38 protein-coding genes, 2 tRNA genes and 1 pseudogene (1 of these 41 only partly in view) are annotated in these 43,617 nt (G+C 72.3%); 24 read left to right on the top strand and 17 right to left on the bottom strand.

Going from position 1 to position 43,617, the window contains the following annotated elements; genetic code table 11:
• The first annotated feature begins 291 nt into the window (after nt 1-291).
• Both FLW16_RS35135 and FLW16_RS35130 read left to right on the top strand, forming a co-directional pair.
• Nucleotides 292-1,530, top strand: coding sequence for a serine hydrolase (locus tag FLW16_RS35135; protein WP_142564803.1), 1,239 nt, complete (start codon nt 292-294; stop codon nt 1,528-1,530).
• A gap of 218 nt (nt 1,531-1,748) precedes the next feature.
• Nucleotides 1,749-3,005, top strand: a complete 1,257-nt coding sequence (locus FLW16_RS35130) for a hypothetical protein (RefSeq protein ID WP_142564801.1) — start codon at nt 1,749-1,751, stop codon at nt 3,003-3,005.
• Nucleotides 3,006-3,238: 233 nt separating this feature from the next.
• Here FLW16_RS35130 and FLW16_RS35125 read toward each other — a convergent pair whose 3' ends face one another.
• Nucleotides 3,239-4,303, bottom strand: coding sequence for a ChaN family lipoprotein (locus FLW16_RS35125; protein ID WP_142564799.1), 1,065 nt, complete (start codon nt 4,301-4,303; stop codon nt 3,239-3,241).
• Nucleotides 4,304-4,533: 230 nt separating this feature from the next.
• Here FLW16_RS35125 and FLW16_RS35120 point away from each other — a divergent pair, with 230 nt between their 5' ends.
• Nucleotides 4,534-5,199, top strand: a complete 666-nt coding sequence (locus FLW16_RS35120) for a response regulator transcription factor (RefSeq protein ID WP_142564797.1) — start codon at nt 4,534-4,536, stop codon at nt 5,197-5,199.
• 20 nt (nt 5,200-5,219) lie between these two features.
• The gene (locus FLW16_RS35115) at nt 5,220-6,311 is read left to right on the top strand and encodes a cell wall metabolism sensor histidine kinase WalK (protein WP_221891434.1); all 1,092 of its coding nucleotides are present in this window, start codon (nt 5,220-5,222) and stop codon (nt 6,309-6,311) included.
• A gap of 111 nt (nt 6,312-6,422) precedes the next feature.
• On the opposite strand, the gene FLW16_RS35110 is transcribed toward FLW16_RS35115, so the two are convergent.
• Together FLW16_RS35110 and FLW16_RS35105 are read right to left on the bottom strand one after the other, a co-directional pair.
• Nucleotides 6,423-7,622: an MFS transporter gene (locus FLW16_RS35110; RefSeq protein WP_142564792.1), complete on the bottom strand. Its 1,200-nt coding sequence runs from the start codon at nt 7,620-7,622 to the stop codon at nt 6,423-6,425.
• Nucleotides 7,623-7,677: 55 nt separating this feature from the next.
• Entirely contained in the window at nt 7,678-8,649 is a 972-nt protein-coding gene (locus FLW16_RS35105) for a DUF5937 family protein (protein WP_221891433.1), read from the bottom strand.
• 140 nt (nt 8,650-8,789) lie between these two features.
• Here FLW16_RS35105 and FLW16_RS35100 point away from each other — a divergent pair, with 140 nt between their 5' ends.
• The 3 genes from FLW16_RS35100 to FLW16_RS35090 all read left to right on the top strand — a co-directional run bounded on the left by FLW16_RS35100 (nt 8,790) and on the right by FLW16_RS35090 (nt 11,296).
• On the top strand, nt 8,790-9,320 hold the full coding sequence (locus FLW16_RS35100) for a dihydrofolate reductase family protein (protein ID WP_142564790.1): 531 nt from the start codon (nt 8,790-8,792) through the stop codon (nt 9,318-9,320).
• Between the two features lie 237 nt (nt 9,321-9,557).
• A complete protein-coding gene (locus FLW16_RS35095) occupies nt 9,558-10,061 on the top strand; it encodes an ATP-binding protein (RefSeq protein ID WP_142564788.1) in 504 nt (167 codons plus the stop codon).
• 188 nt (nt 10,062-10,249) lie between these two features.
• Nucleotides 10,250-11,296: a sulfotransferase gene (locus FLW16_RS35090; protein WP_142564786.1), complete on the top strand. Its 1,047-nt coding sequence runs from the start codon at nt 10,250-10,252 to the stop codon at nt 11,294-11,296.
• 64 nt (nt 11,297-11,360) lie between these two features.
• On the opposite strand, the gene FLW16_RS35085 is transcribed toward FLW16_RS35090, so the two are convergent.
• On the bottom strand, nt 11,361-12,236 hold the full coding sequence (locus FLW16_RS35085; protein WP_142564784.1) for a hypothetical protein: 876 nt from the start codon (nt 12,234-12,236) through the stop codon (nt 11,361-11,363).
• A 289-nt stretch (nt 12,237-12,525) separates the two neighbouring features.
• On the opposite strand from FLW16_RS35085, the gene FLW16_RS35080 reads away from it, so the two are divergent.
• Both FLW16_RS35080 and gndA read left to right on the top strand, forming a co-directional pair.
• Nucleotides 12,526-13,773, top strand: a complete 1,248-nt coding sequence (locus tag FLW16_RS35080; protein ID WP_142564782.1) for a TIGR03118 family protein — start codon at nt 12,526-12,528, stop codon at nt 13,771-13,773.
• 94 nt (nt 13,774-13,867) lie between these two features.
• Nucleotides 13,868-15,289, top strand: coding sequence for an NADP-dependent phosphogluconate dehydrogenase (gene gndA, locus FLW16_RS35075; protein WP_142564780.1), 1,422 nt, complete (start codon nt 13,868-13,870; stop codon nt 15,287-15,289).
• 68 nt (nt 15,290-15,357) lie between these two features.
• Here gndA and FLW16_RS35070 read toward each other — a convergent pair whose 3' ends face one another.
• On the bottom strand, nt 15,358-16,956 hold the full coding sequence (locus FLW16_RS35070) for an MDR family MFS transporter (protein ID WP_142564778.1): 1,599 nt from the start codon (nt 16,954-16,956) through the stop codon (nt 15,358-15,360).
• 105 nt (nt 16,957-17,061) lie between these two features.
• Here FLW16_RS35070 and FLW16_RS35065 point away from each other — a divergent pair, with 105 nt between their 5' ends.
• Both FLW16_RS35065 and FLW16_RS35060 read left to right on the top strand, forming a co-directional pair.
• On the top strand, nt 17,062-17,622 hold the full coding sequence (locus FLW16_RS35065) for a TetR/AcrR family transcriptional regulator (protein WP_142564776.1): 561 nt from the start codon (nt 17,062-17,064) through the stop codon (nt 17,620-17,622).
• A gap of 28 nt (nt 17,623-17,650) precedes the next feature.
• Entirely contained in the window at nt 17,651-18,052 is a 402-nt protein-coding gene (locus FLW16_RS35060; protein ID WP_142564774.1) for a nitroreductase family deazaflavin-dependent oxidoreductase, read from the top strand.
• A 29-nt stretch (nt 18,053-18,081) separates the two neighbouring features.
• On the opposite strand, the gene FLW16_RS35055 is transcribed toward FLW16_RS35060, so the two are convergent.
• Entirely contained in the window at nt 18,082-18,705 is a 624-nt protein-coding gene (locus FLW16_RS35055; RefSeq protein ID WP_142564772.1) for a helix-turn-helix domain-containing protein, read from the bottom strand.
• A gap of 47 nt (nt 18,706-18,752) precedes the next feature.
• On the opposite strand from FLW16_RS35055, the gene FLW16_RS35050 reads away from it, so the two are divergent.
• The 3 genes from FLW16_RS35050 to FLW16_RS35040 all read left to right on the top strand — a co-directional run bounded on the left by FLW16_RS35050 (nt 18,753) and on the right by FLW16_RS35040 (nt 21,341).
• Nucleotides 18,753-19,604: a trans-aconitate 2-methyltransferase gene (locus FLW16_RS35050; protein ID WP_142564770.1), complete on the top strand. Its 852-nt coding sequence runs from the start codon at nt 18,753-18,755 to the stop codon at nt 19,602-19,604.
• Between the two features lie 5 nt (nt 19,605-19,609).
• Entirely contained in the window at nt 19,610-20,554 is a 945-nt protein-coding gene (locus tag FLW16_RS35045) for an NAD(P)/FAD-dependent oxidoreductase (RefSeq protein WP_142564768.1), read from the top strand.
• Nucleotides 20,555-20,633: 79 nt separating this feature from the next.
• The gene (locus FLW16_RS35040) at nt 20,634-21,341 is read left to right on the top strand and encodes a rhomboid family intramembrane serine protease (protein ID WP_221891432.1); all 708 of its coding nucleotides are present in this window, start codon (nt 20,634-20,636) and stop codon (nt 21,339-21,341) included.
• Nucleotides 21,342-21,536: 195 nt separating this feature from the next.
• On the opposite strand, the gene FLW16_RS35035 is transcribed toward FLW16_RS35040, so the two are convergent.
• Nucleotides 21,537-22,685: a sensor histidine kinase gene (locus FLW16_RS35035; RefSeq protein ID WP_142564766.1), complete on the bottom strand. Its 1,149-nt coding sequence runs from the start codon at nt 22,683-22,685 to the stop codon at nt 21,537-21,539.
• 138 nt (nt 22,686-22,823) lie between these two features.
• Between FLW16_RS35035 and FLW16_RS35030 the strand changes: the two genes are divergently transcribed.
• From FLW16_RS35030 to FLW16_RS35020, 3 genes are read left to right on the top strand one after another with little or no spacing between them, the layout of a single operon-like run.
• Nucleotides 22,824-25,325: an RNA helicase gene (locus FLW16_RS35030; protein ID WP_142564829.1), complete on the top strand. Its 2,502-nt coding sequence runs from the start codon at nt 22,824-22,826 to the stop codon at nt 25,323-25,325.
• 57 nt (nt 25,326-25,382) lie between these two features.
• Nucleotides 25,383-27,953, top strand: a complete 2,571-nt coding sequence (locus FLW16_RS35025) for a DUF6493 family protein (protein ID WP_142564764.1) — start codon at nt 25,383-25,385, stop codon at nt 27,951-27,953.
• 2 nt (nt 27,954-27,955) lie between these two features.
• Entirely contained in the window at nt 27,956-28,855 is a 900-nt protein-coding gene (locus FLW16_RS35020; RefSeq protein ID WP_142564762.1) for a hypothetical protein, read from the top strand.
• Nucleotides 28,856-28,938: 83 nt separating this feature from the next.
• Here FLW16_RS35020 and FLW16_RS35015 read toward each other — a convergent pair whose 3' ends face one another.
• Entirely contained in the window at nt 28,939-29,901 is a 963-nt protein-coding gene (locus FLW16_RS35015; RefSeq protein WP_221891431.1) for a TAXI family TRAP transporter solute-binding subunit, read from the bottom strand.
• Nucleotides 29,898-31,841, bottom strand: a complete 1,944-nt coding sequence (locus tag FLW16_RS35010; RefSeq protein ID WP_142564760.1) for a TRAP transporter fused permease subunit — start codon at nt 31,839-31,841, stop codon at nt 29,898-29,900. Before FLW16_RS35010 ends, FLW16_RS35015 begins: the two co-directional genes overlap by 4 nt.
• 373 nt (nt 31,842-32,214) lie before the next feature.
• Here FLW16_RS35010 and FLW16_RS35005 point away from each other — a divergent pair, with 373 nt between their 5' ends.
• Both FLW16_RS35005 and FLW16_RS35000 read left to right on the top strand, forming a co-directional pair.
• A complete protein-coding gene (locus tag FLW16_RS35005) occupies nt 32,215-33,114 on the top strand; it encodes a DNA-processing protein DprA (RefSeq protein ID WP_185949724.1) in 900 nt (299 codons plus the stop codon).
• Between the two features lie 2 nt (nt 33,115-33,116).
• On the top strand, nt 33,117-33,953 hold the full coding sequence (locus FLW16_RS35000; RefSeq protein WP_142564756.1) for a phosphoribosyltransferase: 837 nt from the start codon (nt 33,117-33,119) through the stop codon (nt 33,951-33,953).
• A 22-nt stretch (nt 33,954-33,975) separates the two neighbouring features.
• Here the strand turns inward: FLW16_RS35000 and FLW16_RS34995 are convergent, their stop codons facing one another.
• The 3 genes from FLW16_RS34995 to dusB all read right to left on the bottom strand — a co-directional run bounded on the left by FLW16_RS34995 (nt 33,976) and on the right by dusB (nt 37,347).
• Nucleotides 33,976-35,499, bottom strand: coding sequence for a DUF6297 family protein (locus FLW16_RS34995; protein WP_142564754.1), 1,524 nt, complete (start codon nt 35,497-35,499; stop codon nt 33,976-33,978).
• Nucleotides 35,496-36,122 (bottom strand): heme ABC exporter ATP-binding protein CcmA, encoded by a 627-nt coding sequence (gene ccmA, locus FLW16_RS34990; protein ID WP_142564752.1) that lies wholly within the window; start codon nt 36,120-36,122, stop codon nt 35,496-35,498. The genes FLW16_RS34995 and ccmA overlap by 4 nt, the downstream gene beginning before the upstream one ends.
• A gap of 112 nt (nt 36,123-36,234) precedes the next feature.
• Entirely contained in the window at nt 36,235-37,347 is a 1,113-nt protein-coding gene (dusB, locus tag FLW16_RS34985) for a tRNA dihydrouridine synthase DusB (RefSeq protein ID WP_185949723.1), read from the bottom strand.
• Nucleotides 37,348-37,449: 102 nt separating this feature from the next.
• Here dusB and FLW16_RS34980 point away from each other — a divergent pair, with 102 nt between their 5' ends.
• The 4 genes from FLW16_RS34980 (at nt 37,450) to FLW16_RS34965 (ending at nt 39,392) form a co-directional block, all read left to right on the top strand.
• On the top strand, nt 37,450-38,112 hold the full coding sequence (locus FLW16_RS34980) for an ACT domain-containing protein (RefSeq protein ID WP_142564747.1): 663 nt from the start codon (nt 37,450-37,452) through the stop codon (nt 38,110-38,112).
• A gap of 54 nt (nt 38,113-38,166) precedes the next feature.
• A tRNA-Gly gene (locus FLW16_RS34975) sits at nt 38,167-38,238 on the top strand.
• Between the two features lie 30 nt (nt 38,239-38,268).
• Nucleotides 38,269-38,339 (top strand) — tRNA-Cys (locus tag FLW16_RS34970).
• A gap of 315 nt (nt 38,340-38,654) precedes the next feature.
• Complete coding sequence (locus tag FLW16_RS34965; protein WP_260615915.1) at nt 38,655-39,392, top strand: hypothetical protein; 738 nt, start codon at nt 38,655-38,657, stop codon at nt 39,390-39,392.
• Between the two features lie 76 nt (nt 39,393-39,468).
• On the opposite strand, the gene FLW16_RS34960 is transcribed toward FLW16_RS34965, so the two are convergent.
• The 4 genes from FLW16_RS34960 to FLW16_RS34945 form a co-directional block, all read right to left on the bottom strand.
• Nucleotides 39,469-40,233 carry a phosphatase PAP2 family protein gene (locus FLW16_RS34960; RefSeq protein ID WP_142564745.1) on the bottom strand — a complete coding sequence of 255 codons (765 nt, stop codon included), beginning with the start codon at nt 40,231-40,233 and terminating at the stop codon, nt 39,469-39,471.
• Nucleotides 40,217-40,990, bottom strand: a complete 774-nt coding sequence (locus tag FLW16_RS34955) for a phosphatase PAP2 family protein (protein ID WP_142564743.1) — start codon at nt 40,988-40,990, stop codon at nt 40,217-40,219. The genes FLW16_RS34960 and FLW16_RS34955 overlap by 17 nt, the downstream gene beginning before the upstream one ends.
• Nucleotides 40,987-41,985 carry a YihY/virulence factor BrkB family protein gene (locus FLW16_RS34950; protein ID WP_142564741.1) on the bottom strand — a complete coding sequence of 333 codons (999 nt, stop codon included), beginning with the start codon at nt 41,983-41,985 and terminating at the stop codon, nt 40,987-40,989. Before FLW16_RS34950 ends, FLW16_RS34955 begins: the two co-directional genes overlap by 4 nt.
• Before the next feature lie 218 nt (nt 41,986-42,203).
• Nucleotides 42,204-42,926: a hypothetical protein gene (locus FLW16_RS34945; RefSeq protein WP_142564738.1), complete on the bottom strand. Its 723-nt coding sequence runs from the start codon at nt 42,924-42,926 to the stop codon at nt 42,204-42,206.
• A 110-nt stretch (nt 42,927-43,036) separates the two neighbouring features.
• Here FLW16_RS34945 and FLW16_RS34940 point away from each other — a divergent pair.
• Nucleotides 43,037-43,222: pseudogene (locus FLW16_RS34940) on the top strand (LLM class flavin-dependent oxidoreductase); the annotation flags it as partial.
• A gap of 69 nt (nt 43,223-43,291) precedes the next feature.
• On the opposite strand, the gene FLW16_RS34935 reads toward FLW16_RS34940, so the two are convergent.
• On the bottom strand, nt 43,292-43,617 hold the 3' portion of the coding sequence (locus FLW16_RS34935; RefSeq protein WP_142564736.1) for a VOC family protein. The gene runs 67 nt beyond the window's last position; 326 of the gene's 393 nt are visible here — the last part of the coding sequence; its start codon lies beyond the right edge, outside the window; it ends in the stop codon at nt 43,292-43,294.

Below are 43,617 nucleotides of genomic sequence, written 5' to 3'. Positions count from 1 at the left end.
CGACGGCGGCAAGACCCTGACCGCCGCCCTGAACTACGTGGACGACGCCGCCATGTCCATGGGCGCGGCCTTCCAGAAGGCGACGCAGAGGCTCGTCAACGAGGTGTTCGGCGGCGGCCAGGCCGGACCGGCTCAATAACCGGGGCTCGAGCACCGGAAACACACCTGGGGGGACGTACCTGCCGGTAGGCGAGCTGACGGGACACGCGGCCGCCCACCGGCACCCGGCCTCCCATCCCCTCATCGCCCGGCGAGCTGTTCGCCTGGGCACGACACCGAAGACGAGGAACGATGAGAACCCAACTCCCATCAGCGGCCAAGGCGCTGCGGCGCGTAGCCGTCACAGCGCTGGCCGCCGCGCTGCTGGCCGGAACAGGCACCTCCGGATCGGCCATCGCGGACAGCGGCGTGACCGTGCTGACAGCGGCTGCCAGGCAGGACCGCCCGGAGCTGCAGAAGGCCATGCAGGCGTTCGTCGATGCCGGTTTTACCGGGGTGCAGTTGCGCGTGAACGACCGGCGGGGCGAGTGGGCCGCCAGCGCCGGAGTGCGCGAGCTGGGTGCGGCCGCGAAGCCGCCGACGAACGGGCGGTTCTGGACGGGCAGCGTCGTCAAGACCTTCTCCGCGACCCTGGTGCTGCAACTGGCGGCCGAGGGCAAGATCGGACTGGACACCCCGGTGAATGACTACCTGCCCGAGTTCGGGCTGGACCGGCGGATCACCGTGCGGATGCTGCTGCAGCACACCAGCGGGGTGTTCAACTACACCGGCGAGTACTACGACGACGGCAGGTTCGTGCCGGGGATCCCCGCCACCGGCGACGCATGGCTGAACAACCGGTTCCACAGCTACCAGCCGGAGGAGCTGGTACGGCTGGCGCTGTCCAAGCCGGCGCGGTTCGAGCCCGGCACGGACCAGAACTACTCCAACACCAACTACACGCTCATCCTGCTGCTGATCGAGAAGGTCACCGGCCGCTCCTACGACGAACAGCTGCAGCGACGGATCCTGCGACCGCTCGGGATGTCGGCCACCAGGACCGCGGGCAACCGGACACAGCTGCCCGGGCCGCACGCCCACGCCTACTACAGCTACCAGGGCAAGACGGTCGACATCTCCCGTCAGAACCTGTCCCTGCTGGCCGGCGCCGGTGACCTGATCTCCACCACCCAGGATCTGACCACATTCTTCTCCGCGTTGAACAGCGGCAGGCTGCTGCCTGCCGAGCTGCTGGCCGAGATGCGCGAGCCGTACGGGAAGCTCGGCTACGGTCTCGGGGTGTTCGCCCAGGACCTGGGCCCGAACTGCGGCACCGTCTACCAGCACAACGGCAGCCCGCCCCACGGCTACGGCGCGCTGATGTACAGCTCGCCCGATGGCAGGACGACCCTGACCGGCTCGGTGACCTGGGTCGACTCGGCCACCCGGGGACCGGTGAAGGACTTCCAGAAGCTGCTCGACGGGCTGGTCAAGGAGGTGTTCTGCGGCACGCCGGCCGGGTCGGCCAACGCGACCGAGCCGCTGCGGTGAACGCAGACGAGCAGTAGGGGGCCACCCAGCTCCGAGGGCAGAAGCCGCCCTTCGCCGTCCCGCCGCGGCCGCACCTCCGTTGACGCGCGACGACTCGGCGAACGGCTCCGAACCCCCGGCGACGGAGTGTTCACGGAGAGGCGTGTTTCGCACCAAAGAACGACGCGATTCTGGAATGATCTCGAGGAAAACCATCGGACGTCGAGAGACCGTGACTGATGCCCCCCATTGACCAAATAACCGCCTTCGCGTCGGCCCATACGGTCGAAACGATCATCATCAGCGTCATCGCCCTGGTCTTGCTGGTCCTGGCCTTCTTCGCCCTGCGTGCCCTGATCCGCCTGTTCCGCCGCTGGGCGACCGGCCGGCCCACCGAGGACGTTCTCACCATCGTCGCCGCCAGCATCGCCACGGGCGTCTCCGCCCAGGGCATGTGGCGCTTCTCCGGCGACGTCCTCGGGTTCGACGGGCCGCTGCGGCTCCTGCTGTTCGCCTTCATCGAGGTCGCCGTCATCACCAGCGCCGTACGCGCGCGCCGCAACATGCGGGAGAACTACTCGGCCGGCATCGACGGCCTGGCCGTGTGGGTGCTGACGTCCCTGTCCGCCGTCCTGTCGAGCATGGACGCCCGCAGCGTCGCCGAGGCCGTCTTCCGTCTCGCCGCGCCGCTCGTGGCCGCCTGGCTGTGGGAGCGCGGCATGGCCATCGAGCGGGTGCGCATCACCGGCCGGGGCCGCATCAACTGGCGGCTCACCCCCGAGCGGGTGCTGGTGCGGATAGGCCTGGCCGAGGCGAGCGACCGTACGGCGAGCGAGGTGGACGCCCACCGCAGGCTGACCAGGGTGGCGCTGGCCGCCAAGCGCGTCCGCGCGCTGCGCGAGGCCGGGGCGTCCGACCGGAAGCTGCGCGTCGCGATGGCCAGGCTCGACAAGGCGATGGACCAGGCGGTGGAGTACACCGGCCTGGCCGTGGACGAGAAGCGGCAGGAGGCCCTGCTGTCCCAGATCGGCGCGCTCTACAACACCTCCGCGCTGATCGACCTCGCTCCGCCGGTGCCCTGGGTGCCCGAGCCCGAGCAGCCCGCTCCCCCCGCGCTGCCCGCCGCGACCATCGCCGAGCTGATCGACGACGAGGAGGAGGACGTCCCGGCCGAGCCGGCGCCGCCCGTCGTCGACACCGCCCAGCGCGCGGCTCAGCTCCGGGCCGCCCGGCAGTACTGGGACCAGCAGATCGCGCGCAGGTACGTCCCCCGGGCCGCCGACATCGCCCAGGAGGTCGGCATCCCGCTCCTCGCGGCGAAGGAGTGGCGGGCGCTGTGGAAGCTCGAACCCCAGGCGCACGCGCTGATCGAGGCGGCATACCGGGAGCACGGGATCGTCGACACCGGCACGTTCCCGGCCATCGAGGTGCCCGAGCGCGAGCGCGTGCTCGTCGTGAACGGCTCCGCATCGGGAGCGGCCGCACACGACTCCTGACGGGGAGCCTGCCCGGCTCCATCGACGGGAACGGGGCGGCGGGACCGGACGGACCGGTCCCGCCGCCCTGTCGCTTTCCCGCGCTAACCCCCGTGTCTCCTGCTGCTTGTGGCCGGGCCGGCGTGCGGGGGGCGGGGGCGGGGACCATGGTGCCGGCCGGCGCGAACCAGGATCCGGTCACCGGTGACCTTGCGGATGCGGCGACGCCCTGGGGTGAATCCGCGCTATCGCCGTCAGTCACCGCAGCCCGCGGGAGGTGGCGCGGGCACAGTGATCGGCTGCTGCCGCCGGTACTGTTCCAGGTCGACGAGGTTCCCGTTGATCGCGTTGCGCCTCTGGAGTTCCGCCCAGTACACCGGGTCGAGGAAGATCGCGGGGTTCCACTGCGACTGTGTCAGGTCCGTCGGTTGCCCCAGGTACAGCACGGCGTCGGCCAGCTTTCCCAAGGGGACGCCGCACAGCCGCGGCGCGTCCATGAACTGTCCCGCGTCGATGGATTCCAGCCAGCTGCCTGAGCACGGGATCACGGTGCGCCGTGGACAGGTCGCCAAGCGGGGATGGCTACCGGCCACGATCACATAGACGTGCCGGCCGGTCTGTTCCTCGATCAGCGGGACTCCGTGGTCGGCGTTCTGTCCTGGCTCCGGCGAGTGCATCACGTGCCCGCTGCCGTAACAGATCAGTGCCCGGCGTTTCTTGGCGAGCACTTCCCGTTTCACCACTGACGCCATGTGGGCGTCACGTTGGGCGAGAAAGACATCCACCTGGTCCTGGGTGGTGATGTGGGACCAGTCGATCGGCGGATCCCCGAGCAGCACCCGGATCCTCCGCTCCGCAGGCAGCGCCCAGTTGACGGCGCGGACCGTCCGGAAGAACTGTTCACGGATCGGCTGGTCGCCGGTGGCCCCGGGCGACTGCGTGGTGTTCCGCCAGACCTGCCGCAACACTCGGTCGTCGACAGCCCCACCGGCGACGAACCGGTCAACGATCGGCTGGTACAGCGCGTTGCCGAACTCGACGACGATGTCGTCGACCACCTGCGGCAACCGCGGATCCGCAAGCAGCATCTGCTGCGCGTCACCGTGTTCCTGCTGGCCGTGTGTCTCACCGATCGCGACGAGCCGGTGGCGCTCGAAGGCCGCGAGCACCGCCTGGGTGAGGTCCCGTGGGGCCACGTCGGCCCTGCCCGCCGATCCGGTCGGCAGCAGTCCGCCGCCGCTGCCCACCGAGCTGGTCGTCAGCAGTCCGCCGGCTGCCGTACCGGCACCGGTGACGGCGAGGAACCTGCGCCGCGTCAACCGTGGATCTCTCACGTCTGGTCCTTTCCGAAGGGAATCTCGCTCGTGTGACGGACACCCTGCTCACGGGTCGTGCCTCTCGCGGACGCCTCGCCGGGATGGTTGTACGGCACGGCCGGTGCCGGCCGGGTGTCAACGGCTGACACCCGGCCGACACCGGATCCCTGGCATCGTGAGCAGTGCGGTCGCGCCCGCCGAACGCGGCGCCACCAACGAGAAGGAGGACGGTCGTGCGAGTTCTGGTCGTCGAAGACTTCGAGGTCCTGGCCAGGACGATCGGGACCGGGTTGCGCCGCGAGGGCATGGCGGTGGACGTCGTTCTCGACGGCGACGACGCTCTGGCCCACCTGGCCGGCACCCGATACGACGTGGTGGTGCTGGACCGCGACCTGCCCGGCACACCCGGCGACGACGTGTGCCGGCACATCGCCGCCGGTGGCACCGGGTCTCGGGTGCTGATGCTCACCGCCGCAGGCACCGTGCGAGACAGAGTCGAGGGCCTGGGTTTGGGCGCCGACGACTACCTGCCCAAACCGTTCGACTTCGCCGAGCTCGTGGCTCGCGTACGCGCGCTGGGGCGCCGCTCGGCGCCCGCCGTTCCTCCGATCCTCCAGGCGGAAGATCTGACCCTGGACCCGAGCCGGCGGGTGGCCTTTCGCGGCGGACGGCGCTTGGATCTCACCCCTAAGGAGTTCGCCCTGCTGGAATGCCTGCTCGCTGCCGGCGACCGGGTTGTGTCCGCGGAGGAGTTGCTGGAACGGGTCTGGGACGAGGCCGCTGACCCGTTCACCACGGCCGTCAAGACGACGGTGCGCCGGTTGCGGGCCAAACTCGGCGAACCGCCGGTGATCGAAACCATCCGTGAGGGCGGCTACCGGATCGGAGCCCCGCGATGAATCCCGCATCGGACCCGACGGTGACCGGCCGTGCCGGCCGCGCCCTGCACCACCCACGCCGGCCGTCCCTGCGCGCGCAGCTCACGACGCTGTACGCCGGCCTGGTTCTGGCCGTCGTCGTGCCTATGCTGCTGTTCGCCGGCTTCCTCTTCGGGAGGGACCGGATCCGCCTCCGGGCCGGGGACACCGCCCCTCCGCCCGACACCGCCCCCCGGCAGGTCGATGCCGCGCTCGTGATCAGCGCGATCATCGTCGTGGTCCTCACCGTGCTGATCGCGTGGTGGCTGGCCGGGCGCTTTCTCCGCCCGCTGCGCGCCATGACCGTGACCGCCCAGGAGATCTCAGCCACGAACCTCAACCGGCGGCTCGGTCTGCGCGGCCCGGACGACGAGCTGACCAGGCTGGGGCGCACCCTCGACGACCTGTTCGAGCGGCTGGACTCCGCGTTCGCGGCGCAGCGCCACTTCGTGGCCAACGCCTCGCATGAGCTGCGCACCCCGCTGGCCGGTCAGCGCGCCGTACTCCAGGTCGCGCTCGCCGACCCCGACGCGAGCGAGGCCAGCCTGCGAGCCGCGTGCGAGGAAGCACTCGGTCTCGGCGAACGGCAGGAACGTCTGATCGGCGCCCTGCTCACGCTGGCGGAAGGACAGAAGGGCCTCGATCACCGGGAAGTGGTCGACCTGGCCGATGTCACCAAGGGGGTGATGCTGTCACGCCGTGCGGAGGCCACCCGGCGAACCATCACGGTTCAGGCGTCGCTGGACCCGACACCGATCAGCGGTGACCCCGACCTGATCGCCAGCATGATCGGCAACCTGGTCGACAACGCGCTCCATCACAACGTTCCCGACGGACACGTCACCATCGCCACCGAACTCACGAATGGTCGCGCCCGCCTATCGGTCGCAAACACCGGCCCAACCATCCGATCGCAGGACCTGCCACGGCTTTTCCAGCCGTTCCAGCGACTCGGTACCCAACGAACCCACACCGCCGACGGCCACGGACTGGGCCTGGTCATCGTGCAGGCCGTCGCCGAAGCACACGGCGCGAAGCTGACGGCCCACCCACGCCCCGGGGGCGGCCTGGACGTGGCGATACTGTTCGGCTGATTCCATCCGGCCGACGCCTCCCGCCCCTCACGGCACCGGGCGTCGAACACCCACACACACCGAGCCTGCGCCACGAAGCGGAAGTGCGGGATCCGAGTATGGGCCGGGATCTCACGCCGGCGACGCTATGGCCCGTTCGCGGCGCGCGACGGCCGGTATCAGGACGAAGGCGAACACCGCGCACAGGATGCCTGTCGCGGCGCAGGCCCACCACAGGATCCCTGCCTGGAACAGTACGGCGCCGACGGCCGGGCCGGCGAAGCGGGCGATGGCGGTGGTCCAGCCGTACAGGGCTTGGTAGGTGCCGTGGGCTCCCTCAGGTGTGAGGTCGGCGATCAGCGTCGCCTCGAAGCCCGCCATGCCGATCTCGCCCATCGACCACAGCACCACCGTGGCCACGTAGTGCCAGGGCCGGTCGGCCACACCGGTCAGGGCCAGGCCGAGAGCCACCACGGTCATGGACAGGCCGAGGACCGGCAGCCTCGGCAGATGCGACAGCCATGAGACGAGCAGCGGCTGGAAGACCACCACGATGGCGCCGTTGACGGTGACGAGCAGCCCGTACAGGGTGGCCGGGAGCCCGTCTGCGGCCAGCGCCAAGGGCAGCGCGTAGGCGGCCTGGGCGTAGAGGATCAGGCCGATCAGCAGGAAGACGAGCGCCGCCATCAGCACCCGATCGCGTGCGGCCGTCGCGTAGCCGCGGCGGGCGGGTTTGGCGCTCGCGGTGTCGTGGCTGCGGGGGATGCCGACGGCGACGATCGCGGCGAAGGCGAGGCTGGTGGTCACGTCCAGAACGACCAGGAGCCAGAAGCCGTGGGCGAGCAGGAGTCCGGCGACGGCGCCCGCGGCGGCGGTGCCCACGTTGACCGCCCAGTGCATGAGCCCGAATGCCTTCGGCCGCAGGTGCGGCGGAGTGGTCTCGGCGACCAGCGCAGAGGCGGCGGGCCTGTAGACGTCGCCGGCCAGTCCCATGGCCAGGGCGGCGGTCATCAGCCAGGGCAGGTTGCCGGCCGCCGCGATGAGGATCACGCAGGCCGCGGTGGCGAGCAGGCCGCCGATCAGGGTGGCGCGGCGGCCGAACCGGTCGGCCAGGTAGCCGCCCAGCGGCTGCCCGCCCAGACCACCCAGCCCGTACGCGGAGACGACGGCGGCGATCTGGGCGGCCGCGTAGCCTCGGCCGGTCAGGAAGAACACCAGGAACGGCAGCACGACGCCGCCGAACCTGTTGACCAGCTGACCGGAGAACAGCAGCCAGAACACCTTGGGCAGCCCCTGGAACACGGTGGGGCGGGCGGGAGCCGTGATCGTCATGAGTGCATGGTGTGGTGACGCACGCCGCCCGGCGACACATTCGGCCTGCGCCGAATCAATCGCCCAGCAGGGCCTGGGCGCGGGGCGTGCGGACGTAGAGCATGACCCGGCCGACACGGTGCTTGGTCACCAGACCGGCCGCCAGCAGCAGGGTGAGCTGTTCCGAGACGCTCGCGGGGGCCAGGCCGGTGCGCCGGGACAGGTCGGTGGTGGAGGCGGGGGCGTCGAGCTCACCGAGCAGCAGTGCGCGGGAGCGGCCGATGACAGCGGCCAGCGCGTCGGGGGCGGGCGCGGTGCCGCGTTCCCACAGGGTGGCGATGGCACGCACCGGATAGGTGATGGCCGCCTGGCCGGGAGAGTCGGTGCGGTAGAGCAGTTCGGGCCAGACGAAGACGGACGGGGCCAGCAGCAGGCCCTCGCCGTTCAGCGTCCGCGACAGCTCCTCCGGACGCTCCTCCAGGTAGAGGGTGCGATCTTCCCAGCGGATGGCCGGGTGCATGTCCGCGAACACCCCGGCAGGGCCGCGTTCGGCGAACTGCCGGGCGCGGTAGAGCAGGTCGCCTTCGAGCAGGTTGCGCATGCGCGCCCAGTGCGGTGCCATGGCGAGCCGCCAGTAGGCCTCGATGGCGCGCACCAGCCGGTCGAGGCCCGAGGCGGGATCCCGGTACAGCTCCAGGGCGCAGCCGGTCAGCGAGCCCGGGGTCTCGTCGGCCATGCGGCCGAGGTCCGTCTGAATGATCTCGTGGGGGGTGGCGCGCAGGACCGCCAGTTCGCCGGCCAGGTCCGGGGTCGGGCTGGTGGGGACGGGGCACAGGAAGTCCGGGATGTACGGGCCGCCGGGGACGAGGTCGAGCAGAGGGGCCAGATCACCGCCGAGGTGGGAGCGGACCTGCTTGAACCACGGCAGGTGCAGGACGCGCCCGGCGGGAGTACGCAGCGCGTGGACACCGGTGGAGACCTCCCTGAGCGGGGAGTACGCGAACCTGATCGAGGTCAGGTCGTAGGCGGAGAACGCCACGGTGAGCATGCCGCCAGGACTCCTCGGATTCGGCTGCGGCCGAATGTATCGCAGGGGCCCGCGATCAGGCCACACCATGGAGCCCGCAACGACGTGTCCCACCGCAGGAGCTCTCGCCGCGCCACTCGACCGACCACTAGGAGAACACCATGCGCAAGGTTGTGCTCTACCACCTGATGTCGCTCGACGGCGTCGCCTACGAAGACGGCGACTGGCTCGCCGACGACGGCCCCCAGCTGGTCGCCTACCTCAGCCGGGTCATCGCCACCCAGGACGACGTCCTGCTGGGACGCGGGACCTACGACTACTGGGCCGGGCACTGGCCCAAGTCGGACTTCCAGCCGTTCGCCGGCTTCATCAACGGCACCCGCAAGCACGTCGTCACCTCCAGCGCGCCCACGCAGGAATGGGCGAACTCCACCCTGGTCACCACCCCCGCGCACGACTACGTGACCGCCCTGAAGCAGGAATCCGGCGGCGACATCGGCATCCACGGCAGCATCGAACTGGCCCGCTCCCTGCTGCACGCCGGGCTCGTCGACGAACTACGGCTGGTCGTCGCGCCGGCCGTGGTCGGCCACGGCAGGCGGGTGTTCGAGGGCGACGACGTTCGGTCGTGGAAGCTGCTCGAGGTCGAACGAGGCAAGAACGGCACGTTGTTCCTGGACTACAGCCGCTGAGACGGCAGCCACGGCACCACCACGACCCCAGAAGGCCGTCGTCGGATCGCCTGTCCCCTGTACGGGGCCCTCTGTGGTTGTGGCCGGCTTCCGATCGCCGCCCGGGGGACGAGGGTGACGGGGTCGCTTTCCCGGCATAGCGGGGCAAGGACACTCCTACTTTCCCGTGACATCGCGGGCGCGGGGGCGGACGTCCTCTCCTGCGGCGGCCACACCGCCGCGCGTTGGGAGGAGCTCATGGAGATCTCGGGGGACGGCGCGGGAAACCGCGTGGCCCGGCTCGCGGGTGGACGGGACCAGGTGGGGCGGGCGCGCAGGCTCGTGTCGGCCGCGCTCGGGCGCGGCCATCCCCGGCATGACGACTGCGTGCTGCTGACCAGCGAGATCGCGACGAACGCGGTCGTCCACTCCCGTTCCGGGGACGGCGGCACCTTCACCGTCACCGTCTCGTGCCTGCCGGACCGCGTGCGGGTCTGCGTCGAGGACGACGGCTCGGCCGGGCCGCCGTGCGCCGGTCATCCGCTCCCCAACGGGTCGAGCCAGGGCGGACGCGGTCTGCCACTGCTGGACCTGCTGGCCGACCGGTGGGGACTGGTCCGCGAGGCCGGCCGCAACGAGGTGTGGTTCGAGTTCTGGTCCGACGGCGACCGGCGGGCCGCCGCGCTCGCCCGTCGCCGGCCGGCCGCATGGGTGCGGCCGGCGGTCGCGGCGCGCGGCTCGGCCGGCGCGACCTCCGGCTGACCCGATCCTCCCGGACCTCCGGCCGGCGGCGGCCCTCCGGGCGCCGCGCGGGGAGCCGTGGCGCCCAGAAACGGGCCGCGATACCGCATCGGTGTCCGTTCCGGTGGTACTACACCGACGTCGGGTGATTTTTTAGGCAAGGAAGGGGCAAAACCAACTTAATTAATCGGGAAAGTAGGAGGACTCCCATGGCCCTGCCCGACTTCCTGGTCATCGGGGTGCCGAAGGCCGGCACCACTGCCCTGCACGCGGCGCTGGCCCGCCATCCCCGGCTGTTCATGTCTCCCGTCAAGGAGCCGAAGTTCTTCCTCACCGACGGCCCGCCCCCGGCGAAGGGCGGGCCGGGGGACGCGGAGACCTACCGCGAGCACGTGTGGCGGCGCGCCGACTACGAGGCGCTGTTCGCGGACGCGGCGCCGGGGGCGCTGCGCGGCGAGTCCACCCCCTTCTATCTGTACGACCGCGCGGCCCAGCGGCGGATCCGGGAGGCGATCCCGGACGCGAAACTCATCGTCTCGCTGCGCGACCCCGTGGAGCGCGCGCACTCCAACTGGACCCACCTGTGGTCGGCCGGCCTTGAGCCGATCGGCGACGTCATCGAGGCGTGCGCGGCCGAGAAGCGGCGGATCGCCGACGGCTGGTCGCCGTTCTGGCACTACGTCGGCCTCGGCCGGTACGGCGAGCAGCTCGCGCACCTGTTCACCCTGTTCCCCCGCGAGCAGGTGCTGATCTTCCGCTACCGGGACCTCGTGGACCGCCCGGCCGCCACGCTCGACCGCATCTGCGCGTTCCTCGGCGTGGAGCAGGGGCTGGTCGGCGAGGTGCCCAGGGAGAACGTCACGGCCCATCCGCGGCACAGCCGCAGGCACCGGATCCTGGCCCGGCTCGCCCGGCTCGGCGATCCGGTGCTCGGCCAGCGGCTCACCGCACCGCTTGAACGGGTGCTGCAGCGCGACGGGCAGCCCCGGCGGCCGCTCACCTGGGAGCAGCGTCAGGAGCTGCTCTCCTACTTCGCCGCCGATATCGCGCTGCTGCGCGACCTGCTCGGCCGCGACTCCTTCGGCGAGGACTTCGGCGACTGGCTGCGCCCCCGGGAGCGGTCGGGCGGCCTGGTCGGATCCCGGCCGTCCGGCCAGCGGCAGGCCCGCAACGGTCGGGTCAGGAGCGCCTCCGACCCGGCCGCCCGGCCGCCGGGCATGGACGGCCCGCCGGGAGGCGATCCCATCGGGGCGTGACCTCCCGCCCGGGCCCCGCCCGCCGCCACGCGCGTCACTGGCGCCGGAATCGCCCCCGGGGCGGTCAGCGCAGCTCGGTGCGCAACTCGTGGCCCCCGTCGGCGCGGGTCAGCTCGTAGTACAGGCGGTGGCCCTCCGCCACGGGCACGATCGACAGGTAGCGCAGTCCTCCCCCGGCGTGCTCCGACTGGGCGACGGGGGCGGTTCCGGTGGCGGTGAGCGTGGACGGGTCGGGGCCGATGGCCACGCCCGTGCGCTCCTCGTAGTTCTCCTCCGCCGACGCGCGGCCGTCGTAGTACGCGATGACGGTCCCGCCGCTGAACGTGACCGCGCTCACCCGCACGCCGCGCGAGTCCCACTCGCCCGGCCGCCGGTCGAGCGCGGTCCCCTGCCAGGTCCACTCGACGCCGTCGGTGCTGGTGGCGTAGTCGGTCACCATCTGGTCGGCCTCGTCGGGGTCCTCCAGGGGGTGGCAGGACGCCCACAGGTGCCACACGCCACCGTGATGGAGGATCACGGGGTCCTTGACGCCGGTCTTGAGGTCGCCGGGCAGCACCCCCCGCGCGTCGGCGGGGTCGAACTCCGCCGGCCCGGCGGCCTCGATCATCTCGACCCGCCAGTGCTTGGTGCCGTACGTGGCGCAGCTCAGGTACAGGCGCCACCTGCCCTCCGGCGTCACCACGAGCGTCGGGCGCTCCAGCGACTCGGTCTTCATCTCCTCCTTGGTGATCGTGAGGATCTTCTCGAACCGCTCGCCGTCGGCGGAACGGGCGATCTCCACGGCGTACCCGCGCCCATCACCGAGCGGCCGGCGCAGCCGGTAGGCCAGGTAGATCCATCCGTCCCGGCTCACGGCGCTGGGCGCGCCCGCCCAGAATCCGGGCCCGTCTCCGGGCGGAGGAACCGCGACCACTGATCGTTCCGGCTTCGGTGCGAACACGTCTCTTCTCCGTAGTGCGCGACGACGGTGGGCGGGGCCGGCTCGCACCGGCCCTTCTTGGCTGTAGTGAATTACCAGCGGCCCGGCGGGAGGCCAAGTGTCCTCGCCATCGGACGACCATGTCTATACAAAACCCGCTTGCTTTGCGGGTTTTGTCAGGATAGGGCAGACCCGCCCCTGTCCGCGCCCCCTACCTGCGGAGAAGTCGGGTGAACCCGGAAGGGGGCGGCGGCGTATCTCCGGGCGTAAGGGCATGCCGACACAGTTCTGACCACTCTCAGGAGGCCCCATGCGGGCACGTATCGTCACGCTCTGCGCCGCGCCGCTCGCGCTGGCGCTGGTCGGAGCGGCACCGGCCCATCCCGCTTCGTCCCCTCACGCCTCCCGCCCCGGGCAGGGCTCCGGCCACCAGGTCCACCCGGCCGCCGACCGGTCCGCGAACACGGCGCGCACGCCCGCCCGGTTCGCCGAGGTCGACCTGGTCTCCGACGTGGCGGGCAGGGCGGCCCTCACCGACCCCAAGCTGGTCAACCCCTGGGGCCTCGCGATGGGCGCCGCCCTCTGGGTGTCCAACGCGGGGACCGGCACGGCGACCGTCTACACCGGAGGCGCGGGGACGGCCAGGAAGGCCCCCACCACGGTGGCGGTCCCCGGCGGCACCCCGACCGGCCAGGTGGCCTACTCGGGCGACGCCTTCACGGTCAAGGGAAAGGCCGGCACCGCGCCCGCCTCGTTCATCTTCTCCAGCCCGAGCGGCGCCATCACCGCCTGGAGCGCCAAGGCCGATCCGCGCAACGCGGTCATCGCCGCGTTCACCCGCGGCGCCGACTACAAGGGCCTGGCGCTGATGAACACCGACCGGGGCACGTTCCTGCTCGCGCCGTCCTTCTCCCACGGCGCCGTCCACGTCTTCGACGACGACTTCCGGCGGGTGCGTCTGGCGCGCCGCGCGTTCCGCGACCCGTTCCTGCCCGCGCACTACTCCCCCTTCAACGTCGAGATCGCCGGAACCTCGGTTCTCGTCGCGTACGCCAAGCGGGATCCCGAGACCGGCAGGCCGGTGGCGGGCCGGGGCAACGGGTTCGTCAGCCAGTTCACCGCGAGCGGCCGCTTCGTGCGGCGCCTCGCCTCCCGCGGCCCGCTGAACGCACCGTGGGCGATGACGCTCGCCCCCGCCGGATTCGGCGCGTACGCCGGTGCGCTGCTGGTGGGCAACTTCGGCGACGGATGGATCAACGCGTACAACCCGGGGACCGGTCGCCACCTCGGCCCGCTGCGCGGGGCGGACGGCAGGGCGATCGCGATCGAGGGACTGTGGGACCTCGAACCCGGCACGGCGGGCAACGGCGGCGCCGACGCGGTGTGGTTCTCTGCCGGCATCTCAGGCGCACGGCACGGCCTGCTCGGCCTGATCCGCCCGGCCACGGCCGCAGGCGCCGCCTCGCCCACTCCGACGCCCATGCCGTCGTCCACGGCCAGGACTTCGGCCAGACCGGCGCCGTCGCACTCCCACCCGTCCGGCGGCTACGGCTACTGATCGGGGACCAATCGGTGCAGCTCACCGCGACCGGCCGCGGGACACGCCCACCCGAGGCCGGTCGCCCGTACCTGGGAACGGTATGACTGTAGACATGGACAAGGCAGACATCGGAGTGACGGGCCTGGCGACCATGGGTCGCAACCTCGCCCGGAACTTCGCCCACCACGGTCACGTGGTCGCGGTGCACAACCGCACGGAGAGCCGTACGACCCGGTTCATGGAGGAGCACCGCGACGAGGGCGCGTTCCTTCCTGCGGGCACTATCGAGGAGTTCGTGGCCTCCCTCGAACGGCCCCGCAAGGCGATCATCATGGTCAAGGCCGGGGCGCCCACCGACGCCGTGATCGAGGAGCTCGCCGCCGTCATGGAGCCGGGCGACATGATCATCGACGGCGGTAACGCCCACTACATGGACACCCGACGCCGGGAGGCCGCGCTGCGCGAGCGGGGCATCCACTTCGTCGGCACCGGCATCTCTGGCGGCGAGGAGGGCGCGCTCAACGGCCCGAGCATCATGCCCGGCGGCGACGCCGAGGCGTACAAGACGCTCGGCCCCCTGCTGGAGGACATCGCGGCGAAGGTCGACGGGGTGCCGTGCTGTGTGCACGTGGGCCCCGACGGCGCCGGCCACTTCGTCAAGATGGTGCACAACGGCATCGAGTACGCCGACATGCAGCTCATCGCGGAGTCGTACGACCTGCTCCGGCAGGCCCTCGGGCTGACCCCGCAGGAGCTGTCCGACGTCTTCCGCGAGTGGAACCGGGGCGACCTGGAGTCGTACCTCATCGAGATCACCGCCGAGGTGCTCGGTCACACCGACCCCGCCACGGGCAAGCCGTTCGTGGACGTCGTGCAGGACCAGGCCGAGCAGAAGGGCACCGGCCGCTGGACCGTGCAGAGCGCCCTCGACCTCGGCGTCCCGGTCACCGGCATCGCCGAGGCGGTGTTCGCCCGGGCGCTGTCGGGTCACCCCGAGCAGCGGGCCGCCGCCCGCTCGCTCGCCGGCCCCTCGGGCACGGCCGGCGACTCCGGCCTCGTCGAGGACGTGCGGCGGGCGCTGTACGCCTCCAAGATCGTGGCGTACGCCCAGGGGTTCGACCAGATGGCCGCCGCGAGCGCGGAGTACGGCTGGGACCTGAATCTGGGCGCGATGGCCACGATCTGGCGCGGCGGCTGCATCATCAGGGCGCGCTTCCTCGACCGGATCCGGGCGGCGTACGACGCGGACCCGAACCTTCCGACGCTGCTGGTGGACCCGACGTTCGCCCAGGCGCTGGAGGAGGCTCAGGAGTCGTGGCGGCGGGTCGTGGCGACGGCGGCGACGATCGGGGTGCCGACCCCGGGCTTCTCCTCGGCGCTCGCCTACTACGACGGGCTGCGCCGCGACCGGCTGCCGGCGGCGCTGCTGCAGGGGCTGCGCGACTTCTTCGGCGCGCACACCTACCGGAGGGTCGACCGGGAGGGCTCCTTCCACACCGACTGGTCGGCTGACCGGGCCGAGCGGCCCGCCTGACCAGTCCGGAAAACGCGGTACGGCGCACGCCCGCGCGGGGGCGTGCGCCGTACCGGCGCTGGATCAGGTCACTCGAAGGCGGCGGCCGCCATCGGCTCCGCCTTCTCGCCGTCGGCGGCGCCGGGAGCGCCGCTGCGCAGCGGGACGTGCTTGATGAAGGCGGCGATCACCGGGACGATCGCGGCGAACAGGACCGACCACAGGAAGACCGTGCCGATCGTGCTGGCGAGCGCCTCCAGGAACCCCGTCTTGACCGGCGGCGGAAGCTGGTCGAGGATCTTCCGGTCGATCTGACCGCCACCGGAGCCCAGTAGGGTGGCCGCCTTCGCGCCGAACCTGCTGGTGATCTCGTCGGCCAGCCGGTTGTTGAAGATGGCGCCGAACAGCGAGATGCCGAACGAACCGCCGATGGAGCGGAAGAACGTGGAGGCGCTGCTGGCCACGCCGATGTCCTTCTGCTCGACGCTGTTCTGCGCGATCAGCATGGTCGTCTGCATCAGGAAGCCCATGCCCAGGCCGAGGACGGCGATGTAGACGCCGGTCCGCCAGGCGGGGGTGTGGACGTCCTGCGTCGACAGCAGCCACACGCCGATGGCCATGATCACGCCGCCGATCACCGGGAAGCTCTTGTACCTGCCGGTCTTGGTGATCGCCCTGCCGACGAACAGCGACACGACCATGGACGAGGCCATCATCGGCAGCAGGAGCAGACCGGAGTTGGTCGCCGTGGAGCCCTGGACGATCTGCTGGAACATCGGCAGGAAGGTGATCGCGCCGAACATCGCGAAGCCGAGCAGGAAGCCGAGCACGTTGATCAGCGTGAAGTTGCGGTTGGCGAACACGTGCAGCGGCAGGATCGGCTCGGCCGCCCTCCGCTCGACGGGGATGAACACGGCCAGCGCGACGACCGCCAGGGCGGCCAGCCCCAGGATCTGCCAGGAGCCCCACGGGTATCCGTGCTTCTGGCCGCCCCACGAGGTGATCAGCACGATCGCGGTGATCGCCACAGTGAGGATGGCCGCGCCGAGCCAGTCGATGCGGTGCTCGGTGCGGTGCCTGGGCAGGTGCAGCTTGAGGATCAGCCAGATCAGCGCCACGCCGCCGAGCGGGAGGTTCACGTAGAAGGCCCAGCGCCAGTTCAGGTTGTCGGTGATGAAACCGCCGACGAGAGGACCGGCGATCATGGCGAGCGACATGATGGCCGCCATGATGCCCTGGTACTGACCACGCTCACGGGGCGGGACCAGGTCCCCGATGATCGACATCACCCCGACGATGAGCCCGCCCGCGCCGAGGCCCTGCAGCGCGCGGAAGGCGATCAGCTCGACCATGCCGTCGCCGGTGCCGCCGAACAGCGACGAGCCGGCCATGCCGCACAGCGCGGAGCCCACCAGGAAGATGCCGATCGAGCTCAGGAAGATGTTCTTGCGGCCGTACAGGTCGCCGAGCTTGCCCCAGATCGGCGTCGAGACCGTGGTGCCCAGCACGTACGCGGTGGTGACCCAGGTGAAGTAGTCCAGGCCCTGCAGCTCCCCGACGATCCTCGGCATCGCCGTGCCGACGATCATGTTGTCCAGCATCGCCAGCATCATCGCCAGCATGAGACCGGGTAAGACGATCATCACTTCCCGGGACCGGCCAGGCGCGGCCGCGGTCTCCGTGGTCATGGGTGCCCCCTTTGGAGAAATTTACTTACTTGCCGACAGGCTAGTGCCCGAGGCACGGTATTGTCCTTACTTGCCGGCCGTCAAGTTATTTGGGGACAGCAGGGAATGGGTGCTCATACCGACACACGCAGCCGCATCCAGGAGGTCGCGATCAGGCTCTTCACCGAGCAGGGGTACGAGGCGACGTCGCTCCGGGAGATAGCCGAGGCCCTCGGCGTGACCAAGGCGGCACTCTACTATCACTTCCGCACCAAGGAGGACATCGTCGCCAGCCTGATCGAGGACCGCGTCAAGGCACTGGACGAGCTGATCGCGTGGGCGAACGGGCAGTCCCGCACCCCCGAGACCCGTGGGGAGGTCATCCGCCGCTACTCCGCCCTGATGACCAGCGGACACCACCACGAGATCATGCAGTTCATGGACCGCAACAAGACGGCGCTGCAGGGCCATGCCAAGGTCGACCTGATGCGCGAGCGCATGGGCGAGCTGATGCAGACGCTGTGCGGGCCGGACGACCCGCTGCCGGTCAGGCTGAGGCGATCGATGGCGCTGTTCGCGCTGCACGCGGCCTGGTTCTTCATCCGCGACGAGTCGGCGACCGAGGAGGAGCGGGCCGCGGCGGGTCTGCAGGTCGCCCTGGAATTGGCCGAGGGCTCGGGCGGTTGATCCCCCTCTGATGGGAAGGTGATCGACCATGCTTTTCGGACAGGAACACGTCAAGCGCTACATCGAGACCGACGGCGAGGAAGGCCACGACTGGCAGGGCACCACGGTGGCCATCCTCACCACGAAGGGCCGCAAGTCGGGACAGCCCCGCAGCACCCCGCTGATCTACCAGCCGTACGGCGACGCCTACCTGGTGGTCGCCTCCAAGGGCGGGGCCGACGAGCACCCCCTGTGGTACCTCAACCTCCAGGCCGAGCCCGAGGTGGAGTTCCAGATCAAGGGGGACAGGTTCACGGCGCGCGCCCGTACGGCGACCCCCGAGGAACGACAGGACATGTGGCGGACGATGGCCGCCACCTGGCCCGCGTACGACGAGTACGCCACCAAGACCGACCGGCAGATCCCGGTCGTCGTCATCGAACGCGTGTAGGACACGAGGGGCGCGCCGGGCGACGGCGGTCAGGAACCAGCCGGCCCCCGGCCCGCCCCGTCGTCCGCGCGCGGCGCCTCGTCGGCGGCGTGCAGGTGGATGCGCTCCCCGTCGTGGTCGAAGATGCTGAGGATCTCCACCGGGCCCTCGTGGGCGTCGATGCTGTGCGGCGTCATGGTCGAAAACTCGGCGGCGTCCCCCGCCCGCACCAGGATCGTGCGTTCGCCCAGCTGGAGGCGGGCGGTGCCGGACAGCACGGTGAACCACTCACGGCCGGGGTGCACCTTCAGACGCTCGGCCCCGGCCGGCCGGTCGGGGGTGATGCGCAGCTTCGCCACGGTCACGCCGTGGAGGGAACGCTCGCGCGACAGGAGCCAGGTGGTCATGCCGCGCGCGTGAGAGGGCTCCGGCCTGATCACCACGTCCTCGTCGCCGGCGGACTCGACGAGCGCGTCGAGCGTGGTGTCGAGCGCCCGGGCGATCGGCACCAGCTGGTCGAGGGCGATCCTGCGGTGCCCGGTCTCGATGCGGCTCAGATTCGACGGGCTGAGGTGGCAGCGGGCGGCGAGGGCGTCCAGGGACCAGCCGCGCGCCAGCCGCAGGCCGCGGATGCGCTGGCGGACGACGCGGTCCAGGTCGAGTTCTTGCTCCATAGGCAAGAGTGTATGCCCGAGGCGCAGCGAGCGCCTAGCGTGAGGACATGACGCACGCTCACCACCATCACCCCCACCACGACGAGCCGGGACACGCGGAAGTGCTGGACCTGGACGCGCGAGTGTTCGGCGCGCACCTGGACGACCTGATCGAATGGGTCCGGCGGCACGCCCCCGAGACGCCCCGGAGGATCGCCGACGTGGGCGCGGGCACCGGCGCCGGCGCCCTGGCGCTGGCACGGCGCTTTCCGACGGCCGAGATCGTCGCGATCGACCAGTCGCCCGCGATGCTCGATCGAGTCCGCGCCGCGGCGCACGCGCAGGGCCTGGACGACCGGCTGCGTGCCGTCCAGGCCGATCTGGACGCCGGCTGGCCCGCGATCGGCGCCGTCGACGTCGTGTGGGCGGCCTCCTCACTGCACCACGTCGCCGACCCCGACCGGGTGCTGGGCGACATCCACGCGGCGCTCACCCCCGGTGGCCTGCTGGCCGTCGTCGAGATGGACACGCTGCCGCGTTTCCTGCCCGACGACATCGGCGTCGGCCGTCCCGGCCTGGAGGCGCGCTGCCACGAGGCGGCGGCGCGGGCGGGCTGGAACGCGCACCCGGACTGGCGGCCCCACCTGGAGCGGGCCGGTTTCGAGATGGCGGGGCAGCACACCCTCGCCGTCGAGGCGAGCCCGGCGCCGCCGGACAGCGGGCGCTACGCGCACGCCATGCTCAGCCGCTTCCGCTCCGCCTTCGACGGCCGGCTCTCCGACAACGACCTCGGCGCTCTCGACCACCTGCTGGCCCGCGACCACCCCGGCGCCCTCCTCAACCGCCCCGACCTGACGGTGCGCGGCAGCCGCACCGTCTGGGCGGCCCGCCGGCCCCGCACGAACACGACGAAGGGGTGAATCCGATGACCACGGATACGACGTACGACGTCACGATCGTCGGCGGCGGTGCGGCGGGCCTGAGCGCGGCCGTCGCGCTGGCACGCTCGCTGCGGTCGGTGCTGGTCGTCGACGCAGGCGAGCCGCGCAACGCGCCCGCCGACGGCGCGCACAACGTCCTCGCACGAGACGGGATCCCGCCGCTCGAACTCCTCGCCGCCGGGCGGCGGGAGGCGGAGCACTACGGGGCGCGGATCCGTCACGACCGCGCCGTCGCCGCGCGTCGTCACGACGGCGGGTTCGAGGTGGATCTCGCGGACGGCGAGACGGTGCGGGCCCGGAGGCTGCTGCTCGCGACCGGCCTGGTCGACGAGCTTCCCGACATCCCCGGAGTGCGCGAGCTGTGGGGAAAGAGCGTGCTGCACTGCCCGTACTGCCATGGATGGGAGGTCCGCGGGCAGCGCATCGGGGTGCTCGGCACGAGCCCGCTCAACGTCCACCAGGCCCTGCTGTTCCGGCAGCTCAGCGAGGACGTCACGCTCTTCGCGCACCGGATGCCCGACCTGGACGGCGACGCGGAGGCGAAGCTGGCCGCCCTGGACATCCCGGTCGTGAACGGCGCCGTCGCCCGGCTGCGCGCCGTCGACGGCGTCCTGCGGGCCGTCGTCCTCGACGACGGACGCGAGTTCGCCGTCGACGCGGTGACGGTGGCGCCCCGGTTCGTCGCGCGATCCGACCTGTACGAGCAGCTCGGCGGCGCCCTCACCGAGCACCCCGCCGGAGCGTTCATCGCCACCGACCCGACGGGACGCACGCAGATCCCGGGCGTGTGGGCCGCGGGGAACTCCAGCGACCTCTCGGCGATGGTCGCGGCGGCGACGGGAGCCGGGGTCATGGCGGCCGCCGCCGTCAACGCGGACCTCGTGGCCGAGGACGCCACCGCCGCCGTGAAGGCGCGGGCCGCGCGCTGATCCCCCGGCCGGGGAAGTGCCGGGCTCCTGGCGCCGCCGGCAAGTGACTCGTGCGGCCGTCCGGCGGTATCTTTCCGGCGTGATCCTCAGTGACGGGGGAGGTTCCGTGGGCGACGGCCGCACCGCCGAAATCATGCTCGCCGAGGCCCGTAAGGCCTTCTGGGTCATGGTCGGCTTCCTGGCGCTGATCTGGGTCGTGCAGGTCGCCAACTGGGCCTCGGCCTACTCGCTCAGCTACAGCTACGGCATCAGGCCCTGGGACGTCGAGCGGCTGCCCGGGATCGTCTCCGCGCCGCTCCTCCACTGGAGCTGGGCGCACATCGAGGGCAACTCCGGGCCGCTGTTCATCTTCGGGTTCCTCGCGGCCTACCGGGGCGTACGGCGCTTCCTCGGGGTGACCGGGCTGATCGCCGTCGCCAGCGGGCTCGGCTCGTGGTTCACCGCCGACTCCTCCACGGTCGGCGCGGGCGCGAGCGGGCTGGTGTTCGGCTACTTCGGGTACGTGCTCGTGCGCGGAGCCTTCGACCGGCACCTGATCGACATCGTCATCGGCCTGGTCATGGGCCTGTGCTTCGCGTACCAGTTCGCCGGCCTGCTGCCGGCCGAGGGCATCGGCTGGCAGGCTCACGTCTTCGGCTTCGCGGGCGGCATCCTCGGCGGCTACCTGTTCCGCGACCGCGGCGGCAAGGCCGCCCCGAAGGACGCCGGACGTGACGCCTCCGGCGGGACGCCGCCCGGCGACTCCCGGTCCGCCCTGCTCAAGGAGATCGAGGACCTCGGCCTGTAGGCCCCGATGCCCGTGCGCGGCCGCCCTGTGCTCGCGGCGATCCCCACCTGCACGACGAAGCTCGTGAAGGAGGCTGACCACCAGATGGCGGCCGCCGACGGACGCCCGGCCCGACTCCCACTCCGCCGACTCGTCGGCGGGCTCCTCCCGCGGATCGCCGGGGCCGGTGTCCGACTTTCCGCAACGGGCACGGAATCAGGGCTCGCCGTGGTCGGGCGGGTGGCAGGGGATGCTGGCGGTGAGCGCGAACCCGCCCTCGGCGGTCGGGCCGTACGTGAGCCGCCCGCCCACCAGGGCGACGCGCTCGCGCAGGCCGGGCAGCCCGTAGCCGCCCCCCGCGTCGGCGGGCACCCGGACCGGCACGGCCCGGCTCTTGCCGCTGTTGACCACCGACACGTTCAGCACGCCGCCATGAGCCTCGCAGACCACCTGCACGTCGGCCCCCGGCGCGTGTTTGCGCACGTTGTTGAGGCCCTCCTGGACGACCCGGTAGCAGGCGTGGCCGGCCTGCCGCGACAGCGTCTCCTCCGGCACGTCGTAGTGCAGGGCGACCCGCAGGCCGGTGGCCCTGCTCTCCTCGACCAGACGCGGTATCCCCTCGACGCTCTCCGCAGAAGGCGGCAGGTCCCTTCGCCGCAGCGCCGTGAGCAGCTCGCGCAGCTCGGTCAGCGCCCGCACGCCCTTGTCCTCGATGTTCCTGGCCAGTTTGCGGATCTCGTCGAGCTCGTCGGCGTCCTGGATGAGACCGGCGTTCAGGACCATCACGGTGACCGCGTGCGTCACCGTGTCGTGCAGCTCGCCCGCGATGCGGCGGCGTTCCTGGGCGGCGGCGCGCTCCTCACGCGCCCGCACGCCCGCCCGCAACTCGCGGATCATCGAGCGGTAGCGCCACACCCAGGTGCCCACCAGCGCGGGCAGGAAGATCAGCGTGATCGCCCGCACCGCCACGGCGACGGGCAGCCGGTCGGTGTAGGGGCTCGCCCAGTCGGCCAGCGCGTAGACCCCCGCGAGCATGGCGGACACCCACGGCCATCGGCGCACCGTGTTCTGCGCCGTCATCGAGTACGCCGCCAGCATCAGCGGCATGGTCTGGCCGGCGAGCAGCGCGCAGGCGGCGGTGGCCACGATCATCGGCCAGGCCGCACTGCGCCGCGTCAGCATGGACGCGGCCGCCGCGACCGCCGCGGCGAGCTGCGCCCACCACGGCACGGCGAGGAACGGCAGGTCCGGGAAGGAGCGGCCGAACATCACCGCCGGCACCGTGAAGGCGAGGACGGCGACGGCGAGCAGCACGTCGGCCGCCGCCTCCCGGCGCGCGGCGAGCCCGGCCCACTTCTCCCCCATACCGCTAGTTTGTGGGTTTGACCTGCGGCTTCGTGCAGCGCCACGCCCCTTTGACGTAGCTGTGCCACAGCTTGCCGTACGACGGGCCGGTCGAAACAGTCATGCGTCTTGGGCAGGATAAGAGGCGTGAGCGAAAGCATGAGCCTCCTCCGCCGTCTTCCGTCCGGCTCAGAGCCCGGTGCCGACCCGGACGCGCTGTTCGACGCGTTCGTCTCGTGGAACGCCGATCGCGGGCTCACGCTCTACCCGGCGCAGGAGGAGGCGCTGATCGAGGTCGTCTCCGGCAACAACGTGATCGTGTCCACGCCCACGGGCTCGGGCAAGAGCCTGATCGCCGCCGGGGCGCACTTCGCGGCGCTGGCCAGGGACGAGATCAGCTTCTACACGGCGCCGATCAAGGCGCTGGTGTCGGAGAAGTTCTTCGACCTGTGCGCGCTGTTCGGCACCGAGAACGTCGGCATGATGACCGGCGACGCCACGGTGAACGCCGACGCGCCCGTCATCTGCTGCACCGCCGAGATCCTCGCCCAGATCGCGCTGCGCGACGGCGCCGACGCCGACGTCGGCACCGTGATCATGGACGAGTTCCACTTCTACGCCGAGCCCGACCGCGGCTGGGCCTGGCAGGTGCCGCTACTGGAGCTGCCGCAGGCGCAGTTCGTGCTGATGTCGGCCACGCTCGGCGACGTCGAGCGCTTCCAGACCGACCTCACCCGCCGCACCGGCCGCCCCACCAGCGTGGTCAAGCACGCCGAGCGCCCGGTGCCGCTGATCTACTCCTACCGGACCACTCCCCTGCACGAGACGCTGGAGGAGTTGCTGTCCACCCAGCAGGCCCCGGTGTACGTCGTGCACTTCACGCAGGCCGCGGCGATGGAGCGCGCGCAGGCGCTCATGAGCATCAACATGTGCACCAAGGCCGAGAAGGAGGCCATCGCCGCCCTCATCGGCAACTTCCGCTTCACCACCCGCTTCGGCCGGGCCCTGTCCCGGCTCGTACGGCACGGCATCGGCGTGCACCACGCGGGCATGCTGCCGAAGTACCGCCGCCTGGTGGAGCGGCTGGCCCAGGCGGGCCTGCTGAAGGTCATCTGCGGCACCGACACGCTCGGCGTGGGGGTCAACGTCCCGATCCGCACCGTGCTGTTCACCGCGCTGTCGAAGTTCGACGGCACCAAGGTGCGGCGGCTGCGCGCGCGGGAGTTCCACCAGATCGCCGGGCGGGCCGGCCGGGCCGGTTTCGACACGGTCGGATATGTCGTCTGCCAGGCGCCCGACCACGTGATCGAGAACGAGCGGGCGCTGGCGAAGATCGGCGACGACCCCAAGCGGCGCCGCGGCTACGCCCGCAAGAAGCCGCCGGAGGGGTTCGTCGGGTGGAGCGAGGACACGTTCGAGAAGCTCCAGACGGCCGAACCCGAGCCGCTGACCTCGCGGTTCAAGGTCAGCAACGCCATGCTGCTGTCCATCATCAACCGGCCCGGCGACTGCTTCCAGGCGATGAAGCGGCTGCTGACCGACAACCACGAGGACCGCAAGGCGCAGCGCCGCCACATCAGCCACGCCATCGCGATCTACCGCTCGCTGCTGGCCGGCGGCATCGTGGAGAAGCTCGCCGAGCCCGACGAGCACGGCCGGATGGCCCGGCTCACCGTGGACCTGCAGGAGGACTTCGCGCTCAACCAGGCGCTGTCCACCTTCGCGCTGGCGTCCTTCGAGCTGCTCGACCGCGGCTCCCCGACGTACGCGCTGGACATGGTCTCGATCGTCGAGTCGACGCTGGACGACCCCCGCCAGATCCTGCACGCCCAGCTCAACAAGGCCAGGGCCGAGGCGGTCGCCCAGATGAAGGCCGACGGCATCGAGTACGAGGAGCGGATGGAGCGTCTCGCCGAGATCACCCATCCGATGCCGCTGGCGGACATGCTCTTCGGCGCGTACGAGACCTACCGGCGCGGGCATCCGTGGGTCGGCGACCACGTCGTCAGCCCCAAGTCGATCGTGCGGGACATGTACGAGCGGGCCATGACCTTCACCGAGTACATCCAGTTCTACGAGCTGGCCCGCTCGGAGGGCACGGTGCTGCGCTACCTGGCCGACGCCTACCGCACGCTGTCGAAGACGGTGCCCGAGCACCTGAAGACCGACGACCTGGTGGACCTCATCGAATGGCTCGGCGAGCTGGTGCGCCAGGTGGACTCCAGCCTGATCGACGAGTGGGAGAAGCTGGCCAATCCCGCCGAGGCGCTGGCGGCCGGGGAGGAGCTGGAGACCAGGACCCGCCCGGTCACCGCCAACGCCCGCGCCTTCCGGGTGCTGGTCCGCAACGCGATGTTCCGGATGGTGGAGCTCGCCGCGCTGGACCGCGAGGAGGAGCTGGTCGAGCTCTACCCGGACGTCGACTGGGGCGCGGGCCTCGACGCCTACTACGAGGAGCACGACGAGATCCTCACCGGCCCGGCCGCCCGCGGCCCGGCCCTCCTCCTCATCGAGGAGGAGAAGGAGCTGTGGCGGGTGCGTCAGATCATCGACGACCCGGCCGGCAACCACGACTGGGGCATCGGCGCCGAGGTGGACCTGGCCGCCTCCGACGAGGAGGGCCACGCCGTCCTCCACGTCACCGGTCTCACCCGCCTCTGACGGCCAGCGAAGGCCGGGACCGGGATTTGTCGGTACGGCTGTCTAGTGTCCCCAGGCATGGATCACTGGGGCGAGATCAGGAAGCTGATCGAGGCGAGGCGTGCCGACCGGCTGGCCGAGAGGGTCAGGGCTCTGGACGACGGGGGCCGCAAGGAGGTCGCGGCCAGGCTGCCGGAGCTGCTGAAGGAGCTGCGCGGCGTCGATCGGTGGGAGGACGGCCTGTCCGGCTACCGGGTCGGCCTGCGTGTGGCCGGCGCCGGTTGCCTGGGCGGTGCGGCGGCCGTGACGTCCTGGTTGTACCGGCGCGACCTCGCGCCTCGGTGGGGTGGTGCCGACAACGACGTCGACCTCATCCTGGCGGTGCTCGCCGACCGGCCCGCCGCCTGGCGCGCCGATCTGGCCGAGCGGCTGGTGCTCCGCCTGCGCGCCGCCGACGACCGCGGCGTGGGGCTCGCCCTGGCCCTGCTCCGCGAGACCGGCGTCGAACCGCCGACGCATGATCCGCTGGTGGCCGGGTGGGCGAGCGGCGACCCGGCCCGCCTGGGCGACGATCCGCTGCTCGATCACCTGCTGCCGCGCCTGTTCGAGGCCGAGGGCGTGGGCCGGGTGCTGCAGTGGGAGAAGGACCCGCGGCAGGGCTGGCTGGGCGCGCTGCTGGATCTGGCCGAGGCGGGCCGGGTGAAGCGCGAGGCGCTCATCGACGGCTGCGTGCGCCGCTTCCTCCGCGGCGGCACCCCTATCGACCTGCGGTTCTTCGCCCGCCTGCACGAGGCGCTCGCCCCCTCGCCCGCCGAGGCCGCCTGCCACATCCGCGACTATCTGCATCTGCTGCCCGCGTCCCCCGGCCCGGTCGCCGAACTGGCCGCCAAGCGCCTGCGGGCCTGTGGCGATCTGACCGCCGACGACCTCGCCGAGGCGTGGGACTGCCTGCTGTTCCGTCCCGAGCGCGTGCTGGTGCGCACCGGGCTGGCGTGGCTGGGCCGGTCCGTGAAGCGCGATCCGGCGCTGGCGGAGGTGATCGCCGCGCCGCTGGCCCGCGCCTTCGCCGCCGACTCCGCCGAGCTCCAGGAGATCGCCGTCGAGCTGGCCGTCGCACACGCGGGCGGCATGCGCGAGGAGGACCGGGCCACCATCCACGAGGCGATCGGCTTCCTTCCGCCCGCCCTCGGCAGGCGGGCCGCCGCGGCGTTCGCGGGCGGCGCGGTGGCCGAGGCCGAGCCCGTGTTCACGCCGCCGTCGCTACCCGCCGCGCCCGAACGCGCCCACGCCGTCGAGCCGCCGATCGAGTCGGTGGAGGAGTTCAGCCAATCGATCACGGAATGGACGGACTCCTGGCAGTCGTGGGAGCGGCTGCTCGCCGGCTTCGTCATGCTCGCCGCCCGCGACGGGGCGGGTGTGGTGGCCGCGACGCGTGACCGGCTGGTCGACGAGCACCCCTGGACCTACAGCCAGAAGACCTGGCCGCGGGCCGAGCAGTGGCTGCGGGGCGCCGCCACGGCCCTGGCCGGGAGCGCCAGGACCCGGCAGGCCTGGCGGCGCTTCCTGCCCGGCAGGGGCCTGGCCGCACCACACCGGCTCCTGCTGCACCGCGCGGCCGAGATCCTGCGGGCCGTCGAGGAGGACACCCTGCCACCGCTGCTGCTGGCCACGCCCACGCACACCACCGGGCACGTGGCGGCGGCCGAGCTGGTCCGCCGGTTGGAGGTGATCGAAGCGGCCGGCGCCAAACCACTGGCCGCCGACCTCCAGCAGGCGCTGCTGCGCCTGCCGCGCACCCCCGACCCGGAGGCGGCGGAGCGGGCGGCCCGGCTGACGTCCGCGGCGGGCAGGATCGTCGCCGGATGGACCTGCCCTGAGGTCGAGGTCACCCTGGAGTGGACCTGCAACGGCGGGCGCGACGATCACGACTGGCACGACCGGGGCCACCACCACTACGTCCGCCTGGTGCCGGGGGCCGCCGCCGCGCCCGCCGGCCTGCCGCTGGTCGATCTGATGCTGAGCATGTCGGACTACTGGGCCGAGGCCGAGCACCTCCATTGGTGGCCCTCGATGCTGCCCTCGCACCGCGAGGTCGCCGCCGCGTACCTCACGCCGCACCTGCTGCGGAGCTACGGGTACGGGCCCGCCGTCCGGGCGCAGGCGCGCCACCTCGCCCGGGCCGAAGGACCCGCGGGGGTGGCGTTCTCGGCGGTGCTCGCCCGTGCCCTGGGCGACCGGAGCACGCAGGAGCCGGTCGAGGTGCTGCTGGAGGTCGCCGCGCGTGACGAACTGCCCGCGGCCGAGATCGGCCGTCAGGCGGGGCTGCTGCTGGCCAGTGGCGAGGTCAGGATGATCGACATGGTCGCCGCGCTCGACGACGCGGCCAGGCGGGGCGGGTACGCCCAGGTGTGGGGGATCGCCGCCGCGGCGCTGCCCGCACTGCTGCCCGCGCCGGGCCGGCGCCCGCGGAGCGGCCTGTCCGGGTTCGTCACGCTCGCGCGGACGGCCGCCGACTGGTGCGGCGCCCGCGGCGAGATCCCCGAAGTACGCGACATGGCCGCCCGCAAGGGGAACAGCAGACTGCTCCGGGAGATTCGCCGGCTGCACGACCAGCTCACCGGCGGCGCGGGCGCCGGGCAGGAAGGATGACCATGAAGACGGATCGATCCGATCGCTGGCTCAACCGGGGCGACGAGGGCCACGACATGCGCCTGCGGATCGGCGACCTCGCGCGGGCCGCCGCCACGCCGGGGTGGTCACAGCTCGTGGCGCGCCACGCTCAGGTCGGCGCGTACGCCGTGACCACGCTCACGCGAGACGGCCGGGAGATCCTCGCCGAGGGCCTGCGGGAGCCGTTCCAGCGCCTTCGCGAGCTGTCCTACCAGACCGACGCCGGCACCTGGTTCACGTGCGAGCTGACGTTCCCGGCCGGAAGCAGGAGCTACACCGGCCGGGTCGACTCCACCACGCCGCCGTTCGAGGACGTGCCCGCGACGGCGGCGCTGGCGGAGCTGAGCACGCTGCCCCACCGGAATCCGCCCGGCTGGCTGCTGAACGCGCTGCCGACCGCCCCGCCCCTCCCACTGCCCTTCAGCTATGGCGAACGCTACGAGGGATGGCGCCACGACTTCGACGACCGCCGCCCGCGGCATCCGCTGCCGATCAGCGGAGAGGTGGCCTACCTCCCGGCGGCGGGCATGACGGCCCGTGAGCTGTTCCACGGGCAGGGACGCGACCGTCATTCGGTCTACCTGGCCAGGCGGGCCGACGACCTGGAGCACGATGTCCTCACGGTGTCGGGTAGCGAGGACGGCTACTGGGTCGCCCGCCACGGCATGCGCGGGACCGGCGAGGGCCTGCGCTCCATCACGCTGCTGGACGGCCCCATGCTGCGGCTGGAGCTGACCCCGGAGGCCGCCGACCTGCTGGAGACCGAGACCGTGTTCGACGTCCGCCTCGACCTGCCGCCGGAGACCGCCGGCGAGTTGCGCGCCGTCCTCCCCCGCATGCTGCTGCCCGTCTCCGGGGCGCCGGAACTGATCGGCTTCTGAGCCGTGTGCCCGGCGCGGCGGGTGTCACGACGAGGGCCATGTCTGCTCGAAGCGGCGGACACGGCCCTCGCACGTGTGGCGGGTCAGCCGTAGAACTTTTTGGCGCCCTCGTGGAGCGGCACGGGGTCGGTCTTCGGCGCGTCGGCAAGGGTGATCTCCTTGGCCGACGCGTGCACCTTCTCCAGGTCCGCCTTGTGGTCGAAGATCAGCCGGGTGAGGTCCTCCGCGAGCTTCGCGTCCATCGCAGCGTTCACCACGAGGAGGTTCGGCACGACGATGGCCGGCACGTCGGACGGCGTGCCGTACGCCGCCTTGGGGATCACGCCCTCCGTGTAGACGGGGCCGTGGGCGGCGCGCATGGCGGGCAGCACGTCGTTCAGCGGCACGAAGGTCACCTCGCCGCCCATGCTCGTCACCAGGTCGGTGATGCCCGAGGTGGGCAGCCCGCCCGACCACACCAGCGCGTCGAGGGTGCCGTCCTTGAGCCCCTGCACGGTCTCGGGCAGCGACAGCGCCTGCCGTTTGACGTCCTTGTCGGGATCGAGCCCGGCGGCGGCGAGCAGCCGCAGCGCGATCACCTCCGTTCCCGAGTTCGGCGAGCCCGTGGACACGCGCTTGCCGCGCAGGCCGGCGACGGAGGTGATCCCGGCGTCGGTCCGCGCGATCACGTGGGTGTAGTTGCCGTACAGCCGGGCGAGCGCGCGGATCGGCTGCGGGGCGGTGAAGGCGCCGGTGCCCTTGACCGCGTCGGCGGCCGTGTCCGCGAGCGTGAAGGCGATGTCCGACTGTCCCCTGACCACCCGCTGGATGTTCTCCACCGAGGCGCCGGTGGCCTCCGCGGTCGCCCGGTGGCCGGGCAGGTGCTTGTCGATCAGCTCGGCGAGCCCGCCGCCCAGCACGTAGTAGACGCCGGTGGTGTTGCCGGTGGCGATCGACAGGCGGGTCCCGCCGCCCGTGCCGCCTCCCGCGCCCGACCGGTCGCCCCCGCAACCGGCGGCCAGCAGTGCCGCGGTGACGGCCAGCACCGTCATGAGCCTGAACCTCACGGATGCGCCTCCCTGTGTCTGCGGACGAGGTGGACGGCGAGCGCCAGGGCCGCGACGCCCAGCCCGGCCAGCACGGGCCAGGGCGACAGGACGAGCAGCAGGACCGCCGCCAGCGCGCACAGGCCCCGCTCGGCCGGACCGGCGGGGCCGGTGATCCAGCCGCCGGTGGCCGCCGCGAGGACGGCCACGGCCAGTGCGGACACGGCCGCGGCGAGCAGGATCTCGCCGATCGGGCCCTGGGCCAGCAGGGCCGCGCCGGACGGCGTGAGCACGAACGCGAACGGCACGAGGAACGCCGGGAGCGTGTACTTCCAGGTGGCCCACATCGTGCGGTGCGCGTTGCCGCCCGTGATCGCCGAGGCGGCGAAGGCCGACAGCGCCGTCGGCGGGCTCACCTCGGACAGCACGGCGTAATAGAAGATGAACATGTACGCCTCGGCCGGGGTGACGCCGAGGTTCAGCAACGCGGGGCCGATGATCACGGCGGCGATGACGAACGACGCCGTGACCGGCACGGCCAGCCCGAGCAGCAGCACGGCCAGCGCGCAGGCCACGGCGGTGGCCGCGAGGTTCCCCCCGGACAGGCCGACGATCAGCGAGCCGGCCTTGAGCCCGAGCCCGGTGAGCGTGACCACGCCGACGATCGTGCCCGCCGCCGCGCAGGTGACCGCGACCGGCAGCACTCCTGTGGCGCCCGCCGCCAGGGCCCGTACGGCACGGCGCGGGGTCAGCCGGTTCTCGCCGCCGGGAGTGCGGTCGAGGAACGACAGCGCGAAGGCCAGCAGCGTGGCGTACACGACCGCGCGGAACGGCGACTGGCCGAGGGCCATCAGGATGATGATCACGAACAGCGAGCTGAAGTGGTAGCCGAAGCGCCTGATCAGCGGCCAGGGACCGCCGGCGTCCACAGGAACGGCCCGCGTGCCGTACCTGCGGGCGTCCATCTCGATCGCGAGGAAGACGCCCAGGTAGTACAGGATGGTCGGGATCGTGGCGTAGACGAGCACGGTCAGGTAGCTCACCCGCAGGTATTCGGCGATGATGAACGCCGCCGCGCCCAGTGTGGGAGGCGACAGGATCGCGCCGATGCCGGCCGCGGCCAGCACTCCCCCGGCCTGCTCGCGCGGATAGCCGGCCCGGCGCAGGATCGGCCAGGCCACGCTGCCCACGCTCACCGTGGTCGCCACGCCGGAACCGCTCACCGTGCCGAGCAGGAACCCCGCGAGCGTGACGGTCCGCCCCGGTGCTGAGCGCGAGCGGCGGAACGCGGCGAAGGAGACGTCGACGAAGAACCGCCCCGCCCCCGAGTGGTCGAGCACCGCGCCGTAGATCGTGAACAGGATGATGTACGTCGCCGCGACGTCGAGGGGCACGCCGTACACGCCCTCGGTGCCCATCGTGAAGGCCGCCACGATCCGGTCCAGGTCGTAGCCCCGGTGGCCCAGCGCCCAGTCGGCGGGCAGGTAGCCGCCGTAGTAGGCGTACGCGAAGAAGACCGCGCACACGACGGGCAGGATCCAGCCCACGGTCCGCCGGCACGCCTCAAGGAGCAGCAGCGTGAGCAGCGCGCCCGCCGCCACGTCGAGCGGCGTCGGCGCGTACGCCCGGCGGATGAGGTCGTCGAAGACCACGAGCGGATACGCGCAGACCGCCAGGGACAGCGCCGCGAGCACCCAGTCGAGCACGCCGGGCCTGTCCCGGCCCCCGCGCCGCGCCTTGTAGCAGACGAACGCCAGCGGCAGCACCACGGCGAGGAACGCCATCCGGTAGGGCAGGACCGGCCCCGGCCGGAAGGTCTGGTAGAGCGCGTAGAGCGACAGGGCCAGTGCGACGATCGTGACGAGCGCCGCCGTGCGGCCGGACAGACGCCGGGCGGGACGCTCCGCGTCGAACTCGGCGACGAGGTCCTCCGCCGACGTCTCGTGCCGGGTCTCGGTCACGCGTCTCCCCTGTGATGCGGCAAGTCCCTTGTGGTTCGGCAAGCCCTTGACCGCAAGGTACGCCGAAGTTGACTCGTTGCAGTCACAATCCGGATCACAGTCCGATCACAGACCGTAGCCCCGCTCCTACTTCTCCGTGTCGGATCCGCGGCCGGACCGTTCGGAGCGGATCACGCGGTCACCGCCCCGGCCGTCCGTCGCGAGTGGCGGCCCCACTGTCAAAGCCCGATACGGCATGGCCTGTTCGCGTGAACACCACGCGCCGTCCGGCCGGGCTCGGCACGATAGCCACGCACCACCACGCTCCCCGTCCGCGAATGTCGGTGCCCGAGCGTAGGTTCACGCCGGAAGCACGTCCGAGTTGGTGATGACCATGACCACGATCCACGAGCAGGCAGCCGTCCTCGCCCTGACCAGAGCCACGCACGGCGAGCCCTGGTTCTACACCGCGCGCGTCATCCTCGACGCCGGGGGCGCGCTGAAGCTGCTCGACGGCGGGTGCGCGAGCCGGGACGAGGACGACCGGGCGCACGCCGCCGCCGTCGCCGCCCGAGTCCGGCCTGCTGACCTCGCGTGGGGACGCGAGTTCATCGCCGCCATGCGAGCCGGCGGCGTCCACCTCGTCACCGTGCTCGACGCCGGCTACCCCGGCAACCTGATCTGGGCGTACGACCGGCCCCCGTTCCTATGGGTACGCGGCGGGTTCCAGGCCGGAGACCATCGGGCCGTCGCCGTGATCGCCGACCACGACATCGGCCACGCCGCCGCCGTGGCGCGGGCCCTGGCCGAGGCCGGGCTGGTCGTCGTCGCGCCCCTGCGCGGCCCGGTGGACGCCGCCGTCCACCGGGCCGCGCTGGCCGCCGGCGGGCGAACCGTGGGCGTCCCGGCGGGAGGCGTCGGTGAGCCGGCCGCCCTCGGGGAGTACGCCAGTGTGGCCGAGCGGATAGCCGAGCGCGGCGCCGTCGTCTCCTCCTGCTGGCCCGACACCGCGCCCGGCAGCCGCGCCGCCGACTGCGCGCGCGTCGTGACCTGCGGAGTGGCCGACTGCCTGTACGTCGTGGACGGCGCCGACGGCGGTCCTTCCTTCCGGCACGTCGAGGAGGCGCTGCACACCGGCAAGCATGTGTTCGTGTCCCAGCGGCTCCACCAGGAACAGCCGTGGGCGCGGCGAGCGGCCGCGCGGGGAGGCATGACTGCCGTTGAGGACATTGACGACCTGTGCCTGCAGGCGGTGAATCTCGTAGATATGGCCCCCCGAACGCACACGTGCTGATCATGGGTGACGCCGAGGCGTTCACTCGCGATTTCCTGCCGCTGTTCCGCGCCGTCCCGCCCACGCGGCCGGGTGTCTGCCGAATCTGTCATTCGGGGCCGAACGACCGCGGGGACGGCGAACCGTGGCCCACCTGCGCCAGTTGCAAACGCACGACGGAGAACCTCAGCGGCTACACCGAGCACGTCGTGCCGATCTCGCTGACCGCCAGGGACACGCAGTTGTACGACGTCCTGGTTCGCAGGAAGGACCCCTTCGGCGTCGCGGGCCGGCGCAACCGCCTGGACTTCCTCGCCGCGACCGTGACCCACTTCTTCCGCGAACACGCCGGCTGCCTCCAGGGGCTGGCCGGCGGGCCCTTCACGATGGTGGCCACGATCCCGAGCACGCGTACTGAGCGCCCCATCGAGGCGTTCCATCACATGGACAAAGTCATAGGCAAGGTCGGTGCGTGGGCCCGCCTTCATCGGCCCCTCCTGCTGCAGGCGGACGACGCGTACGCTCCGGTGCTCGCCGCGCGCGAGTCCCACTCAGCCGCCTATCACGTGCTGGGCGACGGGATGAAGGGCGCGCGGGTGCTGCTGGTGGACGACTTGTTCGTGTCCGGCGCGCACGTGCAGAGCGCCGCGTCCGCGCTCATCGGCCGAGGCGCCACGGCTGTCGTGGCCCTCGTGATCGCCAGGTTGGTGAACCCGGCGTCCAAGGACCCGTACAGCGGAGGAATCTGGCAGGAGTCGGGCGACCGGCCGTTCGGCTTCGACCGCTGCTGCGTCTGCGACCGCGGCGCATGGCAGGGCCGCCCGGCTGCCCGGCAGCCGGCACGGCGGGCCCGGGGGTGATCGGGGGTGATCGGAACCCCCTTCATGGGCGGTTCCTGCGGCCCGGCCGCAGGATGGAGGCGGCGAGCACCGCGGCCCCGGCGACGGCCTGCGCCACGACGTACGGCGCCACCGAGGCGGGCCGCGACGCCAGCGCGCCGAGCGCGGGAAGGGACCCGAGCAGCGCGAGGTCCACGCCGGTCAACGCCCAGATCAGCGGTCCGGTCGGCACCGCGCCACCCGGGGTGTCGATGACCGGCATGGAGTGGTCGACGGGCCGTCTCCGGGCCATCCGCAGCGCGCCCGCGGCGAGCGCGGGCGCGGCGGCCGGCCCGAGCGCCCACCACCAGGCCCCCGCCGGCAGCGTGCCCGCCATCTGAAGGCCCACCAGGGCGAGCGCCGACCAGGAGGCCGCCAGCAGCGCGGGCAGCACCGCGCGGGCGGCCATCACGGCCCTGCCGTCCACGGCCAGCATGCGGGCCAGGGCCGGGTCGCCGCCGTCGCGCCGGACCCCTCCAGTGCACATCGCGGCCGCGGTCAGCGCCCCGCACAGCAGCATCCCGGCGGCCGGCCCGGACCCGCCTCCGATGGCGTTCGCGCAGACGGCGGGCAGGGCCGCCGCGCCGAGCAGCGCCGCCAGGCGGCCCGGCCGCCTGCCCACCCGCAGCCACTCCTGCCAGGCCAGCGCGGGCGCGGCGCCGAGCCGCGACACGAGGCGGGGCCAGGGACGGGAACGCAGCGCACGGCCGCGCCAGTGGGCGTCCTCCGCGACCCAGGTGAGCATCCCGGGATCCAGCGTGGTCGCCGCCGAGGTCACCCTCGCCGTTCTGGTCGAGGAGGCCAGGATCCGGCGGGCGGGGATGCGGTCGAGCGCCGCCCAGGCCTGCCGTACGAGGAAGGCGGCCACGACGGAGGCGACGCCCGCGACCGCCGCGCCCAGGGACGCGGGCGCCTCGGCGACGGCGGCGAGGATCCGGCGGCCGGGGCCCGTGCCGAGGACGGCCGCGAGCACGGCGACGGAAAGAGCCCCGGCGATCAGGAATTGCAGCCGGGCGTCCGACGCCGGGGACTGCTGGCCGAGCACCGCCGTGGCCATGCCGCCCACGCCCGCCGCTACGCCGAGCACCAGCGCCGCCGCGAGACGCACACCGAGCTGGTCGGGAGCTCCGAACACCGACAGCGCGGTCAGTCCGAGCGCCGCCCCGGTGAGCACGGCCGCCGACAGCAGGAGCAGCGCCGTACGGCCGAGCACGGCCCGGCGGGGCAGCGGTGACGTCACCAGCCACGAGGCGTCGGCGGCGGGCAGCACGACGGGTCCGAGCGCCCGCGCCAGGGCGAGGAAGCCCGCGTAGGCCGCCGCGACCAGCGCGAGCCCGGGGCCGAGCCGCGCGGGATCGGCGTGATGGGCCAGCCCGGCGAGCGCATCCGCGATCGGGCGGCCGAGCACCGCGGCGGCGACGAGCAGGCCGAAGACGCCGGTGTAGCGGTCCGACCAGGTCGCCGGCCGCCCGCGGCGGGCGCGGAGATAGGCGAGGGCGGGGTGCGTCCGGGTGGTCGCCGGGATCACGACGCCGCCCGCAGCGTGATCACACGGGCTGCTGAGTCCTGCGCCAGCCGCGCGTCGTGGGTGGCCATCACGACCGTGCCGCCCTCGGCGGCGTAGCGGCGCAGGATCCCCGCGAGGCGCTGCCTGAACCCGGCGTCCAGGCCGCGCTCCGGCTCGTCGAGCAGGAGCAGGCGGCTCGGCCGGAGCAGCGCCATCGCCAGCGACAGCCGCTGCCGCTGGCCGGTGGACAGCGACAACGGGGCGAGATCGGCCCGGGCGCTCAGCTCGAAGGTCTCCAGCGCCTCGTCGACCGTCAGGCGGGCGTCCTGCTGGACGGCCCGCATCAGCTCCAGGTGTTCGCGGACGCTCAGGCCCGGATACCAGGCGGGCTCGTCGCCGGCCTGCACGACCCGCCGCCAGAAGTCCGGCGCGTCCGCCGGCGGTCCGCCGAGGACGTCGATCTCGCCGCGCGGCGAGGGGTGCAGGCCGGCCAGGCATCGCAGCAGCGTCGACTTCCCCACGCCGTTCTCCCCCATGACGGCGACGATCTCGCCAGGGGCGGCGGTGAGATCGACGCCGCGCAGCACGGGCACGCCGCCCAGGTCCAGCCCGACCCCACGGGCCGTGACGATCGCGTTCGCCATGCCCCGAGCCTACGCGCGCGCGCCGCACCCCTGTCCGTCCGTTCCGGGGCCGCCTGCACGGAGCGCGCATGCGCCGTGAGCACTGAGCGCGGCGGGCGCCGTGGCCACCCCCTCAGCCGCCGGAGGTGGGGTCCTCGGCCCCGGCGCCGGGGATCGTCATGTCGTCGGGGTCGTCGAGCCAGCCGTGTGGCAGCGACACCTTCGACCTCTCTCCGCTCTTGCCGCGCGGGCCGTCGGCCTCCTCCGGCCACGGCTGGTCCGCGTCGAGCTCGGCGACCCGCTCGGCCATCTCCGAAAGCCCGGTGACCGAGGTGAGGGCGCGGCGGGTCTCGGCTCCGACGACGAAGCCCTTGAGATACCAGCCGACGTGCTTGCGGAAGTCGGCGAGCCCGTGCGGCTCGCTGCCGATGACCTCGCACAACAGCTCGGCGTGGCGCAGCATCATCGCGCCGACCTCCCCGAGGCGGGGCCGGACGCGCTCGGCCGACCCACGGAAGGCCAGGTCGAGGTCGCGGAACAGCCACGGCCGCCCCAGGCAGCCCCGCCCGATCACCACTCCGTCGCAGCCGGTCTCCGCGACCATGCGCAGCGCGTCGTCAGCGCTCCAGATGTCGCCGTTGCCGAGCACCGGGATCTCCGGCACCGCGTCCTTCAGCCGCTTGATCGCGTCCCAGTGCGCGGTGCCGCCGTAGTGCTGGCGGGCCGTACGGGCGTGCAGGGCGACGGCGGCGAGGCCCTCCTCGACGGCGATCCGGCCCGCCTCGACATAGGTCAGGTGGTCCTCGTCGATGCCCATGCGCATCTTCATCGTGACCGGCAGCGGCCCGGCACCGGCCACCGCCTCGCGCAGGATGGCGCGCAGCAGGTTGCGCTTGTACGGCAGGGCCGACCCGCCGCCCCTGCGGGTGACCTTGGGCACGGGACAGCCGAAGTTCAGGTCGATGTGGTCGGCCAGGTCCTCCTCGGCGATCATCCGCGCGGCCTTGCCGATGACGGCCGGGTCGACGCCGTACAACTGGATGCTGCGAGGGGACTCGTCCGCGCCGAACCGGATCATCTGGAACGTCAGCGGCACCCGCTCGACCAGCGCCCGCGAAGTGATCATCTCGGACACGAACAGGCCGCCGCCCTGCTCCCGGCACAGCGTGCGGAAACCGATGTTCGTGATGCCCGCCATGGGAGCGAGCACCACCGGGGGCCAGACCTCGAGCGCGCCGACTTTCACCCGTTCATTGTCCCCCGCTGCCGGCGGTGAGCCGTACAAGATCATGGACGTAAGGCTTTTGCCCCGGTTAATCTGACCTGGACCAACGGTGGGGAGGTCGTCATGCTGCTGCGGCTGAGAATCGCCTTGCCGGATCGTCCGGGCTCGCTGAGCCAGGTGACCGGGATCCTCGGGTCCGCGGGCGCCGACATCACGCAGGTGACGGTGCTCGACCGGGGCGGCGGCCGCGCCCTCGACGACTTCACCGTCTACTGGCCCGACTCCGCCCCCCGCGAGGACCTCGTACGGGCCCTGCACGGCATGGACGAGGTCAGGATCGAGGGCATCTGGGGCACCAGGGAGGCCCCCGGCACCTATCCGGAGCTCGAGATCCTGAAGTTCCTCACCACGGCGGGCGACCGCGCGCTCGGCACGCTGATCGACTCCATGCCGGTGCTGTTCAGCGCCGACTGGGCGGCGGCGACGACCGAGAAGGACCCGCGCGTGACGGTGTACGCGAGCTGGCGGGCGCCCGAGGACATTCCGTTCCCCGAGGAGACCCCGCCCCGGCCGACGGCGGCCACGCTGCCGTCCGGCCTGCACGTGATCGTCGCGCCGCTGCCGCCGCTTGCGCTGTCGCTGATGCTGGCCAGGGCGGAGGGGCCGGACTTCCACCGCAACGAGGTGCACCGGCTCACGCGGATCCTGGAGATCTTCCTGACCCTGCCCGCGATCGAGCGGGGAGCCGACCGCGCGTTCCGCAGACCGAGCGCCCGGCCGTTCTGAGTACACACCGCAGCCGAAAACCCGGTACAGTAGCCACGTCGCCGCAAGGCGGACGCGGAAGTGGCTCAGTGGTAGAGCATCACCTTGCCAAGGTGAGGGTCGCGGGTTCGAATCCCGTCTTCCGCTCCGAGAGGTCACGATTATGGGCCTCGCTCTGGTGGAGTGGCCGAGAGGCGAGGCAGCGGCCTGCAAAGCCGCGTACACGGGTTCAAATCCCGTCTCCACCTCTGTTTTCCGATCCGATTCCGGATGTCGGCGCAGGCGTCATGCGCCGCGCGGCACCTGCGCTTCCACGATCGTCGGCGCCCCGATCGGGCTGCTGACGCATGATTCGGTGTTCCAGGGGCCTCCGACGCGGCCAGTAGCGGCGGGTGGATACCACGGACCAGGTCGCGTCCGTTGCCACATCGGTGCGTTCCGTCATGCGAGGGACAAGTCGAGGCAAGGCTTCTTCTCAACGTCCGATAACGGGCGCACACTGAAAGGGACACTACAGGCGATTCAGCGTGGAGTAGCTCGTGCACGGTCAGATGCCTCCAGCGATGCCCATGCTCTCTCGTGGCAAGCATCGCAATCCCAGCAAGGGCGCCTGCTTCATGGAGTTCGCGTCCTACCTCGCAGGTGAGCGGTGGAGCGACCATCCGTCGTGTACACACCCGCTGCTCGCCGGGCTCGCCCGCCTCGTCAACGACCACACCTCCGACGCCGCCCGGCCCCGCCTGGCCGAGCTGATCCCGTCGGTGATCGGCCTGACGGGCGACGACCCGCGCCTCGACGCGCGGATCGCCCTGTGCTCGGCCAGGGCCGCGCTGCCGGTCGTCGCGCACGAGCGCCAGCTCGCGATGGCGGTCTCGATCCTTTCGGCCGGGCACGTGCTCGCCGAGTTGGAGGGCCGCTCCGCCGGCGACCTGGACGAGCGCAGCAGGCAGGCGCTGGCCCAGGTGCCGGACGCCACCCGCTGGGCCTACACCTTCGGGCGCGGCGTGCGGGTCTCGGCCAAGGGCTTCCGCAGGTACGCCGCGCCGAACACCGTGCAGCTCGCGGTGCGGGGCATCGCTCAGGCGTGCGTGCCCGACCCCGATTCGCTGCTGCGCGACCTGCTGGCCGACGCGATCGACGACTGCTGGGCCCTGCTGCGTCCCGACGCCGGGACCGGCGCCGGAACCGCCGTCGAGTCCGCGGTGGACTCCGCCACGAAGACCGCCGCGGAGCCCGCCCCCGCCGCGGTCGATCCCGCACGCTGGGCGGACGCCTGCCGCCTCACCGGCCTGTCGGCCTGACCACCCCGGCCACCGGCTCGACCTCCGAGCCGGTGGCCGAGCGCGGTGGCCGTAAGCCGGTGGCCGGGTGAGCCGGTCAGGTCAGCGCGGCCCCGCGTACGGCCCGCTTCGACGGGGCGCGCCGCGACGCCGTGATCGGCCGCAGCAGCAGGGCCTGGGCGAGCACGACCACGCAGAAGATCCCGAGCACGTAGCCCCAGCTCACGTCCGTCAGGTGGTGCATGCCTCGATAGAGCCTGGACAGGCCGACCGCCAGGGCCGCGCCCGCGCCGAGCAGCCACCACAGCGCGTTCAGGATCGTGTGGCGGTGTGTGTGCAGGGTCAGCACGAGCGCGGTGCCGCAGTAGAACGCCACGGCGGCGCTGGTGTGTCCCGACGGATAGCTCGACGTGGGCGGCGCGGGATCGAGATGCGGCACGTGCGGGCGCGCCCGCTGCGCGAACACCGTCGCCAGCAGGAAGATCGCCGACTGGGCGCAGACGACGGCCACCAGGAAGACCGACTCCCGCCAGCGCCGGTAGACGATCCGGAAGAGGATCGCCATGATCGTCGTCACCACGATGATCACGGGAGTGTCGGACAACATCGAGCCGTAGTGGGTCACCTCGTTCCAGAACGGCGTGCGCTCCTGGGCGATCTCGCGGCTGACCGCCTCGTCCTGCGCGACGAGCGTCGAGTGCTCCATGACCTTCGTGAGCAGCAGGCCGAGCCCGAGGGTCACCAGGGCCATGAGCGCGAGCGGGAGCAGGACCCGCCGCGCCGTCTCCGCGGCCACCCGTCGAGCGGGCACCGAGGACGACCGGGCGCTCCGGGCCGTGCCACGATTACGAACGGCGTCCAATTCGTCCTCCTTCGGGGGCAATCTCCCTCTTCGTCTCGGGCCCGACGCCCTCGCGTAACGGCTGGGCGGGCCGGCGGCCCACGTCGCGGCGGCGCCAGGTCTCGAAGGCGGCGGCCGTGGCGGCCACCACCGCCACGCCGAACACCAGCCCGCCCACCACGTCGCTGAACCAGTGCACGCCGAGCGCGATCCGGCTGAAGCCGACCGCCAGCGGGATCAGCACGGCGAGCGTCCAGGCGAGCACCCGCCCGCGCTCCCGCACGAGGGGCAGGACGAGCAGCAGCAGGATCCCGGCACCGAGCACGGCGTTGACCGTGTGTCCCGAGGGGAACGACGCGCCGGGGGCGATGGCGACGGGGTCCGGCAGGCTGGGCCGGGCCCGCGCGACGATGACCTTCAGGGCGAGGCCGAGCAGGCCGCCGACCGTGATCGTGGTGGCCGCCCACAGGGCCAGATGGTAGGCGCGCCGCCACACCAGCCAGGCGACCGCAGCGCCGACCGCGATCCGCCAGGTCAGCGGCGCGAAGACGTCGCTGACCAGTTCCATCAGCCGGGCGAACCCGGGATTGGCGATCGCGTAGGCGTGCAGGTCCCACGCCGCGCCCTCGTCGATCTCGGTGAGCGGGCCGAAGGAGGTCTTGACGAAGACCAGAAGCACCGTGAACGGCACCCCGATCAGCGCCAGCGCCGCCGTCGCCACCGTCAGCCGCAGGCCCAGCCCGTGCTCAGGATCGAGCCGCCTGCGCCACCAGTTCATCGGCCGCTCCCGACCGGCTGCCGCTCCCGCGGCGGGGCCGGGGCGGGGCCGGGGTCGAGCTTGGCCGGCTCGCCGCGGCCCGCGCGGCAGGCCTCCAGCTGCGCCGAGAAGGAAAGGCCGAGGAAGAGCGCCATCGAGCTGAGGAACGACCACAGCAGCAGCGCCATGACCGCCGTGAGCGGGCCGTACGTCGCGCCGAAGGTGTGGCTGCTGGCGGTGTAGAGCGCGAGCAGCCAGGTGAACAGCGTCCACAGCAGCACGGCGACCGTGGCCCCGACCGCGAGCCAGGTGTGGCCCGGCTGCTTGCGCCGGGGAGAGGAGCGGAACAGCACCGAGATCGACAGGACGGCGAGCAGGAAGCCGATCGGCCAGCGCAGCCAGCCCCAGAGCCGCTGAATCGTGTCGCTCCAGCCGTAGGCATGCGCCGCGGCCTCCCCGACCGCGGCGCCGCCGACCAGGATGACGAAGCCGACGCTCATGAAGAGGCCCGCCGTGAGGGCCATCAGCAGCGCCCTGCCGTACTTGGCCAGGAAGGGGCGGTCGCGCTCGATCCCGTAGATGCGGTTGGCCCCGCGTTCGAACTGGCCCATGGCGGTGGTCAGCGACACCAGCGCGGTCAGCAGACCGAGCCACAGGGCCAGCTTCCCCCCCGCGCCCGAGGCGTCGTGGCTCTGGTCGAGCGTCTCCTGAATGACCTTCGAGCCCGCGCCGGGGGTCAGTTGCCGCAGGATGAGCTCGAGGAGCCGGCCGAAGCGTTCCTGGTGCAGCACCGAGCTCAGACCCACGAGGGCGATCGCTCCCGGGATGATCGCGAGGCAGGTCTGGAAGGCGAAGGAGCGGGCGTTGCTCGTGCCGTCGCCGTACCTGAACCGGACGTACGCGTCACGGATGAGGTGCCAGCCGCCGTACCGCCGTATGGCGGCGTAGGCGTCGTCGGCCGACAGTTCGTCGCCGCTCATGCTCCTGGTCTCCGGCACCGGGGTCGCGGTTCCCATGTCAGTCCTCACATCGTCAGGGGGTGGGGACCCGCCGGGGGCCGGGTCGCGGGCCGACCCCCGGCGGTCCCCGCAGGCCCACCGACTACCCCGATCACGATGCTTGGAACGCCAGGCCCATCAGAAGATCCCCTGACCTGGGCGACGGCACTCCCCGACACGCCGGAGGACCGGCCCGGCCGGGCCGGTCCTCCGGGTCGCCGTCTTCGCGCCGGCCGTCACAGGACGGCGCAGCCGACGCGTACGGGAAGGCGGGGCGACCAGCGGCCGGACACGACGTCCTGGGCCTGCGCGTAGGCGTTGGCCGCCTTGCCGCCTCCGGAGCAGTCGAACACGCCGGTCTTCTTGCCGAAGCTGCCGCCGACGTAGCCGCTGTGCGCGCTCGCGCTCACCGTGCCGCTCCAGTAGAGCCTGCCGGTGTTGTAGCGGATGTAGAGCCTGACCTGGCCGAAGTTGTAGTGGTCGCCGTTGATCTTGAGGCGCGGGATGTCGTCCACCGACGTGCTGGTGGAGGTGCCGTCGCCGTTGTCCACGGGCGGGACGGTGTAGCGAGTGATCCACAGCTTGGCCGAGACCCTGCGGTCGGCCGCCTTGCCGTTGTCGGCCTTGGCCTGCGCGCGGGTGGCGGGGGTGACGCACACGTCGTCGCCGGTGAACGCCTCGCGCCAGACATACCCGGTGACGCAGGTGTGCGGGCCGAACGGGCCGGAGGTCCAGCGGGACGCCTTGGCGGCGTTGTCGGCGAGGGTCTGCGTGCGGGTCGCGGGCGTCACGCAGACGACGTCGCCCGTGCGGGCCTCGCGCCAGACGTAGCCCTCCAGGCAGGTGTTCGGGCCGAAGTCGCCGCCGGCGGAGGCCGGGCCGGCCATGAGCGTGACGGGGGCAGTGACGGCCAGACCGGCGATCGTGGCGGTGGCCAGGCCGAGCAGGGTGCGCTTCATGACAGTCTCCTGTGCTGCTGCGGGACGAGGGTGCTGATCGGCGGTCCCGGTCCGGCCGTCGCCGCCGGGTCCGTGCACCTCAGTGATAGGCCCGCTCGCCTGCACCCCTCTTGCCGCAGGCTTTCCGCAACCGCTGCAAGCCCCTCGCAAGCTCGCCGCAGCCCCGCCACCGCCCCGGCGCCGAGCCGCCGCCGGTTCTGCTGGCCGCCCTCGGGCCGGTCATGCTGCGGATGGCCGGCGAACTCGCCGACGGCGTGGTGACCGTCTGGACCGACCCGGAGACGATCGCCGATTATGTGGCCGGTGTGCGAGCGGGCGCGGGCCCTCGGCCTCCTGGCCGCGCTGCGCGGGCGGCGCGGCGGCGCTCAGTAGGACTGGAGCTCCAGCAGGTTGCCGTCGGGGTCGCGCAGGTGCGCGGTGCGGCAGGTCGGCCCCCATTCGGGCCGGGCGCTCGGCGGCGCCACGACCCTGCCGCCGTTGGCGGCCCCCACGGCGGCGGCCCGGTCGACGTCGTCCACGGTCAGGACCAGCATCGTCCCGTCGCCTCCGCCACCGAGGTCCACACCGGTGACCTTCGCCAGCATCTCGCGGTCGAGCAGGGCCAGCACCGCCTCCTTGTCCCGGTCCCAGTTGGCGTACGGCCCCGTCTCCGCGCCCTTGACGAGCCGCGCGCCCGCCACCGCGGTGAGCA

The sequence above is a fragment of the Microbispora sp. KK1-11 genome (assembly GCF_006874435.1).
GTDB classification, from domain to species: domain Bacteria; phylum Actinomycetota; class Actinomycetes; order Streptosporangiales; family Streptosporangiaceae; genus Microbispora; species Microbispora catharanthi.
The sequence above is the reverse complement of the archived record's forward strand: the minus strand, read 5'-3'. Positions and strand labels throughout refer to the sequence as shown.

Bases quoted from the DNA above. Each gene is read 5' to 3' on its own strand.
- FLW16_RS35135 (WP_142564803.1), top strand. From the start codon at position 292: ATGAGAACCCAACTCCCATCAGCGGCCAAGGCGCTGCGGCGCGTAGCC.
- FLW16_RS35130 (WP_142564801.1), top strand. From the start codon at position 1,749: ATGCCCCCCATTGACCAAATAACCGCCTTCGCGTCGGCCCATACGGTC.
- FLW16_RS35110 (WP_142564792.1), bottom strand. From the start codon at position 7,622: ATGACGATCACGGCTCCCGCCCGCCCCACCGTGTTCCAGGGGCTGCCC.
- FLW16_RS35105 (WP_221891433.1), bottom strand. From the start codon at position 8,649: ATGCTCACCGTGGCGTTCTCCGCCTACGACCTGACCTCGATCAGGTTC.
- FLW16_RS35100 (WP_142564790.1), top strand. From the start codon at position 8,790: ATGCGCAAGGTTGTGCTCTACCACCTGATGTCGCTCGACGGCGTCGCC.
- FLW16_RS35095 (WP_142564788.1), top strand. From the start codon at position 9,558: ATGGAGATCTCGGGGGACGGCGCGGGAAACCGCGTGGCCCGGCTCGCG.
- FLW16_RS35090 (WP_142564786.1), top strand. From the start codon at position 10,250: ATGGCCCTGCCCGACTTCCTGGTCATCGGGGTGCCGAAGGCCGGCACC.
- FLW16_RS35080 (WP_142564782.1), top strand. From the start codon at position 12,526: ATGCGGGCACGTATCGTCACGCTCTGCGCCGCGCCGCTCGCGCTGGCG.
- gndA (WP_142564780.1), top strand. From the start codon at position 13,868: ATGGACAAGGCAGACATCGGAGTGACGGGCCTGGCGACCATGGGTCGC.
- FLW16_RS35070 (WP_142564778.1), bottom strand. From the start codon at position 16,956: ATGACCACGGAGACCGCGGCCGCGCCTGGCCGGTCCCGGGAAGTGATG.
- FLW16_RS35065 (WP_142564776.1), top strand. From the start codon at position 17,062: ATGGGTGCTCATACCGACACACGCAGCCGCATCCAGGAGGTCGCGATC.
- FLW16_RS35060 (WP_142564774.1), top strand. From the start codon at position 17,651: ATGCTTTTCGGACAGGAACACGTCAAGCGCTACATCGAGACCGACGGC.
- FLW16_RS35055 (WP_142564772.1), bottom strand. From the start codon at position 18,705: ATGGAGCAAGAACTCGACCTGGACCGCGTCGTCCGCCAGCGCATCCGC.
- FLW16_RS35050 (WP_142564770.1), top strand. From the start codon at position 18,753: ATGACGCACGCTCACCACCATCACCCCCACCACGACGAGCCGGGACAC.
- FLW16_RS35045 (WP_142564768.1), top strand. From the start codon at position 19,610: ATGACCACGGATACGACGTACGACGTCACGATCGTCGGCGGCGGTGCG.
- FLW16_RS35035 (WP_142564766.1), bottom strand. From the start codon at position 22,685: ATGGGGGAGAAGTGGGCCGGGCTCGCCGCGCGCCGGGAGGCGGCGGCC.
- FLW16_RS35030 (WP_142564829.1), top strand. From the start codon at position 22,824: ATGAGCCTCCTCCGCCGTCTTCCGTCCGGCTCAGAGCCCGGTGCCGAC.
- FLW16_RS35025 (WP_142564764.1), top strand. From the start codon at position 25,383: ATGGATCACTGGGGCGAGATCAGGAAGCTGATCGAGGCGAGGCGTGCC.
- FLW16_RS35020 (WP_142564762.1), top strand. From the start codon at position 27,956: ATGAAGACGGATCGATCCGATCGCTGGCTCAACCGGGGCGACGAGGGC.
- FLW16_RS35005 (WP_185949724.1), top strand. From the start codon at position 32,215: ATGACCACGATCCACGAGCAGGCAGCCGTCCTCGCCCTGACCAGAGCC.
- FLW16_RS35000 (WP_142564756.1), top strand. From the start codon at position 33,117: ATGGGTGACGCCGAGGCGTTCACTCGCGATTTCCTGCCGCTGTTCCGC.
- ccmA (WP_142564752.1), bottom strand. From the start codon at position 36,122: ATGGCGAACGCGATCGTCACGGCCCGTGGGGTCGGGCTGGACCTGGGC.
- FLW16_RS34980 (WP_142564747.1), top strand. From the start codon at position 37,450: ATGCTGCTGCGGCTGAGAATCGCCTTGCCGGATCGTCCGGGCTCGCTG.
- FLW16_RS34965 (WP_260615915.1), top strand. From the start codon at position 38,655: ATGCCCATGCTCTCTCGTGGCAAGCATCGCAATCCCAGCAAGGGCGCC.
- FLW16_RS34955 (WP_142564743.1), bottom strand. From the start codon at position 40,990: ATGAACTGGTGGCGCAGGCGGCTCGATCCTGAGCACGGGCTGGGCCTG.
- FLW16_RS34950 (WP_142564741.1), bottom strand. From the start codon at position 41,985: ATGGGAACCGCGACCCCGGTGCCGGAGACCAGGAGCATGAGCGGCGAC.
- FLW16_RS34945 (WP_142564738.1), bottom strand. From the start codon at position 42,926: ATGAAGCGCACCCTGCTCGGCCTGGCCACCGCCACGATCGCCGGTCTG.